Below are 56,980 nucleotides of genomic sequence, written 5' to 3'. Positions count from 1 at the left end.
CCGAAGAGGCTCCTGTCACGATCGTGGAATTCTTCGATCCCGCCTGCGAGGCATGCCGCGCCTTTCATCCAATCGTGAAAGACATCATGGCCGAGCATGGTAACGCCGTCCGTGTCGTAATTCGGTACACTCCGTTTCATGGAGAGGCGTCCGAGGAAGCGATCCGCGTGCTTGAAGCGGCACGCATGCAGGGTGTTTTTGAGCCGGTTCTCGAAGCTGTCTTGCGCGAACAACCCAACTGGGCGTCCCACGGCGCACCAACGCCGGGTCGCCTCCTACAGATTGCCGCGACGGTCGGGCTCGATGCCGAGGCCGCGCGCACACAAATGCTGTCGCCCGGTGTCGTGGCCATCCTGAACCAAGATCGTGCCGACGTTGAAACCGTCGGTATTCGTCAGACGCCAACCTTTTTCGTGAACGGCATTTCGCTTGATCCATTCGGTGAGGCGGAATTGCGACGGTTGGTTGCGGCGCAAGTCGCTGCGGCGCAGAGCTGAATTTGTTGATTGGGAAGTAGACGCATGAAGAAGATCGTATCCACAGGCGCGTTGGCAGTGCTTTTTTCATTCGCGGGCGTTACGACGCCTGCGCTGGCCGATGCAGATGATATCGTCATCGACGGCGCTTGGGCACGGGCGTCCATCGGAATGAACCGCCCCGGTGCCGCCTATATGACGATCCGCAACACCGGTGCAGAGCCGGTGACGCTGACCGGCCTTTCGACCTCACTGGCCATGATGCCAGCCATTCATGAAACGAGAACGAGCGCCGAGGGCGTCAGTAGCATGACACCCACCGACGAGATCACCATAGCACCGGGTGAAAGCATGGCACTGGAACCCGGTGGCCTGCACGCCATGTTACTGCAATTGCAGGAGCCCATGGTCGAAGGGGAGACGCTTCCATTAACTCTGATCTTCGAAGATGGCGGTGAAGCGACGGTCGATGTTTCGATCCTTGGCTTCGCGGCGCGCAGACTGGAAGACTGATGCAGCGAACGCGCGCTTTGGGCTATGGCGCAGTGGCTGCTGCGGCTGTTGGCATGATGCTTCTCGTGGGATGGTGGCAAGTCGACGGCCCCGGCGCACCGGGCCCGATAGAGCAACGCCCCGTGCCATTGACCGAGATGGCTTTCAGCCTAACCGACCACGAAGGCAACGCAGTTGGGCCGGAGGCCCTTCTCGGCAATCCCACCATGGCCTTTTTCGGCTTCACCTATTGCCCAGATGTCTGCCCGACCACGCTTTCCGATATCTCGGGCTGGCTTGACGCGTTGGGCGATGAGGCCGCGTCGCTGAACGTGATCTTCATCACGGTCGACCCCGAGCGGGATACCGTCGCCGCAATGGCGGAGTACGTCAGCTATTTCCACCCGGCAATCCGCGGCTGGACAGGTCCGGAAGAGCAGATCGCACGAGCGGTAGAGGGTTTCCGTGCAGTCTTTGAGAGAGTGCCGACCGATCGCGGAGACTACACGATGGACCATACCACCAGCGTCTTTCTATTCGATGCGGAGGGGCATTTCGTCACGACGATCGACTATCACGAGGCAAGAGACTTTGCGCTGCCGAAGATCCGCCGCGCACTGCAACAAGAAATGGAAGACACGACATGAAGCTGAGAGTTGTAGCGGCTGGCTTGGTAATTACGGTTGCAGTCTCAGGGGGCGGGATACTCGCTACTGGTGCCTTATCAAGGGAACCAGTTCCAACTGGTCTGGACGATGCCTCCCTGTGGCTACCCGAGCCTCCCACGCTGCCTAACACTTTAGGTGGTGGAGCAGTTCGTTTCGCGACGGTGCAATCCGAGAGTGCGCGCGATCAACGCCCCCTGCCCCTTTTGCAGGCCCCAACCATCGACGCGCAGCCGCCAGTAATCCAACCTCCTCTGTCGACTTGGTCCCGTGACATCGCACCCGGCGAAACGCTTGATGTCGTACTGGCCGACTCAGGGATGGCGGCGTCCGACCGGGCATCAGTCGCCTTGGCAATCGGCGCTGAATACGATCTGCGACGGCTTCGGCCCGGCCATTCGCTCACGGTCGTCTCAACCGTGGACGGCGGCCCGCGGACGGTGACCCTGGCCGTTGAGGACGGTGTGAGGATCGAAGCAGTTTTTGGAACTGAGATGATCACGCAAGTCATGGCCCCGGAGACGGAAGTTGTGACGGTAGCCGGTGAAGCGATCATTTCGACCTCAATGTTCGCCGCGCTCGACGAAGCTGGCATTCCCGCCCGTTTTGCAGTTGACCTCGCTCAGATGTTGGGCGGCACCGTGGATTTTCGCCGAGAGATGGCTGGTGGAGAAAGGCTCCGCCTGCTGTGGCGCGAGGCGCGTGTTGGCGAAGATCGGATCGGCCAGCCGGACCTTACCTTCGCTGCGTTGGAAATCGCCGGGAGCCTCTATGAGGTTGTCTGGCCAGATGATGCCAGCGGACAGGCAACAATCTATGTCGATGGCGATGCGCTGCGCGTTTTCGCGCAGCCCGTCGTGGGCGCACGGTTGAGCTCTGTCTTCGGGCGTCGCACGCATCCGGTCTTTGGCAACGTAAGGATGCATACGGGCGTGGACTTTGCCGCGGCGCACGGAACGCCTGTGCAATCGACCGCGCCGGGACGCGTAAGCTTCATCGGATGGCGAAACGGCTATGGCCGTGTGGTCGAGATAGCCCACGGTCCCGACATCATGACTCGCTACGCGCATCTCAGCACTGTGCCTGAAAGCATCGCAGAGGGTCAGCGCGTCGCCGCCGGAGAAATGATTGGGCGCGTCGGAGAGACCGGCACCACCACGGCACCGAACCTTCATTACGAAGTGCTCGTAAACGGCCTTCCAACGGATCCTCTTGTCGACGATCGGCTGGCGGACGCGGCTGACCCCGAAGTGGATAACGCCGAAGCGTTGGCACGCCTCACTGAGGCACGCGCACGTCTGGTAGAGAGCCTTGGGTAGCGAGATTGCCACTCCGGCAACGGAAAGGCTCTGATGCGGTCCGCGAAGGCAGCCACGGTTTATCTTGAATGGACCAATGCATGGCTTCCTGCCGCAAACACACTCTCGGCGGTTAATTCGTCGAAAGCCGTATTGTAGGCACTGAAGTTCACATGTGCCCAAAGGAGCGTCTTGTGGTTCTTAGAACGGTATGCAGTTCGCCCATCATCGGTTATTCGAACGGGCGAGGCCCATCAATTCGTCCTCGGTCGCTCTGACAATGCCCCATGTTGTCTTCTGCCTTGATCTGGCCAACGACGACTCTGGCGTCGAATTGGATCAGGGAGAATTATCTAGTTGGCACAGGCCCGCGTACGCGTTTCGGGCCACAAGTCTGCAGCCAATTGGCTATTTATGGCGTCAGCCACCTGCCTATGACCGCTGGGCAAACGCCGCGAACAGGGCGAGCGTCCGTTCGCTCACATGATGCTCGATGCCTTCCGCGTCGCGCTCTGCCGTCTCGGGATCGAGCCCGAGGCTCAGGAGAAACTGCAATACGATCTCGTGGCGGTGCCTGCATTCCTTGGCTAGTGCCCGGCCTTCCTCGGTCAGGAAGACCGAGCGATATTTGACGCGGGTGATCAGACCGTCCCGGGACAGACGGTCAAGAGTTTTCGCGACTGTCGGCGCGGTCACGCCCATTCGGATGGCGATATCAACCGGCCGAGCCTCACCGTTCGCGTGGATCAGTTCGGCGATTAGTTCGACATAGTCCTCCGCCACTTCACTGCGACGCGCCTCGCGTACGCCGATAAAGGCCTCAGTGCGGGTTTCGACCGCACGCGCCTCGACCTCCGTTGATTCAAGGTTCTCAACATTTGTCATGCGATCATCCTCGCATGATCGGGATTGACTCGTAAAGCCCAAGCGATGATTGTTAGCCGAAGCTAACTTTTTGCGCCGGGACTTTGGCCTGCGTGTCAACTGAAGGGACCGTGTCCATGCCTGCCGATGCCGGAAAGCGAGGGCGCGATGTGTCCGCCAATGTGGAGACATCGCGACCCATAGAGCCACATGCCGTTGAAACGGGTCCCGTTTTGGCGTCGCGACGCGCGCTGTTGGTCGGCGGTCTGGTGGCTGCCAGCGGGGCGGCCGTCGTCGCGAGCCGTGCACAATCACAGGCGACGCAGGACCTGACGGTGGGGCATGACATGTCCGGCGGCGCGGTCGATCCGTATTTGGCCGATGACAGCGGCATGGCGCATGGCAACATGACGATGGTCGGCCGCGTCGACCACTCCCGGAACGGGTTTGACCCGACGGCCATGCTGACCGATTGGGAGACCGGCCAGACCGAAGTCCTGACGGATGGCCGCACATTGCGCACTTTCGAGGTCGACGCCATCGATATGGAAATCGAGGTCGCTCCCGGGGTGTTCTTTCCCGCTTGGACGTTCAACGGCCGCGTCCCAGGCCCCGCGCTGCGCGCAAAGGAGGGCGAACGACTCCGTATAATCTTTCGCAACCTCGGTTCGCACCCGCATTCCATGCACTTCCACGGCATCCATTCGGCGCGGATGGATGGCATTACGGGTGCCGGATTGATCGGACCCGGCGAAGAGTTCGTCTACGAGTTCGATGCCAGACCCTTCGGCTGTCATCTCTATCATTGCCATGCACTGCCGCTGAAACGGCACATGCACAAAGGCATGTACGGCCTCTTCGTCGTCGATCCCGATCCGGCACGCCACCCCGAACACGCGGCTGTTGCAGCCTCGCGCGTTCTCGGCAGCCCGGAAAACGCCGAATGGCAGGAACTGGCAATGGTGATGAACGGATTCGATACCAATTTCGACGGCGAGAACGAGGTCTATGCCGTCAATACGGTCGGCCAAGTTTACATGAACGAGCCGATCCGGATCGACAAGTCGCGCCCGGTGCGTATCTACCTCATGAACGCGACCGAGTTCGATCCGATCAACTCGTTCCACCTGCACGGGAATTTCTTCGACTACTACGACACTGGCACCCAGCTTACGCCAACCCTGCGCACAGTCGATGTGATCATGCAATGTCAGGCGCAGCGCGGCATCCTCGAGTTCAGCTTTGCCGATCACGAAGACGGGCTGTACATGTTCCATGCCCATCAGGCCGAGTTCACCGAACTTGGCTGGATGGCCTTTTTTGACGTCCAGGAATCTGGGGCATGACAGACCAGAGCCAACCCCGCCGCTCGCCGATGACCCGGCTACTTCTGGTTCTCGTGCCGCTGGCCGCCATGCTGGGTGCCTTTGTCTGGATTGCCTCCCTCGATCCGCTGCGCGGCTTCAATAACGGCGCTCCCCCGGTCGAGGCACTAACCGTCGAACGGACGATCCTCGATAGGTCGGGGATATCGCTCAGGGTACGCGCCGGCGGTTCGGAAGCGATGGTAGTCGCGCAGGTCGCAGTGGATGATGCCTACTGGACCTTCACGCAGGAACCGGCGGGGCCGATTGCCCGGGGCGATGCGGTCTGGCTGCGAATTCCCTATCCGTGGGTTCTTGGCGAAGCCCATAATGTCAACCTGCTGTCCAACACGGGCGCGACCTTCGGGCACGAGATCGGGGTCGCAGTTTCGACGCCAAGGGCCGCCTGGGGGCAACTCCGGTTCCAGGCGGTGATCGGGGCGATCGTCGGCCTATTGCCGGTGGCGCTTGGCCTGATGTTCTATCCGGCCATGAAGGGCGTCAGTCGAAGCGGGATGAACTTTCTGCTGGCACTGACGGTCGGGTTGCTGGCCTTCCTGCTGATCGACACCATATCCGAGGCACTGGAGCTATCGACAGAAGCGGCCGCGATATTCCAGGGCTCCGCCATGGTTTGGCTGGCGGCGCTGGCAAGCTTTCTCCTGCTGATGGCGCTCGGGCGCTGGCGCGGCAACCCGGAAGGCATAGCGCTTGCGTTCTACATCGCGCTCGGGATCGGGCTTCACAACTTCGGCGAAGGACTGGCAATCGGCGGTGCATTCGCCGCCGGGTCGGCTGGGCTTGGAACCTTTCTTGTCCTCGGCTTTGCCCTGCACAATGTCACCGAGGGCATCGGCATCGCCGCTCCGATGCTTCGGGCCCGGCCCACTCTCTGGACGTTCGCAGCGCTGATCCTGCTCGCCGGTGGCCCGGCCATCCTTGGAATGTGGGCGGGCAGCCTTGCCTACGCGCCCCAATGGTCGGCATTAGCACTCGCCGTCGGAGCGGGTGCCATTCTGCAAGTCATGGTCGAAGTCACCGCCTATCTTTTACGTCAGAACGCCGACCGGCAGGCCGCGCTGATGTCACCGGCCGTCCTTGGTGGGTTTCTGGGCGGGACCGCCTTCATGTACGCGACGGCGGCACTGATCAAGATCTGAGCCGGTGGTCGGCCTAGTTCTCATGCGGATCCTAGGTGTCTGGTTTGGATGAACGCGAAACAACGCGGTACGCACCAAACTGGCGCATCCATCAGGGATAAATATCAATAGGCGTTCCGTCCTGCACCATGGCATAGATCCGCTCGATCTGCCGGTCTGTGACTGAGGGGCAGCCCGCCGTCCAATCGCGGACATTCATCGGGTCAATTCCGCGACGCGGGCCGCCATGGATGAAGATATCTCCTCCGGGCGAACGGCCATGCGACTCCGCAAACGCAACGTCCGCCTCGTTCGGGTAGGATATCCCGATGGATAGATGAAATTCGCTATTCGGATTGCGGCGGTCGATAATGTACGCCCCCTCGGGCGTTCGGCCATCGCCTTCGAACTGCTTATGACCCACGGGCGCGAAACCAAGCCCGATCGGGAACCTCCGCAGTTCGCCTTCAACGCCATCAAGGATCAGCAGCCGCTCATCTTTATACATTCTCAGCCGCGTAACCTGCGGTCCATTGTAGTCCCGGAACCTGCTGGCGCAGCCGGACAGAAATGCGGTTATCGTACCCAAAAGGAAGATGCGGCGTTTCATGGAGAAAGCTCGATTTTAAAATTATGCCTCGTGACGATAGTTAGCATGCCAAATCTAGTTGATCAAAGGCGAGTTTGATCGCAAAAGAACAAGTTGCGGCAGCCATGTGATTAATTCAGGTCGCCATGCCAGCAAAGCGATCAGTGCGACTTCGATGACCACGAGTGGTCCCGCGCCGCGATAGATATCGGCCAGATTAACGCTTGGTGGCGCCGCCATCTTGGCGAAGAACAGCGCATATCCGAACGGCGGTGTGAGAAATGAGGTCTGAAGCGCCAATGCGATCAGACCAGCCAACCAGACCTGCGAGAAATACTCTGACCCAACATGATCGGAGAAATCCAGCTGTGCGAACAAAGGAAGGAAGATCGGTAGGAACACGAGCAGAATCTCGATCCAGTCGAACACAAACCCCAGCACAAGAATGACGCCCAACAACATGCCAAGGGTCGCCCAACGTCCAAGGTCAAATCCATTGATCCACGCAAGCAGAAGCTGGCCACCTTCCAGCAGGTTGAAGCTGAGTGAAAAAATCGATGCGCCCACGACGATGAAGAACACCATCGCGGTCATGGACGCCGCCTGCACAATCGTCTTGTTCAGACGATTAAACGTCATGCGACCGCGAACCACCATGACCAACAGCGCACCAAAAACCCCAACACCGGCAGCCTCGGACAGGGTCGCAATCCCGCCCATGATACTGAGGGGAATGGCGGCGATCACCGCAATCGCCATGATCGAGGACACCACATCCCGCAGGGTCGGCTTTACGTCGTCCGAAAGTGAGATGTCGATGCGCCCTTTCAGCGTGACGGCAAAATAGACGGAAAAGAAGTAAACCAAGATAAGGACTGGGATGACCAACGCCAAGTACATCAACGAGATGCGAAGCTGAAAGACATTGGCCACGAAGAACAGCAAGACCGCCGGAGGGAAGACGACGCCCAACGCGCCGGACGCCGCCACGGCCGATCCCGCCACTGACGCGGAATACCCTGCACGCAACATGGGGGCGTAGGCCACCAGCGCCACGGTCACGACGGAAGCTCCGATGACACCCGCGGCAGGGGCCAGGATCAAGCCAATCAACAAGGTGGCAATGGCGTAGTGACCGGGGAGCCACCTTAGCGCTTGCCCCAGTGTTCGAAACAGGGTTGATGAAATGCCGCTGGCGTTCAAAACCAGCCCCAGAAAGATCAGGAGCGGCACGGTGGTGAATTGCACCCCTTCGTTCGTCAGGATGCCACGCACACGAAGATAGATCAGACCAAGGTGATTGAAATCGGTGACACCCATCCAGACCGCGCCGACAAAGGCAAGAAACCCGGTCGCCGTCAGAACCAAAGCCACGGGGAAGCCGCTGAACACGCCTAGCGCCAGAATACCCAGCATGACGATGGCCAGGAATTCAGTCTCCATGGGGAAGGTCTTCCTGAGAGAGTGGGGAGGGGTTGTCGCGATTGCCGCGCAGGAACGCGACGTTCCGCGCGCTGACGATTAGCCCGGCCAATCCAAGAACCACCGGGCCGATCACAGCGGCGACGCGCCGTGCCCAAATGTCGGTGTCCGCGAATTGCGTTGTCCGCATCAGCCCATCCCAGCCGTAGTAGGTGAGGATGGCCGCGAGGGGTAAGAGCACGAGGAGGCAGCCACCAAGTTCAATCCAGGCCAGGCGGCGTGGCGGCAAATTCCTTCGAAATACGTCCACGCGCACATGGCCGTCCCGCAGATAGGTGAACCCGAATGTCATGAAGATCAGGATGAATAGAAGGGAGGTCGAAAAATCCGGAAGGTATGACGACACCCCAAGGTGTAGCTTGCGATCAAGCATTTGCAGGCAGGTAAAAAATGCGATGGGGACCACTGTCAGCCAAGCGGTCCCCACACCTATCGAATGGATGATCTTTTCCAGCACGTCGAATATGCGCATTCTGCCCCCACCTTCGCCGCCCTCCCGGGCCACCTTATTGTCCGGGCGCCAAAGCCCCCTTAGCCATCTGCGCGCCGACCCGCTTTCCACCGGCAGGGGGCTGCTTGTGTTCCCCGGCATTCAGAAGCCGCAGGGCATTGGCAACGACGACCAGCGACACACCGACATCCGCTGCGATAGCTCCCCACATGGACGCCATCCCGAAGGCCGTCAGCCCGACAAACAGCGCCTTGGTTGCCAGCGAAATCGCTATGTTCTGGCGGATGATCGACATCGCCCGGCGCGAATGGCCGATAAGCCAAGGCACCTTGCCGATATCGTCGGTCATTAGAGCGATATCCGCCGTCTCGATCGCTGCGTCCGAGCCGACAGCACCCATGGCAATCGCGTAATGCGCCCGCGCCATGGCGGGTGCGTCGTTCACGCCGTCGCCGATCATGGCCACCATGCCGTGGGTTTCGACCAGCTCTTCGATGGCTTTCACTTTGTCTTCGGGCAAAAGCTCGGCACGAACCTCGTCGATGCCCACCTCGGCGGCGACGGCGCGCGCGGTGCGCTCGTTGTCCCCCGTCAGCATGACGATGGTCTTCACGCCCTGCGCGTGAAGCTGCGCCACGATGCCTTTTGCGTCGGGACGGATACGGTCTCGCAGCTCCAAAAGTCCAATCACACCCTTTTCATCACCCACGGCGACAAGCGTGCTTCCGGCGCCTTCAATCCGGTCGCGGATGTCTTTTGGGATAGAACTGCCGAACCCCTTCTCCTCCGCGAAGCGGTCAGAGCCTAGCCAGATCGAACGGCCAGCTGCGCGCCCTTCAAGCCCGCGACCTGGCACCGTGCGGGTATCTTCAGCGGCGGACACCGTGACACCGTCGACCTCGGCCCGCGCCAGAATGGCACGCGCCAATGGGTGCGAGGATCGCGCCTCAAGACCTGCGGCCATCTCGATCAGATCCTTGACGGTCGCGGTGCCCAACGGATGCACGGACGCCACCTCAGGCTCGCCCATGGTGATCGTTCCAGTCTTGTCCATCGCCAGCGCCGTCGTTCGGCCGGGCGCTTCGACATAAGCCCCACCCTTGATGAGCACCCCAGCCCGAGCCGATGCGGCAAGTGCCGCGACAATGGACACAGGCGTCGAGATCACCAACGCGCAGGGGCAGGCAATGACCAGAAGGACAAGCGCGTTGTAGAACCAGTAGTCCCACGCCCCGCCTGCGATGAGCGGCGGCAGAACTGCAATCGCGATCGCCAACACCATCACGATGGGCGTGTAGATGCGTGCGAATTTCGTGGCCCATTGTTCTACCGGCGCGCGGCGCGCATGGGCATCGCCAACCATGCGCGTGATCTTGGCCAGCACCGTGTCAGATGCCAACTTGGTGGCGCGCACCGTCAGTGTGCCTTCACCGTTGATCGTGCCAGCATAGACGTCATCCCCGGTTTCCTTCGGCACCAGCGCGCTTTCACCGGTGATTGGCGCCTGATCGACGGCTCCCATCCCGGATGTGACCTCTCCATCAAGCGGAATACGGTCGCCGCCGCGCACTATGAAGCGGTCGCCCACGACCACTTCTGCGGCAGACATGTCCAATTCGGTGCCGTCATCGCGGATCACCCGCGCGGTTGGCGGCGCGAGATCAAGAAGTGCGGAGACCGCATTCCTTGCTCGTCCGACGCTCCAACTCTCAAGGAAGAGAGATAGCGAGAAGAAGAACGCGACTGTCGCCGCCTCGAAGAACTCACCAAGTCCAATGGCACCTGCAACTGCGACGACCATCAGCAGGTTCATGTCGGGCGAGAACCGCCGCGCCGAGGACCACGCCTTCGGCGCTACGAGCCAGACGCCGCATAGGATCGCGATTGCAAAGAACGCAACCTCGATCAACGGCATCGGCGCTTCGCCATGGCCGGAAAAGAGCCCGACAGCTCCGCCCAAACCGGTTTCAACCACGTGCCAGATAAAGCCTGCGGCCCAGAAGCCTCCGCTGAGGAACGTGAACAGTCTTTGGCGGGCAAGGTGTTCAGCCTGATCGACCGATGCGCTTTCGGCATCCCACGGTTTGGCTGTCATGCCGGTACTTGCGACCAACTCTGCGACATACGAGTCCGATATCGTCTTGGCACTGTCCAAAACGGTCATTCGCCCATTGATGACATCGAAGGCTAGATGCTCGGCCCCGCCCACTTTTGGGCCAACTACCTTGTGGAGGATTGAGACTTCCTCAGCGCAGTCGAGACCAGACACCTGAAAGCTGCGTCCCGACGACGGAGCTGGCGCAAGCGACGTGTTAACGGGCTTGTCACTTCCGCAACAGCTTTCGCCGTGCGTGTGGCCAGTCTGAGAATGATCGTGAGAGTGTGGGTCGGACGGCATCAAAAACCTCGGGAATCGATATGATGCATTTTAGATAGCACCTGCAGCCACTAGAGCTTCAAGTGGCTATTTTTGGTTCAACCCCAGATGTCCCCGAAAGACACTTCCCGCATATCCGGGACACGCAGATGCGGAAAGCCCTCGCCCGGCATGGCGCGCCAAGCAACGGAAATTCAATGTCGGTCTGGAAGGCGTAAGGATCGATATGGTCCATCTGCCAAACGCGACTTCCAACTCTTCTTTTCTAAGCTGGATAAAGACGCGCCGTAGATCCGATTTCAACATTGGGGAAGAGCGCGTTGATATGTGGCATAACCATGCGCACGCATCCGGAACTCGCACGACTTCCGATCGACCAAGGCTGTGGCGTACCGTGGATCCTAAGAAACGTGTCACGCCCGCCCACATAAAGGTACAGCGCTCGGGAGCCGAGTGCGTTGGTCGGACCAGGCTCCTGCCCATTTGCATACTGCGAGTACACCTCCGGCTCCCGCGCGATCATGTTCTGAGTGGGCGTCCAGTGCGGCCATTCGACTTTGCGCCGGATCGAATAGGTCCCCGGTTCGTACAATCCGTCCCGACCGATGGCGACGCCGTATCGCATGGCCGTTCCACCGGCTTCGATGTGGTAAAGGTATCGCGCCGTGGCATCGACGTGAATGTCGCCCGGCGTAACCCGGTCGCTCGCCGCGACCCTCTGGGGCAGCAGACGCGGGTTCAGGCCCCACGGATTGGTCGTCGCTAGGTCAAACCCTGGAGGCGTGACCTGCGCGTCCCACGCCGCCATTTCCGATTCTGTTGGCCAACTACTTGCAAGCGACGGTCCAGACAATGCAGCTGAAAAAAGCGCGGTGGTCGTTTGGATGAAGTGTCGTCTCGTTGGCATCTTGTTCTCCTGAACTAAGTTTAAGTTTCCAATGGTGTCGCAACCGGGACTCCAAAGAGCCCTACGTCTCTAGCAACTGGAGCTTCAAGAGACGGGATGGGAACAGAGTACAGTATTTAAGCACTTAACTAGAAAGTGATCACATTGGCCGCCTATACACTTCACGGTACGACAGACGAGGGCGTATCCGCTTCCGTCTCCGTACCCATATGAGACTTCTTCGTCCGTAGTTTGCGGCCAAATTCAATGCTTGCAGTAGTCCGCCAATACGAAGGGCCCAATGGCGCGCGGAAGGCCATGGTTGGGCATTAAGCATCAGCTTATTCACTGCGGCGTACCTACTTGAACAACGATTGTTGACTAATCACGATCCGAGCGTCTGGCGCTAGCGTACAATTAGAAACCTTCCTAACACACCGAACGGCGTTCTAAAGACGCCCAGCTTGTGCAACTCATTTGACATTCGGACTTGGCCATAGGCACGGAAGTTGGTGGCGGATTTGATCATCACATCCTCGGTCGCTCGGTCCACCCTGCTCGCGAGATTGCGCTGGCGCTTGGTACGCTCAAACACGCCTCAACGCCGCCGTCCTCGACCGGCGATTTCTAGCGATAGCGCGTGTCGCGCGACATGCCCATTACTTGGCAAGCCTTCGGCAGGTTGCGCAGTTTCTACTGCCTGCACACAACCTTAAATAGGCTATCACGACCACAGCAGGGTGATCGCCCCGGATCGTTCCGCAGAAGCAGGCAAAATGTCAGCGCTGTGCCAGAACCATCATGATCGTATCAGCCTGCATCTGGCCATCTGCTCCGCGTTCACCGGGCTGCGTCCATGCAAAATATACGCCAGACGGACCAGAAACCATGCGCGGGAAATTTATGGATCCGGTCGTGCTGTTCAAGTGCACCTGTTGCGTTGCGCCGCACCCTTGACCGCTTTCCGCCAAGCAAACGATGAGCGCCTCGCCGTCGCCCGTCCACTCAACCCAAGACACCAGTGCCGCGCCGTCATCCAGCATCAACACGTCAACCCGACCAGCGACATCCTCTCCGCCAATAGAAAAGGCGTCTCCAAAGCTGACACCTGTATCTTCAGAGAAAGAAACGTAGACGGCGGGACTGTCATCGGGCGCTGTGAACCAGGCCACGACTACAAGCTCACCCTCGGCATCAATGGCCGGCCCGTTTACCGGGCAACCAGAGATTTGCCAGCCATCTTCATGGACATTCATGGGGGCTGACCATTCACCTTCGTCATACCGTACGATAGAGATATCGCGAATTTCCTCTGCGGTTCGATCACGATAAACTAGCAAAATCGAACCATCACCGGCTACCGCAGCAGAGGTTTGACAGCAAGTGCAAGCGCGGGGGTCGATCAGCATTTCCTCGCCAATGACTCCGTCTGATCCAATCATCGCCGCGCGCAGCTGCATCTCATCGGGATTTCCGCCGCTCTCGTCGTCGAAATCAGCCAATCCGTACTGTCGTCCGTCCAACCAGATGGCCATCAGTTGATCTGCGGCGACAGGCAACAACGTCGCAAAGCCGTGTTGCACGGAACGCCCGTCGCGATGTGGAGTTTGCGCGTCGCCCCACGTCTCACCACCATCGTCCGAGAGCGCCACGGTGAAGTCGTAAGCATACGCCGTGCGCCCGTTGTCTTGCAGCCAGTGCACGGCCAAGGTGCTGTCGGAGAACGCTGCGACCGATGGGATATCGGCCCAGTTAACGAAAAGCTGGTCCGATGCCGTCACCGTCATTGGCGCGGTCCATCGCTCGTCAATCCAGCCCGCTATGCGGACGGCATGACCATCCTCTGAAGGCTCCGTCCAGCTCATCAAGATTTTGCCAGACTCAGTTGCAAAAAGCGATGGATCTTGTGCTCCGGAGCCAACGGGAACGGGAACCTCGACGATGTTTGAAAATACCGCTCCGCCATGACCCGATGCCAAGGCAAGATCAGCCCCAGAGAGGGCAATCAAAGCGATAGCGGAAAGAAGGCGCTTCCGCTGGGTGAACCGAGGCATTCTAACTATAGCTCGCAAAGACGCTGCGTTCACCAATCGCTGAGAACAAAATGACGTCAAAGGGGTCGACGCGTCCGTCCATATCCATCCCCGCCGATCCGGATGGCATACCCGGCACAGCAAGGCCAATCGCGTCAGGCCGGTCAGACAGAAGGCGAGCGATGTCTTCCATCGGCACATGGCCTTCTATGGTGTAACCGTCCACCTCAACCGTATGGCACCCGGCAAGGGCATCATCGACACCGCGCTCACTTTTTTGGCGCATAAGTTCTTCCTGATCAGATTCGATTACTGTTAGATCGTAGCCGGCAGTCCGAGCATGTTCCACCCAAGCACTGCAGCACCCACATGTGGGTGAGAGATACACGGTCATTCTGGTGGGAGTAGCCAATGCTACGCGCGACATAAGCGGTAGTGCGATGGCTGAAAGAAGAAGTGTGCGTCGGTTCATGTTTGGTAGTCCTTTGAATGTCGAAATCGTTTGAGCTTCATGAATTTGGTTTGTTATTCAAACCATAGGATGGAAGCAGGGAGACAACGAAGGTTGCGCATTGATCGGCAAATCACGAATGCGTGTCATGGGGCGCGTCCGAGATGAATTTCAGGTCGACACCACGCGCATCGCGCTCGTCGAGGCAGGTCGTCTCAATCTGAAGCGTTGCGAAGAAGAAACCGAACTGGGATTTGAGGCGCGCGTGCGCTGTTTCCAGGATCTTCGTGGCGTCCGACCCGTCTTCAATTCGCATGTGTGCCGAAACGACATTGCGACCACTGGTCAGGGCCCAAGCATGTAAATGATGGACGTTTTGGACCCCCGGGATCAGCTCCAACGCTTTGTCGACGTCGGGCAAGTATATCCCGTCAGGCGTGCCCTCCATCAACAATCGCATCGCATCACGCAGGATACCCCAGCTGGCCCAAACGAGGACAACCCCGAATGCCATACCAAGGATCGGGTCGATCAATAGAAACCCGGTGATTTTTATCACAAGCGCGGTCACGATGATCAACAAGCTGCCCACAAAAGTCTGAATGATGTGCCATAGCGCCCCCCTTGTGTTCAGGTCGTCTTTGCTCTGCTTCCATAAAAGGGCCAAGGATATGAACTCCGTGAATAGTCCACCGGCCGCCGCTATCAACAAAGGCGTCGTGGGCAAATCAATTGGATCTGATAGTCGCATGGCGGCCATGGCGATGACGACAACGGCCATGGCGAGGAGAAAGCCGCCGTTCACCAGTGCCCCGATGACCTCGGCGCGGTACCATCCAAAGCTCATTGAGTCATCCGCAGGCCGTTCGGCGAAACGGCGGGCCACGATGGCAACAAACACACCGCCAACTGCGGAAAACGTGTGGAATGCATCCGACATGACAGCGACGGATCCGGTCCAAAGGCCGATCCCAAGCTCCACGAAGAAGTATATGCCGGTCAACCAAGCTGAGATCGCAAGACCCCAACCGCCGGTGGGCAGATGGCCTGAATGTCCGGTTGCCATTGTGTGTGCCTTTCGCATTCAGAGGTCCACGCGCCGGAGGCGCAAGGCATTTGTGATAACAGAAACGGAAGAAAGGCTCATCGCGGCCGCCGCTATCATCGGCGACAGCAGCAACCCAAATACAGGATAGAGCACCCCTGCGGCCACGGGCACGCCGAGCGCGTTGTACGCAAATGCGAAGAACAGATTCTGCTTGATGTTCCTAAGCGTGGCGCGTGCCAGCTTCCGCGCACGCACAATGCCCGTAAGATCGCCACCCAACAGCGTGATGCCGGCGCTTTCTACGGCGACATCAGCGCCCGTCCCCATTGCGATCCCCACGTCGGCGGCAGCCAAGGCAGGCGCGTCATTCACGCCATCACCGGCCATAGCAGAGCTTTTGCCGGCACGACGGAGCTCTTCTACGAGGTCTTTTTTATCCTCTGGAAGAACGCCCGCGCGCACTTCATCGATCCCAAGCATGCGTGCAACGGCGTCTGCGGTGCGCTGATTGTCGCCCGTGGCCATGATGACGGTCAGACCAAGCTTGTGCAGATCATCGATGGCTTGCGCGGCTGCACCCTTGATCGGATCAGCGACGGCCAACAAACCTGCCAGCGTGCCGTCCAGCGCGACATACATCGCGGTCTTGCCCGCATTACGCAGCTCATCAGCTGCGGCGTCTATTTCAGAAGTGTCAATATCCAGTGCTTGCATCATCGCCGGGTTGCCAAGGGCGATCATCCGACCATTGATGCGGCCTTGCACACCTTTGCCCGTGACAGCCTCAAAATCCTCTACGTCTGCGCGCGTCGCACCACGCGCTTCCGCACCCTCGACGATGGCCTCGGCGAGCGGGTGCTCAGATCCACGTTCCAGCGCGGATGCAAGGGTTAGGAATTCTGCATCATCCACGCCTTCGACGGTGACAACGTCCGTCAACGTCGGCTTGCCAAGCGTCAATGTGCCGGTCTTGTCGACAATCACCACATCGATGCGGGCCATACGTTCTAGCGCCTCTGCATCCTTGATCAGAACGCCAGCCTGCGCCCCGCGTCCTGCTGCTGTAGTGATCGAGATCGGTGTCGCAAGTCCAAGCGCACAGGGGCATGCGATGATCAGCACCGACACAGCCGACGCGACGGCGAAGACAAGCGGCGGTGTCGGGCCGAAGGTGAGCCAAGCAAAGAAGGCGACCACAGCGATCAGCACCACCGTCGGCACAAAGATCGACGACACGCGGTCAGCCAGTCCCTGGATCGGCGCGCGGGATCGACGTGCTCCCGCCACCATATCCACAATCTGCGCCAGAACCGTGTCGCTTCCCACCTGGGTTGCGCGAATAGCCAAAGTGCCGTTCTTGTTCAGCGTGCCGCCAGTCACACGGTCGCCTGTGGTCTTTTCGATCGGCACAGGTTCCCCTGTTAGCATGCTTTCGTCGATGGAAGAACGACCCTCCACCACCTCTCCATCAACCGGAATACTGTCGCCGGGACGGATCCGGAGAAGATCTCCTTCCATGACGTTTTCAAGCGGCACATCGTTTTCCTGCCCGTCCGGAAGGATCCGACGGGCGGTCTTGGGGGCCAGATCAAGAAGGGCGCGGATGGCGTCGCCCGTGCGCTCGCGGGCACGCAATTCCAGGACCTGTCCCAGAAAAACCAATGCGACGATGACCACCGCAGCCTCGAAGTAGGTGCCGACCCCGTCGCCCATTCGGTATTCGGCGGGAAAGATGCCAGGCGTGAATGTAGCAGCGAGAGAATAGAGATAGGCCGCGCCCACGCCGAGTGAAATCAGCGTCCACATGTTCGGCGAGCGTGTCTTGATCGAGTCCCAACCACGGTTGTAGAACGGGGCGGCGGCCCAAAGGATGATCGGCGTGGCAAGAACGAATTCGATGTAGACAGACAGTTGGTGGCCAAGCATTTCGCGCAGCGGCAATCCCACCAACTCACCCATCGTAAGCACTACCAACGGCACTGCAGCCGCGACGCTGATCCACATCCGGCGGGTGAAATCAACGAGTTCTTCGCTTGGCTCGTCGCTCGGCATGATTGGCTCCAACGCCATACCGCAGACCGGGCAAGCACCCGGCTCATTGCGCACGATTTCAGGGTGCATCGGACAGGTGTATTGTGTGTCCTTCGGGGCGGCGGTTTTGTGACCAGCCCCCCGACCCGAAGCGTAAAACCATGGATCCGTTCCAAACGTCTTGTGGCAATTATCAGAGCAGAAATGATAGGTCGTCCCGTCAAATTTCGCCGACGGAGTGGCGTCATTCACCGTGACGTGCATGCCGCACACCGGGTCGGTCTCGGTGGCATCGTCTGCACTTTGATGAGAATGTCCATTGTGATGTGTCGCGTCGGTTTTCATTTCGTCTTCCTTCCAGAAACTACAGGTGCCGCGTCTGAAGTTGATGTTATTCGGTTCCGCCAAATGGCGACCGTCAAAAGACCCGACGCGCCAAGCGCCAGTGAGATCCAGAAGCCCGCATTGCCTTGTCCCTCAAACGCACTGGCACCCAGATGAGCCAGTACGAAGCTTGCGGGCACGATGCCTGCGAGTGTCGCCAGTCCGAAGCGCCAGAACTTGATATGACTCAACCCAGCGGCATAGCTTATTGCGTCAAATGAGATGAAAGGCAGAAGGCGGCTCAAGAACACCGTCGCCATCAATGCATTTTGAGAGCCAAAGAACCGATTCTTCATGCTATCGCCAAGCCAGCGTTGCACCGTATCTCGGCCAAGATAGCGCGCGATCACGAAGGCAACAATCGCTCCCAACTCCGCGCCGATCACAACCAGAACCGTGCCCCACAAGTGACCATAGACCAACCCTGCGGCCATTGCGATAGGTGCGCTAGGGACTGGACTTGCCACGATGGCAAGTGTCATCAGCCCGATGATCACCAGCGGTCCTAGCGATCCGGCGAACGCAACGATTGCCCGCACACGTTCGGGATCAATCCCGTTGAGGAATGAATTCATCTGATCCCAGAACACCACCAACGTCGCGATAACTCCCAGTGCCAGAATGACGGAGAACAATCGCTTGATTTGAACCGTTTGGATCATGCCCCAAACAACTCTGCGCCGTAGAGCAGCAGCAAAAATTGTACTGTCAAACCATTAAATACCGTTCGCATCGGTAAGAACCAATTTGGAACCGCAGCACCGAACTCACGATTGTGGTGCAAAAGGTCCCACACCGCATGAAATGCCAAACCGGCGGGAAGGAATGCCCAGTGCACGGTGATGCCAAGAACCGCCGTCAGGCCAAAAAGCATCGCCACAGCCAATTCCATCCAGAAGACATTCGCAGAGTCCGCCCGCGCGGCAAATCCGATGTATGCGCCGCCTATTAATGCAAGCGTAACGCCCGCCAATATGATTGATTGATCCACCGGCAGGACGATATGGAAGGGAATAAACAGCGCAAAGAGGACTGCTGCCAACCCCATAGGATGCCGCCTCAAAAAGTCGCTCTGACGGGATAAAGTTGAGGTCATGCTGATCCATCCTTTTTCGTCTCAGCGCTACGCTTAACCCCTCCAGCCACTGGAAGGTCAACTGTCTGATTGAAACAAACGCGCAATGTTCTCCAGACGAGACGGCTGCATTCTTGGGATGCAGCCGTCGCGCCTTCCGGCACCAACCGCTTCATTCTTCGCGGATGTAATCGGCGGCCCGAACCGGTAGACACCGGGTGGTCGATAACTGCCTAGTTGTCACTGGTCATACTCGATCCGCCCATACCGGGCATCTCACCTGACGCCGGCATGCCACCCATCATACCCATAGAGGGACGGTTCCTCATACGGGCTGGCGCGGTCATTTCGTCGGTCGTGATTGCCCCGTCGCCATCTGCGTCGAGGTGCTGGAACCGATCAACCATCCGTTCACGAACCATCGCCAAAAACAGCGCTTCAAACTCGGACAGAACGAGCGTGCCATCACCGTTCTCGTCATAGTCCGCCAATTGGGACAGCAAACCCTCCTGCAATTCTTCCGGCGTCACCGTACCGTCGCCATCCGCATCATGCATTTGCATCATGGGGCCCATTGAGCCGCCCGTCATACCCATGTCCGGGCCTGCGCCACCCGACATCATACCGCCATGCATCTGCATCATCATCTCCATCATTTGAGCCATCATGGGGTGCTGTGCTGTCCCCCCTGCCCCGGATTGTCCCATTTCCGTGAAATCAGAACCACCGTGACCGTGGTTGCTATCGGCGAGGATTGCCGTGGGTGCGGCGGCCACTAGCGTGGCAAGCAAAAGCGTTTTCATGAGGAACCTCCAATGTTCAGTTACCTCAACTACGTGATGCGGGCGGATCATAGATGCTAGAGACCTCTCAGAGCGGGTGTGTATCGGTTCGTCACACGTCCGCCGACTGTTACAATCCGTGACAATTACGATGCGGAATTGCCGCGAACGGTGGCGTAGGGAAGATCCAATGAAAACCGAAAGCCCACACATCTTGGTCGTAGATGACCACCGTGACATCCGTGATGCAGTCACGCGGTTTCTGGAGAAGAACGGACTGCGCGCAACATCTGCCGCAGATGCCGTCGAGATGGATCAGAAGCTAAGCCTCGGCAGCTTCGATCTCATCGTGCTGGATGTGATGATGCCCGGCGAAGACGGGTTATCGGTTTGTCGCAGGCTTGCAGCGCCCGGATCTTGTCCAATAATAATGTTGACGGCTTTGGGAGATGACACCGATCGCATCATCGGCCTAGAGGTCGGCGCAGACGATTACCTACCAAAGCCATTCAATCCTCGGGAACTCCTGGCGCGCATAAAGGCGGTTCTAAGACGCACCGAGCGGCCAGAAACATTAGCCGGAGCATTGGCAGGGAAAACCGTTCGGTTTGCGCATTGGAGCCTTGATGTTGATCGGCGTTCGCTCGTGTCCGAAACAGGGGTTCAAGATACCCTTTCGAATTCTGAGTTTCGGCTGCTTGTCACGCTCCTTGAAAGACCGCGCCTCGTTCTGAACCGAGACCAACTGTTGGATCTTACGGCAGGCAGGGCCGCCGGTCCCCTTGATCGCACGATAGACAACCAAGTCAGCCGCTTACGGCGCAAAATTGAGGTTGATCCGATGCGGCCCAAGATCATCACAACGGTCCGCAATGGTGGCTACAGTCTCGCATGTGACGTGGAGATTACGTCATGATTGGGCGCGTTCTTTTTAGCCTTCGGGGACAGCTCATCCTACTCCTTTTGGGTGTTTTGCTGGCAGCCCAGATCGTCAGCCTGTTCTTCTTTGTCGACGAACGCAGTTTGGCAGTCCGAGCGGCACTTGGCTTTGAGGCCGCAGGCCGCGCCGCGAGTGTCGCGCGCTTGTTGGAGGAGGCACCCGCAGATTTGCATGACGCCATTCTTCGCGCCGCAAACTCACCGCTCGTTCGGTTTGAGATGACCGAAGAGCCACAAGTTGCGCGGCACAGCCACCCGGATGGCGGTCCGGTCGAGAGCAGGATCCGTATTTTACTTGGTGACCAATTCACACGTGAAATCCGCGTGGATGTCCACGCCGTCGAAGGCAACATCCTCCCACTGCCACACCTATCTCCCGAGATGGCGGAAATGCATGTGGCGATGATGCGTGGCGATCTCTCTGCGATCGAGATGAGTGTATCAATTTCGCTAGCGGGTGGCGAATGGCTGAACGTTGAGACGCGGTTCGAGCGCCCACCGTTGCAATGGGCATGGGGATCGACGCTTACCTTCGTCGTAACGGCGTCAGTACTTCTAGCCGCGGGGTTTTGGTTCCTTATGGCGCGCATCACGGGCCCGCTCCGGCGCTTGGCCGTGGCCAGCGAGCGACTTGGTCGGGGAGAAGATATGGCCCCTGTCAACCCTACAGGACCGACAGAAGTGCGGGAACTGACGGCGGCGTTTGGGATCATGCAACAACGCCTCAAGAGGTTCGTGGAAGATCGAACACGCATGCTCGCCGCGATTGGTCATGATCTGCGCTCCCCTTTGACCGCGCTAAGGGTCCGAACGGAAATGGTGGAAGATGAAGAGACGCGTGAACGGCTGACAGCTAGCATCGAAGAGATGCAGGGAATGCTGGATGCGACGCTGTCCTACGCACGCGGTGTCAGCGCATCTGAGCCATCAGAACGCATGGAAGTTGGACGCGTCCTGTCGGACATCAATCAGTCGATGCCATCTCAATTCCTAATCCTTCCAAGGCATGAGGAATTTGTGTCTGTTCGTCCATTCGCATTCAGGCGCGCGCTTCGAAACCTCATCGAGAACGCACAACGATACGGCGGCAACGCGCGCGTTAGTTTTGGCGCAAGCGACGGGGTCGTCTCAATCAAAATTGACGATGATGGCGAGGGTATTCCAGAAGAATTCCTAGAAGACGTCTTCGCTCCGTTTCAGCGGCTGGAGCATTCGCGTTCGCTCGACACAGGGGGCCATGGTTTGGGCCTCTCGATTGCGCGCAGCATTCTTCGCGCCCATGGCGGTGATGTCGTGCTGTCCAACGCGCCCCAAGGCGGGCTGACAGCCACCATTACACTGCCGACCGACGATACCCGCGAAGACGAGACAAATGTGTCCCGCGACGGCAAGGATCAGTTGGGCAGCGATCAGATCACAAGAAACACCAATCCATGAGGCCGACATGATCCCAGAAATCGGACAATTCGCCCTGACGCTGGCTTTAGGCTTTGCGTTGGTTCAAAGCATTTTGCCGATACTTGGGTCCGCTCGTGGCAACAGTCTCTGGATGCGGTCGGCTTATGCCACGTCACTGGCGCAGGTTGTCTTCACGATGATCGCATTTGCAGCACTCATGCGGTCATTTGTGGTCAGCGACTTCACGGTTCTGAACGTTGTCGAGAACTCCCATTCTCTCAAACCGCTTCTGTTCAAGATCGCGGGAACCTGGGGCAGCCATGAAGGCTCGCTGTTGCTTTGGGTCCTTATCCTCACGGTTTTCGGGGCTGGTGTCTCGGTCTTCGGCACGAACATTTCCGCTGGCCTCCGGGCGCGGACCTTGTCTGTTCAAGCTTGGATCAGTGTCGGCTTCTTCAGCTTCATGCTGTTCACCTCAAACCCCTTTGAGCGCGTGTTTCCTCCACCCACAGACGGGCAGGATCTGAACCCGCTGCTGCAAGACGTCGGGCTCGCAATCCATCCACCGCTTCTCTACATCGGCTATGTCGGCTTCTCGATTGTGTTTTCTTTCGCGGTTGCTGCGTTGATCGAAGGGCGAGTGGATGCTGCATGGGCGCGGTGGGTCCGCCCCTGGACGCTTGCAGCTTGGATGAGCCTAACGGCCGGGATCGCGCTTGGGTCGTGGTGGGCTTACTACGAGCTTGGCTGGGGCGGCTGGTGGTTCTGGGACCCTGTCGAAAACGTCAGCTTCATGCCTTGGCTTCTAGGCACGGCGCTTTTGCATTCAGCCATCGTGACCGAAAAACGCGGAGCGTTCAAAAGCTGGACGATCCTTCTGGCGATCCTGACCTTTTCGCTATCGCTTCTGGGCACCTTCATCGTGCGCTCAGGCTTACTGACGTCGGTTCATGCGTTCGCCGTAGACCCCGAGCGCGGCGTCTACATTCTTTGGCTATTGGGGATCAGCATTGGCGGATCACTCACACTTTATGCATGGCGCGCTCCCGCCTTGGACGCCGGAGGGCTTTTCCGCCCGGTGAGCCGAGAGGCCGGATTGCTTCTGAACAATCTGCTGCTGGCAACAGCAACAGGGACGGTGCTGTTTGGCACGCTCTATCCGCTATTCGTCGAGGCGATCTCAGGTGAGAGGCTTTCAGTCGGGCCGCCCTTCTTCAATGCGGCCTTCATCCCCATGATGTTGCCTTTGGTCTTCGCTATGGCACTCGGGCCATTCTTGTCATGGAAACGCGCCGATCTGGCCGGAGTTCTGCAACGACTAAAGTTCGTCGCGATCCTGTCGGGTCTTGCCACGCTGACGATATGGTATTTGACCGAAGGCGGACCGGCTCTCGCCTATCTTAGCATCGCGATTGCGATCTGGATGTTGCTGGCCACTTTGCAGGAATGGGCTGGTCGCATCCGGCTTGGTGACGTCACTTTCCGGGAGTCGTTTCGTCGAGCCAGAAATCTACCGCGCGCCTCACATGGCATGACGTTGGCCCATGCAGGCCTTGCCATTGCGATTCTCGGATTTGTCGGCTCCAGCGCATGGAAATCGGAGCAGATCGTGTTCGTGACACCCGGCACCGAGGTGGCAATCGCCGGATTCGACGTGCGTTTCGAGGGCGTTGAGCGTGTCGTGGGGCCAAACTATGTGGCAAACCGCGGCACCTTGACTGTCGAGCTGGACGGTGAGTACGTCACCACCCTCAATCCAGAACGGCGCAGTTACCCGGTCTCACAATACAGCACGACAGAGTCCGCTATCCGGTCAAACATGGCGGGCGATCTTTATGCGTCGCTGGCCGAGGCCGCAAATGCGCAGGCCGAGGCCCGAGGCGCTTGGACGCTGCGCATTCTCTACGAGCCATTGGTGAATTTCATCTGGATCGGCTCCGCGATGCTCGTGTTGGGCGGTGGGCTGTCGCTATCGGATCGGCGCTTGCGTGTCGGGGCACCCAAACGGGCATCCCGCTCCATTCCTGCAGCAACTCCGGCGGAGTGAGCCCATGAAACGCATGCTCTACGCCAGTCCAGTTCTGATCGCCATGATCTTTGGCGGATTTTTCCTCTGGGGACTTAACCCGGAACGGGACCCCAACGCCATTCCCTCGGTCCTAATCTCAAGCCCCGCGCCCGAGGTTACATTGCCTGAGGTGGCGGGAACGGGCGTGCCCGGTTTTTCCCACGCTGATCTTGTAGGCGACGGGGGACCTGTCGTGGTCAACATCTTCGCCTCTTGGTGTGTGCCATGCCGCGCTGAACATGCGGTGCTGACACGAATGGTGAACCAAGATGGCGTGCGCCTGTTCGGCATCAATTATCAGGATCAGCCCGAAGATGCGCTGCGCTGGCTGAATGAGCTTGGCAATCCGTACGAGCGGATCGGATCCGACCTGAACGGACGTGCCGCAATCGATTGGGGCCTGACCGGTGTGCCGGAAACCTTCATCGTCGGCGCGGACGGAACCGTTCTCTACAAGCATGTCGGGCCGATACTTGGCAATGACGCCATCAGCGCGTTTACCACGGCGCTGGAGCAAGCCCGGCAAGAGGGATCATCATGATCGCACGCCTACTTCTTATCATCACGCTGACCTTGGTGCCTGTGACCACTGCGCTGGCCGTTGAGCCCGATGAAATCCTGTCGGACCCGGTGCTTGAGGAACGCGCGCGCGAAGTATCGCGGGAGTTGCGCTGCGTTGTCTGTCAGAACCAGGACATCGACAGTTCAAATGCCGGCATCGCGCGGGAAATGCGGATACTTGTCCGCGAACGTTTGATGGCAGGCGACACCAACGCGGACATTCTGGAATTCATGGTCGCGCGTTACGGCAATTATGTGCTGTTACGCCCGCCATTCAACGCGCAAACCTATGCGCTGTGGTTTGCGCCTTTGGTGCTTGCGCTGTTCGCGGGTGGCATTGGTTACACCGTGATGCGTCAAGCACGCCACAAAACGATCCGGCCCGCCGATCTGACCACTGATGAGGAAGCCGCGCTTCAAGCGGTTCTCGAAACATCTTCAGACATCGAGAAAAACAAATGATCCTGCCCTTAATTTTCGGAGCTATGGCGCTCCTTGGAGCCTCATTCCTGCTTCTGCCACTCTTGCGGCAAGATGCCCAAAACGACGTCCGCGATTCAGGTGCCATCGCAATCTTGCGGGATCAATTGTCAGAGATCGAGCGCGATCAGGCGCGCGGTCTCATCAGCGAGGTCGAGGCAAAGGATGCCGGGATCGAGGTTAAACGGCGGCTTCTTGCCCTTTCGAAAACGCACGAGGCGCCGAACGTATCAAGAGGGCGCGGCAGTTGGGCCATGTACAGCGCGGTTGTCGTCGTCAGCGTAAGCGGCATCGGTCTTTACGGGACGTTGGGAAGCCCCGGCACGCAAAGCGTTCCCTTTGCCGCGCGCAGTGAAGAACGGGCTGCTGCCAGCGAAATCGCAGGTCTGGCCGCCGAGTTGCGCTCGCGTCTGGAAGCCGACGAAAATGGCGGGCCATATGAGGGCTGGATGTTACTGGGCCAGACCTACATGCGCATGAACGACTACGCCGGTGCCGTGGATGCCTTTGCGATCGGCGTGGAGCGTCCGGAGGCCAGCTCGGCCACCTATTCTCAACTGGCCGAGGCCATGCTTGCTGTCGAAAGTGGCATAGTCACACCGCCGATAGAGGCCGCAATCGAGCAGGCCGTCGCTCTGGCCCCCCGCAATCCCGCAGCCGTCTTCTATCAGGCTTTGGCGCTTGACCAGACGGGTCGCAGCGCATCTGCCTATGATGTCCTGGCTCAACGAATTGCGATGGAGTCCGAGATTGCACCATGGATGGAGGCGTTGATCGGGCAGATGAACAGGATCGGTGAACGTCTGGGCCGCCAACCTGTTGGACCAATGATGCTTTTGTCGCAAGACGGCGTTCCTGGACCAAATGCGGACGATGTCGAGGCCGCAGCGGAGATGAGCGCAGAAGACCGGGCAGAAATGATACAATCTATGGTTGCGCGCCTCGCCACGCGTTTGGAAGACGAGCCGGATGATCTTGAGGGATGGCTGCGTTTGACCAATGCGTACAACGTTCTGGGCGACCTCGATGCAGCGCGCACCGCATTGTCACGAGCTGAACCCCTTGTTCCAGAGACCGGCCCGCAACGTCAGGCTTATCAGGATCTTTCGGAAGCGCTGAACCAGTAGGCGCGCGGTGCTAGCGCTCAGTTGCCGGTCGCCACGTCGCGCGAGGCAGCGTCGCTCAACGCCTGAAAGACGGCCTCGGCGCTCAGCAGCTCTGACAGGACGATGCCGTCCGGTGCGCCCGGACCGTAAACCGCGTTGAATGGAATGCCGTAACGGCCAAACGACGCCAGATAGCGCGAAATGTCATCGCTCGGACGGGTCCAATCGGCGCGCATGGTCATCACACTGTCAGCGGCCAACTCGCTGGCCACAGGGTCACGGTCCAGCACAAGAAGTTTGTTAGCCTGACATGTCAGGCACCAATCGGCCGTGACGTCGACAAAGACCACATCGCCTTGGGAGACGTGGCGCGCGATCGCCGCGCGGTCAAAGACCGCCCACTCAGTTTCAATAGCAGCGAGGTCTGCCGGGTTACGATCCGCAAACTGGCTCGCCGCCACGATGGGCGCGATGGCCAGGACCAAGATTGCGGCCCACTTGGGCAAATCCGGGATCCGCTTCACGGTGATCGTTGCGATCAAGGCAAGTGTCAGACCCACGGTCACAAGGGTCGCGGTGGACCCAGCCACACCGGACAAGACCCAAATCAGCCATGCCGCCGTCACCAGTAAGAGCGCACCCAAAACTACCTTCACAAGAACCATCCAGCGCCCGGGCTTCGGCATCATCTGCGCAAGGCGCGGATAGGCGGCAACAATGAAATAGGGCAGCGCGAGACCCAAGCCCAAGCCGGTGAAAACCACGGCGATATCAATCGCCCGCCCGGTCAGCGCAAATGCAATGGCGGTCCCAAGAAAGGGTGCGGAACATGGCGTGGCCAATACGGCGGCAAAGGCGCCGGTAGCGAAATCGCCCGCGTAATCGCCACGCGAACCACGAGCCGCCATTCGCGTTTGAAGGCGTGACGGAAACGATATCTCAAACAGACCCAACATGTTGGCGGCAAAAACAGCGAGGATTACGACCATCAAGGCCAAGAAACCCGGGTTCTGGAACTGAAGCCCCCAACCCACGGTGAAGCCGATCTGTTGCAGCCCGAAAGTCACGGCCGCCAAGAACCACATGAACGCCATGACACCGACGGCCGAGGCCACAAAGCTCGCGCGAATTTCGCCGATTGTTTTGCTCTTTCCAGCTACGACAGATGCCAGTTTGATCGAGAGTACGGGCAAGACGCATGGCATCACATTCAGGATCAGACCGCCAAGAATTGCGAACAATCCAATCCATGCCAGCGCTGCATAGGATGTCTGCTCGACCCGTAGGTCGAACGGTGCCGGGATCGGCGCGTCTAGTAGCGTTGCGGCCAGCGTGGCGGCCCTATCACCGTCCGTTAGCGTGATCGTTACATCACGCGCCTCCGGGTCCAGCGTCAAGATCGGGAACTGTGCCCAGATTAAGCTTCCGCCGTCACCAAGGCGGATATCGGGGACACCAAACGCCGTGTAGCCGGCCATTTCAGGGAACAGATCTGGGTCCTCGAATACATCGGCGCCTTGAACCGTGACTGTCAGCGTTTCTCCTGAACCGTCGACAAAGGCGTCGATTTCTGACACAAACTGGGACGGTCCCTCGATTGGCACCTGCGCGACAAACCGCGCGATCTGGTCTGCCGAGGCGAGGTCGATGGCGTCCGCACCTCCGACATCATTGGCCGGCAAGTCGATGTTGAGATCAAAATCAAGCGGTACACATACATCGGAGCAGACCAGAAGGCTCACATTCGCCACAAGGGTCGTGGCTTCGCCGGGGGTCTCCAACCGGATACGGAGTGGCAGAACGACATCACCGGAGTAGCCGAAATTCTGAATCCCGAACGCCGTGAACCGATCGGGTGCGGGCCAGAGCATCTCCACGTCAGCGACGTTGTCGGAGCCTGCAAAGTCCACTTCGGGCGGTAGCCCTACCTCGCCTGGACTGCGCCAATAGGTCTTCCAGCCTTCCGCCAAGGACAAGTCCAGTCCGCCAGAAATTGAAGACGCGCCCGGGGCAATCCAGTTTTCCGCAGTAATAAGCGTGACATCTACCGCCGGATTGGTTTCGACGCCAGACGTCGCCGACAGTGCTCCAAAAGACGACCCGAAGATCACCATTGTGGAGAGGCCGAGTGTCGTGAGAAAGGCGCGTGCGGTCACGATCATAGGCTTTCACGATAGATCTTCGGCAATGTCACTGAAACACAAACCCTTCGCGACCGTCTTCACACTCGATACGGGTCACACCGCCACCAAGGTCTTGTACAGTTACGCATTGCTCCATAGCGCTTTCTGGCTGCAGTAAACGTGATGTGCTTTGCGTGACATCGAGAAAGTCGCACTGTTGCAACGCGGCACCGCAACCGCCCACGAAGAACAGTAGCATGGGTGTACAGAAACGAGCGATCCGCTGACGGGCCAACTTTAGGGGTCGACGCGGACCGGGAGCGGATCTGCTTCATAATATTCAGGCTCCCGCGTTGATGCGGGATCCTTCGCCTTGTCGCCATGACACGAGCGCCCCATCAAACGGTGCACTACGAAGTGCATTCCCAAACAGAGCACTAGAGGCAGTATCAAACCGACGTTGGAAAAAATCGCTCCGATGCCAGCACCATTCACAAGAACAAGTGCTATTGGAACCATCATGACGATGCAGCACGCTGCCATACCAAGCTTGGCGAACCGGTTTCTGGACTTTCGCCCTTGAGATGCGTCACTCAATTCTGAACCCTCGTTTGACTAACCTATAGCGTCCACGAAACAGCTTCCTGCACTAGAAGGTCAACGTTACATATGGATACAAAAAGCACGCATACGTAACCTGCCGACGGATTGACGTTCCACAGTGGGAAATTGCACACCTGATAGTGTTTCTCCGTCGCGCATTGGATGCCAGTATGAACAGTACCAATCACCCAACTTTAATGCTGCGCCGCCGAATACTGACGGTCCACACGGGGATGGAGCCTCCATTGGTTTCGGGCGCATCGTGGCGGAACTTCCCGAAGGCTTCGCCCAGACGCGAAAGTGACCCTTGCGTCATTTTACTCTCCTCCTCTTCTCCTGTTTCTGAAGGTCAGCAATGTCAAAAGTAGGTCTAGGAATTGCAACTTTCGTCATCATTGGAGTAGGACTGGCGCTCGCAAATCTTTGGAAAAACAACGATGTTACGGCTGCAGCTGGCCATTCAATGGAGCCTCCGGATTTATCCGATGTTGCCGACAACGGACCTATCGTTGAGGTCGCGTTGCCAGCAGAGCTGACGTCTGAAGCGCGATTGGGACGGGTCGCTTTTGAGGCTGTGTGCGCAGACTGCCACGGTATCAATGCAGCCGGGCAGAATGGCGTTGCTCCACCTTTGGTCCACATAACCTATGAACCAAACCATCACGGTGACGGTTCATTTCTCTCAGCTGTTCGTAATGGCGTGCAATCACATCACTGGAGCTTTGGAAATATGCCTGTGATTGATGGCCTGACCAATGCAGATGTCCGGGCGATCACGCAGTACATCCGCGAACTGCAGCGCGAGAACGGAATTTTCTGATGCGCCCGCGCGATATAACAAGTTGGGGTCTAGCACTCCTGCAAAAATCCATCTTGCTACTTGCGCTGCTGATCAGTGTCGGGGGAGCGCTTCTTGGTAGCGAGGCCGCTGCGCATACGCCTGAAGAATTGACATCGGCCTCCTTGGTCGCTGCCTCACAGCAGTCTGAGCAAATTCAGAAAGAATCCAGCGCTCATGCAGACCAAGAGCATATTGCGGTGGGAGGTCATTGCCATCCCGGCCTGGAGTGCTCGTTAATCGCCGTTATGGCTGAACACCAGCACACCGATCGCCATCGTCCCATTACGAGATCGCCTGCGATCCGGATGACAACTCGATATCCCTCCACGTCGCCTTGCCACGACCCTCCACCACCTCGACTGTTCGCTTTGACCTAACTCATTTCACTCAAAGCTAAGGACAGACCCAATGAAAAAGATACTGATCTCCGCAACCGTAATTAGTGTGGTGGCCGTAGCCGTCGCGACGGCTCATACAGGCGCCACCGGCGTCGTACGTGAACGGATGGACGGCATGATGGCGATGCGGGATGCCGTGCGTGCTCTGACCCCGATGATGCAAGGTCAAGCCGAATACGATAGCCAAGCCGTTGTCGCCGCAGCAGCCATTATTGAAAGTCATGCTGGAGAGACAATGACAACGCTGTTTGAGGAGGGGACCGGTGGACCTCCGTCAGCGGCAACGCCCGCCGTCTGGGAAGATTGGGAGGCCTTCGCGGCCATCGCCATGCGCCTTGAAACAGTTGCTGAAGCACTCGGTCAGGCGGCGGTGAACGCTCCAGGATCCGCAATGCCGGAAGGCAGCATGCAAGCAGATGCCGGTGCCATGATGGGTGGTGCAAGTTCCATGATGGGCGACAGTGTGGAACCGGACGCTGAAATGATGGCGCAGATGCCCGTCGACCGCGTTTTTGCCTTAGCAGCACAGACTTGTTCGTCTTGTCATACATCCTATCGCGTCGAGCAGGAGGATTGACCCGTGCGGGTTTGGATGCTCGGAAGCGTATTGGCTTTAGCCGTCGCTGGGACTGCGGGAGCAGTGTTCCTGTGGCCTGTTGGCGTCGCACCAGAGCCAATTGAGCTTTCAGGCGATGCGGGACGCGGAGCCTATTTGGCGCGCGCAAGTGGTTGCATCGCCTGTCACACAAACTTTGAAAGAGGAGGCGCGCCCCTTGCCGGGGGCGTCGAGTTGGCGACGCCGTTTGGAACCTTTTATTCCCCGAACCTGACCACTGATCCCGAGAATGGCATAGGACGGTGGAGCATCGAAGACTTCGCGATGGCCGTGCGCCAAGGTGTAAGCCCGGAAGGAGAACCCTACTATCCGAGCTTCACTTACCCGTTTTATGGTGATTTCTCGGACCAAGATATCGCGGACCTTTGGGCTGCATTTCAAACCGTGCCACCGGTGGCGGAAGTACCGCCAGATCACGAGGTCGGCTTCCCCTTTAACATGCGGTGGGGCCTGAAACTGTGGCGGGCCGCGTTCCTGAGAGATCCCGAAACAGAATCGGTTGAGGGGCGCGATGACGTCTGGAACCGGGGGCGCGAGTTGGCTCGTGGTGCGGCCCATTGCGGCGCATGCCACACAGGCCGCAACATTGCGGGCGCACGTCTCGAGACGGCCTTCTATGCCGGCAATGATGATCTGCCCGGCGGTGACCACGCGCCATCTATTCAGATTGAACATCTGGTTGAACAGGGATGGACGGTCGACTCGATCGTTTATGCGCTCGAGACGGGGATCACGCCCTCGGGCGACGTGTTCGGCGGCGGAATGGGGGAGGTAGTCCAGTATGGCACCAGCTTCCTGACGCCAGAGGACCGATTGGCCATCGCGACATATATAATGGATCCGGGTGACGACCTGCCTGATCCTGAATGAATAACAGTACCCGGGCGGACCGGTCTGCCCGGGTCACCTGCATGTCAAAGGACACGAACGATCATGCAAGACAGACGAAAATTCATGGCGACATCCGCCGCTGCGATCGGCCTGTTCGGCGCTGGCTTACCACGCGCCGCGCGCGCGAACATACCTTTTGAGAGCTTGGAGGCGATGCCCGCCTCGGTTCAACTTGCACCCGACGGGTATCCGCTGACGGATATCTGGGGGTATGGCGGCACTGCACCCGGCCCTGTTCTGCGCTTGGCCCAAGGGGCGCGGCTTCAACGTCAGTTTGTGAACAGCCTTCCGCAAGCCAGTGCAGTGCATTGGCACGGCATCCGCATAGATAACGCCATGGACGGCGTGCCGGGCTTAACGCAGGACGTTGTCATGCCCGGGGATAGCTTTGACTACGACTTTGAAGTGCCGGATGCCGGGACCTATTGGTATCATTCTCACAATCAATCCACCGAGCAGGTTGCGCGCGGCCTGCATGGTGCTTTGATCGTGGACGAGCCTGACGCGATCGATGTGGATCGCGACGAGGTCATGGTACTGGATGATTGGCTGATTGACCCCGAAACCGCCCAGATTTTCCCGGAGTTCGAAAATTCTCATGAACGCAGCCATGGCGGCCGAAATGGAAACCTGACCACCACGAACGGCACCTATGATCGCATGATGACAGTGCAACGCCATGAGCGGCTTCGTCTGCGGTTGATTAATGCTGCCAACGCAAGGATATTTGGTCTCGGGCTAGAAGGATTTGAAGGTTGGATCGTCGCATTGGACGGAATGCCACTGCCAACGCCTGAGCCCTTCACGAACACCCTCGTGCTTGGCCCTGGTCAACGTGCGGACCTTTTCGTGGACGTCGTGGCCGAAGACGGAACCTCAGCGTATCTGGTTCGCGCCGAGGACGGGCGCGGCACACCGCAAGTCACATTTCAGGTGCGCGGGCAGGCAAGCCTTGCCCGTCGACCGGCACCTCAGGCGCTGCCTCCGAACCCCGGTCACATGATTGAACTATCCGGCGACGTCGCTCGCGTAGCGCTTGAAATGTCGGGCGGCGCGATGGGTGGTATGCGGCAAGCCACCTACAATGGTGAAATAATGAGTTTCCGCGAACTAGCCCGTGCCAATCAATTCTGGGCCTTTAATGGAACCGTCGGGATGACTGAGGAGCCCTTGGCCGCATTTGATCGCGGGCAAACAGTGCGTCTTGGCATTTCGAATGACACCTCGTTTCCCCACGCAATGCACCTGCACGGGATGCATTTTCGCGAAGTTTTGGCAGATGAAACACTCGGTCCGATGCGCGATACACTCTTGGTTGGCAGCGACCAGCAGCGAGAGATCGCCTTCGTGGCGAACAACCCAGGCGATTGGTTGTTCCACTGCCATATGCTGTCCCATGCTGCATCGGGAATGATGACTTGGGTGCGGGTCGCATGAAGCTAATAGCCCCTGCCTTTGTACTCACAGCGCTCGCCGCAGTATCACTCGGTATGTGGTCCGCGACAGCGCAAAGCGACGTAGAACCCATCCCAGTGATGCCGGAAACCGTCGACATTGTGCAAGGCGCGGTCTTGTATGCGGAGAATTGCGCCGCCTGCCATGGGGCCAATCTTGAAGGGCAGCCCGATTGGCAAGTTCCGGGTGATGACGGCGTCCTACCCGCGCCGCCGCACGACGCCACTGGCCATACTTGGCATCATACAGATGCGCTATTGTTTAACTATACAGCCTTAGGCGGTCGCGAAATGATGGCACGCCTTGGGGTCGAGTTTAACAGCGGCATGCCCGGGATGGCTGACACGTTATCCGAACAAGAAATCTGGGATATTCTCGCTTTCATCCAATCGACGTGGCCCGAGCGCCAGCGAGTGGGGCAAGCCGAGCGAACACAAGCGGAACTTTCCGCACAGGGAGAGAATTAGATGCGAAATATTGGGACAATTCTTTTCGCCGCAATGCTGGCGGTTTTGCCTCTAGCAGCATCGGCGCAGGACACAGTAACCGAGGACCGAGTACGTGAACTGGTGCGCGAAACTCTCTTGGAGAACCCTGATATCCTTATCGAGGTCTTTGCGATCCTCGATCAGAGGGCCGCAGAGGCCGAAACGGCCTCGCGCGCCGACGTTATCGCACAACAGCGGCTCTTGCTGGAACAGGATCCAAACGCGCCGGTTCTGGCCAACCCAGACGGTGACGTCACAATTGTTGAATTCTTCGATTACAACTGCCCATACTGCCGCCGTGTGAAGCCTGCTGTTGAGGCCCTGATTGAAGCAGACCCCGGTGTCCGGTTCGTCTATCGGGAATGGCCCATTCTTGGGGAAGGGTCCGTTTTTGCAGCCCGCGCAGCGCTCGCGTCGCGCGAACAGGATCTTTATGAAGATTTCCACTGGGCATTGATGGGCATGGATGGTCGTGCCGAAGAGCGATCAGTCTTGATGATCGCCCGAGAGGTCGGCCTCGACATCGAGCAATTGCAGATCGATATGGAAGCTCTCGAGGTCGATGAGCATATCGAGACGTCCATGAGGCTTGCTGAGCTTCTGGGTGTCACTGGTACGCCAGCTTTCATCATCGGCGACAACCTCGTTCCGGGCGCCGTCGAACAGTCTTTGCTTCAAGACTACGTTGATGAAGTGCGAGCCGTAGCCGCCGAATAATGTGGGTTCTAGCAACAGCTTAATTCTGAATGCCGAATTCACGAAGGCGTGAATAGACTGGTCTCTGAATTTTTTTGATCGTTGCCTATACGGAAGACTATCTAAAGGAGTAATACCGATGCTGCCCGAAGTAAGCCGCAGAAAGTTTTCATTCGGCGTGGGTGCGGTGGGAATACTTGGAGCCTCTTCGGTTTCGGCACATCCATTTACGTTGCCTGAGCACTTCTTGCCGCAATTGGTGAACACCAGACAGCGCGACTGGCTGCCTGGTGACGTGCACGTCGTACCCGACGAATTTCATCTTTATTTCATGTTAGAGAATGGTCGAGCCATTCGTTACGGTGTGGGTGTGGGGCGCACAGGTCTCTATGAGTCCGGCGTTTTCACCGTTGCGCGAAAAGCGGAGTGGCCTTGGTGGCGCCCGACAAATGCAATGATCCGACGCAATCCAGAACAATATGCGAGGTTTGCCGATGGCATGCCAGGCGGACCCAACAATCCCCTCGGTGCGAGAGCGTTGTATCTTTATGACGATGATGGCCACGACACGTATTTGCGTATCCATGGGACCAATGCACCACGCACAATCGGTTCTGCGGTATCAAATGGCTGTGCCCGCCTCACTAACGAACACGTAACTGATTTGTATCCACGCGTCGACGTTGGCGCGCGGGTCTACCTCTATCCGAAAGTGACTACCGCCTAGAGTTGCCCTAGCAGGCTTTGCGCTTGGCTGCCGGTGTCACCTTCTAAGTAACTGCGGAGTCGTAGCCGGCACCTTTAATCACGGACTGAAGTTGCGAGCCATCCAGGCTACTTTCAATTTCGATAGCTCGCTTGGGCATATCGAAGTTAAGCGTCGCGGCCGGATCAGCGCCCCTTACGGCGGTTTCGATTGCTGACTTGCAGTGGCCACAGCTCATCTCTGGTACGTTGAAACGCATGTCTATTCCTTAACTCGCCAGGTTCTTCAAGAAACCATGTGCAAGGTTGCCCCGCTGGAAGGTCAATCCCTCAATTAAATTGTATCCACCCTTGACCTTCCAGTTACTGGAAGCCCTATATGTCCAACTGAACAATATTCAGGAGAGCTGCAATGCTGCCGACATCGACGTCCAAATCAATAAGTATTGACGGCATGAGCTGCGCCTCTTGCGTCGGCCGCGTTGATCGCGCGTTGACTGCAATTGAGGGCGTCAGCGACGTGAAAGTGAACCTCGCCACCGAAAGCGCCAACTTGGTCGCTGAAGGCGCCCAAGGCTTGAAGCAAGCAGCGGCCACTTTGGATAATCTGGGCTATCCAGCGCGAACTGCGCGCGTCACGCTGAACATTGCAAGCATGACCTGCGCGTCGTGTGTCGGTCGCGTGGACAAGGCGCTTGCGAAGGTGCCCGGTGTCTTGGACGTCTCGGTCAATTTGGCGACTGAAACGGCAGTGATCACCTTTCTGGAGGGCGTTATCGCGCCAAACGACCTTGCGGCTGCATCGACAGACGCGGGGTACCCAGCGAGCGTGATAGAGGCGGACGCTCCTGTAGATAGGTCTGCTGAGAAGGAACAGGAAGCGCAGCTTGCCTTGCGCCGAACGCTGTTTGCAGCTGCTCTGTCGCTGCCTGTCTTCGTCCTCGAGATGGGAACCCACGTCATACCGGGCGCCCACGCGTTCATTGGGGCAACCATCGGCCACCAGACAAGTTGGCTGATCCAGTTCGTACTAACGACAATTGTGCTGATTGGGCCCGGTCGAGGCTTCTATCTCAAAGGGTTTCCGGCACTGCTGAAGGGTGCCCCGGATATGAATTCCTTGGTAGCGGTCGGAACATCCGCCGCCTACAGCTATTCCCTTGTGGCGATCTTCGCGCCATCGCTTCTGCCCGATGTTGCGCGCGCCGTTTACTTTGAAGCCGCCGCCGTCATCGTGACATTGATCCTGCTTGGTCGGTTCCTTGAAGCACGGGCAAAGGGGCGAACAGGGGCCGCCATCCAAAAGCTGCTTGGTCTGCAAGTCAGAACAGCCCGTGTGCTGCGCGACGGTGAACCAGTTGATGTGGCACTAGAGGATATCGTGGAAGCCGACGTGTTGATTGTCCGTCCGGGCGAGCGGATTGCCGTTGATGGAGAGATCGTCGAGGGCAGCAGCCACGTGGATGAAAGCATGATCACCGGTGAGCCCATTCCAGCGGGCAAGACCGTTGGCGATGCGGTGACTGGTGGCACGGTCAACGGCGCAGGCAGCTTCCGCTTTCGCGCAACCCGGGTGGGTGCCGATACGACACTGTCGCAGATCATCCGCATGGTGCAGGACGCCCAAGGCGCGAAACTTCCGATCCAGGCTTTGGTGGACCGCGTGACCATGTGGTTCGTGCCTGCCGTGATGGCGTTCGCTGCCTTAACCGTCGCTGTCTGGCTGGTCGTAGGTCCCGATCCGGCAATCACCTTTGCGTTGGTGGCCGGTGTGTCGGTCCTGATCATCGCGTGCCCCTGCGCGATGGGACTGGCGACGCCGACTTCGATCATGGTCGGCACAGGACGTGCGGCCGAGATGGGCGTTCTGTTCCGCAAGGGTGATGCCTTGCAGCATTTGGTCGGCGTGAGCGTCGTGGCCCTCGACAAGACCGGGACGATCACAGCGGGCCGCCCGGAATTGACCGAGTTGATGCTTGCCGACGGGTTCACGCGCGCGGATCTTCTTTCGCTTGTCGCGGCGGTTGAGGAACAATCCGAGCATCCGATCGCGGAAGCGATTGTTCGCATGGCCCGTCAAGAAAACGTCGCCCGTGCGGACGTTACCAGCTTTGAAGCGATCCCCGGTTACGGGGTGCGTGCCCGTGTGGCCGGGCATGACGTACTAGTCGGGGCCGATCGCTTGCTGGACCGTGAGGATATCCAATTGGGCGGCCTGAAAGAAGCCGAAACCGAGCTCGCAACCAAAGGCCGAACGGCCCTTTTTGCCGCCATCGATGGGCGGGTTGCAGCTGTCATCGCCGTCTCCGACCCGGTCAAACCTGCCAGTGCAGCCGCTATTCGGGCGTTACACAATCTCGGCCTACGGGTTGCCATGATCACCGGCGACAAACGCGAAACCGCTGAAGCCATCGCGGCTGAAATCGGCATTGATGAGATCGTGGCCGGGGTCCTTCCCGATGGCAAAGTCCGCGCGTTGGATGAATTACGGGGAGACGGGCGCAAGGTCGCGTTTGTTGGTGATGGCATCAACGATGCCCCTGCCCTTGCGCACGCCGATGTTGGTATCGCCATTGGCACCGGCACCGACGTGGCGATTGAGTCCGCTGATGTCGTTCTGATGTCTGGCGACTTGGCGGGCGTCGTAAACGCCTTCGAAGTATCACGGCGAACCATGCGAAATATCCGGCAGAACCTGATCTGGGCCTTTGCTTACAACACCGCCCTAATCCCCGTTGCAGCTGGCGTCCTGTTCCCGATTTTTGGCGTGCTCTTGTCGCCGGTCTTTGCCGCTGGCGCGATGGCCCTGTCGTCGGTCTCGGTTTTGGCCAATGCGCTTCGTTTGCGACGCATCCAACTCGCGATGAGCGAAGGCGGCAATGGGCCGAAAGCCACGCCTGCCCCCAACCTACAACCCGTGGCAGCAGAATGATCCCCGCCGCAAACGCACAGGAGAGACAGTCATGAACATCGGTGATGTATCCAAGATGGCAGGCGTACCTGCAAAGACTATCCGCTACTACGAGGATATCGGGCTGATAAAGCCGTCTCGCAGTAGAAACGGCTACCGATCGTTCCAGAAAACGGACGCCCACAAACTTGCGTTTTTAGGCCGCGCGCGGGCGCTTGGATTTTCCATCGCGGATTGCCGCAACTTGTTGCAGCTTTATGAAGATGACAGCCGGAACAGTGCTGAGGTGAAGAAAATTGCACAAGAACACATGAGAGAGATCGAGCAAAAGATCCGCGATCTAGACGACATGCGCGGAACCTTGGCATCCCTGATCGCGGCGTGTGCAGGCGACCATAGGCCAGATTGTCCAATCTTGTCTTCGCTCGGCGACGCAGGTAACATATGAACCCTTAACGAGAAGTCTGTGTGCGAGATGTTGCAGGAGCACAGCCAACATGAGTGGCGTAAGAGCGGCGACAACGCGGAGCTGGTTGTTTCAGACACACAATCTAGCACGTACGAAGTTACGCGCCTCAACCCAATGTTAAAATCGAGTCATCAGACAGTTCCAACTTGGGTATATGAAGGTTCTCAGGCGCCGGTCCCCTGCGAATACGGCCGGACGTATCATAGTGGGACCCATGACACGGGCAGTACCACCCACCAAAATCGCCAGCTCCGTCACCAATCGGAACACATCCAAGATGAGTGCAGACGCCGATCATAACTAGAAACTCTGGCCGGTCTGCTACTGCTCGGTTTGCATCAATGGCGACACTTGCATCTGAAACATTTAGGTTGCGCGCTATGGTGTCAGGCAGGGCACTGACGTCCTCTGCTTGGGCTTCGGCAATCTCGCTCTCAGTCCGAAAGCGGATGAAAACCGGCTTTCCTCGCCATTCGACCGTCAACTGGCTTCCGACGGTGAGACCGGAGATGTCCACTTGAATACTGGAAAGAGCGATCACATCTGCACTCGGGTTCATCGAGTCGATCAGCGGCCACCCTGCCGCACCTGTCGCAACAGCGCCGACGGCCCCTGTCGAATAAAAAAGGAAATCTCGTCGAGGTGCTGTGTGCAAAGTTGTTGACATGGATCAACCATGCCCCCTTCCTGCGCTGGAACCTCAAGGGCCTTCCCACAAGAAAATAGACCGCGATATCGGCCCTGTCGTACCCCCAAGCCAAGATTACCCGAGATGCTGGAACCCTCCCACGCTGGAATGTCGTTTCTCAATTATTGAACTAATCTTGGAGGATCGAATGTCAGTTTTGAATACGACCAACCAAACCGGCCATAATTCGCGAAACACCTCTGCAAGTAACCAAGACCATGGATCATACGGTCGATTTTTTGCGATGGTCGGCACAGCAACAGCCATCATGTTCGGCCTGATGTAACTCAACACCTACGCACTTGATCACGTGTTCTTTAGCGAGACGCGGTTCTACATGACGTTAGTCATGGGGGCTGTGATGGCCACCGTGATGCTACTGTTCATGCTGGGAATGTACCGTAACAAAACGGCGAACTCGGCGATATTCATCGGCTCGATCATCGTGTTTGCGGGGGCGCTTTGGCTAGTTCGAAGCCAGTCAACGGTGGAAGACGTCAGCTGGATGCGTGCCATGATTCCGCACCACTCCATCGCGATCCTGACGAGTGAGCGAGCTACCTTCTCGGATCCTCGCGTGCAGTCGCTTGCGAACGATATCATTGAGGCGCAGCGTCTTGAAATCGACGAAATGCGCGCTCTGATCACTGACTTGCAGGGCGGGCCGGCTGCAACATCCGAGCTTGACGGGCAGTAATTGGTTTGTGCGAAAAACATGGTGAGGGCTCAACCACGGGCCTTTGCCGATCAAGGTATTTGTAGGGCAGCGATCAAGCTGGCCAACGCCGTCAATAGCAGCGTAAAGAGCCCAAAATAGACAAACGCGCTCAGCGCACTCAATGTTGCTATACAGCCCTTTCCCAGCCAAGTTAGCTTGCACTGGATTCTTTGGCTCACTTGTCCTTCCCCCGCAAGAAGCACTGAGATCACGTTTAGATACAGCGGTACCGCGCTGATCATTGTTGCGTAGAGGTAAACTCCTGAAATGTTCTCGAACATCGCTGATCGTGCGAGGGTCGGGCCGACCACGCGCAACGCTTGCCATCGATTACCACCAAATGAACCGAACCAATCGGCAGACACAAAATAGATGAAAGCATGCAACGCGACAAAAACAAAGATCCTGGCTGGCAGGTCTACTATGAGGATGAGAATGGATGACGAGTGAGTTCCCTGTCTCTTGGCCGAGACAGCATAAAGGAAGAGGCTCAAGTAGTTGACCGCGAACACCACGGGGATGCCATTTGTAAGAACTTGTCTTAAGAAGCGCCGCAATGCTGGACCATTTTCCAGAAGCATGGAGCCAAAACCCGGTGTGAGCGCAACATAGAACAGCAATAGTGGAACTAGACTGACACAGCTCAGGATCAGCGTATTCGCTGCAAACCGTGAGAACGGTAAGTCGAGTGAGAAAAAGCGATCCATGGTGATGCAGTGTCGCCGTTTAGGGACCTCAAGGCGAGTGGAACAAAGCGCCCTTGACGACCGAAGATCAATCCACTGGTTGGCCATTAAATATTTTGGCGTTGCTGGATGCCGCGCTTTGAGTTTTGGATATCCGCCAGCACCCTGAAGGCTACGTCAAGAACCGCCCGAAGCGAGTTGTGGAACCTCCTCGCTACTGTATTCGGCAGTTCCAGAGGCTTAACCGTGGTGCGAATGACATGATGCCGCGAGCCGCAGGTCTCTGCATAGCCAGACATCTGACCAATACTCATGCTGATATTACATTTGGTTACACATCTGATTTTGTCATCTGGGATCCGGTTGCCTACGTAAGTCGAAGTATCACGGCAAACGTTGCGGAGTTGTTCGCATTGCCACGACAAAGGACAAAACACGGTGACATTCGATGACAGGAAAACGGGGGTTGCCGCCGCCGCCGGGTCAGGCCTTCTGCTAGCAACTGCTTGGACCTTTCAGGCCTTTGGCTATGCCCCATGTTCAATGTGCATACTGCAAAGATATCCGCATGTCGCGGCAGTCTCGGTAGGCATATTGGTCCTTATGGGCCTGCGCCATCCGATCATTTATCTGCTCGGTGCCGCCGCCGCCGCCACGACTGGAACGATAGCAATTTACCACACGGGAGTTGAGCGAGATTGGTGGGAAGGCCCTACAAGTTGCACTGGCTCTGGGCAAAGTTTGTCGAGCATGGACGTCGTAGATCTTCTTTCGACAGATGCGGGGCCGACGTTGGTCATGTGCAACCAGGTCGCTTGGGAGTTTCTGTCCATATCGATGGCAAGTTGGAATGCCATCGGCAGCTTTGGACTAATGCTGCTCTGGATCATTGCTATAAGTATGAGGATCGAAAAGCAACGTATTGCGAGTCATGCCAACTGACAGTGGTGTCAGACAATTTTGCAATGCGATAGGGTCGCATCACGGCATCCGGATTCTTTTTCATTGTCGCCTTAACGTCGGTTTCTGTCAGCACTCGAAAGCCGTTGTCCGCAAGCGCGGCGCGGGTACGCGTGTCGATCTCGTCGAATGAGGCGTCGATGAAATGGCGATTGATAGTATATTTCACTGAAATGCGTTCCTCGACTTTGCGCCCTGAGACGCTGACTAAGCGACACCGCGCGACGACTGCTCGTTCGCGACTATTTTGTGCGCCTCGTGGCTAGGTCCCCGATTTGGTATCTCGCGTGCAGGTTATCGTAACTAGGCCTTGTCGTATTGACCCACATCAGCGACTTCGCGCCGTTTTCTCACTAGGGGACAAGTGGCGCGACTAGATGCTATGCAAATGGAGATATGGAATGGACCTAAGGAAAACTGCAATTGTCTCTGGCATTGTGATCGTAGGCGGCTTTGTCGCGGTGTCGGCGACGTCTGCGATTGCGCAGGTTGGGGAAATCCCGGATCGCTACGGCTCCTACGCGCATGGGCACGATGTGGGGTGTCGGTATGGTCCTTGGCCCGATATTCATGATCCTGATCTTGGTCGCGAACGTGGCAGGGATTATTTATCTCTTGCGTTTTTTCGGCGTGGCTGGACCTAGCAGCAATGGTCATGTCGCGCACGACCGAGCCTTGGCGTTTCTCAAGGAACGATACGCCAAGGGCGAGATCGATTCCGAGGAATTTGTCGAACGTAAGAAATTGCTTGCCGAGTAAGGCGCGCCTCGCTCGGCGTCCGTGACCTCGTAATGGCCCCAGACTTGAGGCCGTTGCGGCAATCCTAATACGTGGACTCAGGCCGACCAATCGGCCCGCACTAATTCCACAAGCGAAGGACGCTTCGGGATCTCCAATTGCAAAAAACACTATCCGGGCACTGAAGGGACGAAGTAAGTTCCTGACTTCGACCTCCGCAGCACTTGCGATCGCGGGCGCCCTGTCCCAATCGTTTGCCCGGCTGGCGTCAGCTCAAGGCCAGACACCAGTGACGCGCCTAGAAATGACCTCGCGATTGATTTGACCACGAGCTTGCGCTTCCATCCTTTGGAAATTCTGCTGTCGATGGGGATCAAACTCGCGGTCGCATTGGCTTTGGGCCCTCCCGCCGTTGCCGCGTTGATTTTCGAGGTTCTGTTGAATGCGACGGCGATGTTCAATCACTCCAACATTCGGCTACCGAGGTTTGTGGACCGCTTCTTCCGCTTGATCGTGGTCACGCCAGACATTTACCGCGTCCATCACTCGATCCGACCGGAGGAGACGAATAGCAACTTCGGCTTCAACCTTCCTGGTGGGACAGTTGGTTCGGCACCCACAAGGCGCAGCCGGCAGCGGGGCACGAAGGATGACAATCTGGATCGAGCAGCTCCGGACAAGACGGGACCTCTGACTCGACCGGATGCTCGTTCAGCCGGTCATAGGCCGGCAGGCGGCTATCCAATCAATCGAAAGACAACGAAAAAGCGTTGAGTGCTCGGCATCGCCCAACTTGAATATATGTTCTCAGTCTCTAATGACGCATTTTTTGCCACCGTGAACATTAAAAAATTGGCTAAAATATACAATCGCCTTACCAGACCTCAAAACTCCTTTTCGGCCTTGTCCTTTCCGGCGCATACTTCGGCCCCATAACGCTCACTATGAGACATTACATTCGCATCCAGGGCATGTCAGGTTGAGGCTAGGCTCTCGTTTTGAACTGCTCAGCTTTTCTGTGTAGGAATTCAAAGGGTCTCAGACCTCCATTCGAAAATCCGAATCGCAAATATTTACATTTGTAGCTGTTGCATTATTAGGGCGATGGCTTTCGGGTAGTTGGGCGACAGCTCGAACAACCATGGGAGCAGTAAAGCAAGGTTGTGCAACGCTCAGAGAATGTGGAAATACCGCACAGAGAAATCCTTCTTTCCCAAGCGTTTTGTTAGGCCAGTTGACCGTATGTCTTCGTAACAAAGTGTCTTGCGCAGCATAGACGCGCGACCAAGAGTCAGAGGCCGAACTGGATTGCACCGCTCGACCTCCAAAAAAATCAACTCGGACTTACCGCCAGCTTGGCGGATCCCACACACTCCGTCCGGTATGATGAACGTCTCCAGCCGTTCATGCTTCCCATTAGGAAACGTGTGCTCAATCGTACAGGACATCTTGAGCGGATTAGGCACGGTCACATTGGCCAAGATGGTTTCCGCAGGGATGAACTCATTGCCGGCTGCCGTCACCTCAAGTTCTATCTCAGCCAAGGCATCACAAATCCCCACGCTGTGCGCGAAATGCTTGGGTGGCCCCTCAGAGTGGGTACGGCTTAAGGTCGTCACTTCTGGCACATCCTCAGCTAACCATCGTCTGCCCCGCGCATTGATTTCATAAATGTCTGGCGCGTTGAGGTGGTTAAATCCCTCTACCTGACGATGGGGTTTGTCGATGAGACGGCGGTCGAACAGTTTCCTCAGCGAGTAATTCACAGTCGCTATTGGACGTCCTGTCAATTTTTGAAGCGTAACACTCTTAAGATATCGATACTGAGTCAGTCGGGTCAGGACAGCCTCGTCGGTCGCCGTAAAGCGCCAGGGAGCATGTTTGAGGCCCTTCTCTGGAGTGAGGCGGTGGCGACGCGGCATAGGTCAATTCTAGCGGTGTGAGCCCATCCTGAGAAGGACGGTCAGGATGAGTAGGGCTGACCTACCATGTATCTTCGAACGGCTCCTCAGCCGATTTGTCGGGACCCGAATCGCTCATCGTGAACCCTTCGCCGTCCACATAAGGAGCCACCGCGTATTTCTCTCGCTGATAGGCTTTCAACTCGTCCATATCGTTCCGTTTCGGCAACGCCTCCATCGTGCCCACCGGGAACGTCACTGGGATGGCACGGGAGACAAAGCCCTTCACATAAGTGGCGAACGTCAGCTTCGGTAACTCTTTAATTGCATCAACTGTCACATTCATTTCTGAAGCCATGGCTCGGGCATCTGTTGCCGAAGTTCCACCCGCCATCCGGACAGACGTATTGGCTTGGATCGAGCTCAGCACAGACCGGGGAATTTTCTCGAGATCTTGCGTGGCCATGAACAGGCCGATGTTTTGCTTGCGTGCTTGAGACAGGATCACGCTCACATTCGCATCAAGGTATTCTTGCGCCTCATCCAGATACACGATGCAGGGAACACGCTCGTCTTTGGGTATTAGGGCGCGTTCTGCTGCCGCTTGGGCAATCATAGCAATGAAGAACCGCCCAAAGGCTTTGGTGCCGGTTTCCTTCAACGTGGCCTTTGACGTGTTGATAAGGATGAGTTTGCCCGTGTTCATCTCAGCAAACAGGTCAAACTTGCTTTCCGGGTTGGAAAACATCCGATCAAATATTCGATTTTCCAGGATGAGGTAGAGGCGTCGTATGACCGCTTCGCGCATGCGTTTGAAGCCAGGGTCCTTGAACTGGTTGTCGAAGAAGGACCGAGACACGCCCTCCAATTTCTCGATGTATTGGCGGTAGTCGCCGCCCTCCAGGATATCAAGGAAGGTGTGCAGGGTCGCGCCTGGGATTTCCAACATGAGTCGCGTCACATAACGAAAGATAACGGATTGCTGTCCAGTCAGGCTGGTATCCATAATGGAAGCCAGCACAAACTCGTAGAGCTCCACGATAGAGTTACGCAACTGCTCGCGCTCGAGCGTCGAATAACCCACCAGTCGGTCTCCTCCGGCCGAAAAGAGATTGATGGCCACTGGGAATTCGATGTCTTCCGGGTCGATAAGGACAATTTGCTCTTTCGGGATATTCAGCCGTAAGATGTTATCGATAAGCTCCCGCTGGCTATCAATCACAATCACCGATTTCTGACCCAAACCGGCTAAGTCATGGGCAATGTGATGTTGGATGGTTTGGGTCTTACCGTGGCCAGTGCCCGCCACCATGAATGTGTGCTCGTACCTAAGTGGCTCTGGCACACCAAACGGCACCTTCAATTTAAAGAGCCGCTCCAACGCCGTGTTTTGGAGGTAGGCATGAACCACATCCGGTTTAGTGTATTCGACTGGGTAGACACAGCGAGCCCGGTTGAAATTGAGGTCCAGCGTGCCGCGCAATCCGGCGAACAGATTGTAGTCATTCTCGCGGTAGAAGGGGACAATCGCCTCGGTCACCGCTTCAGGGATATCTCGCAGGCAGAAGGCAACGTCAGCCGTGACATCGCCCTCAATTTCCGGAACCTGCCCCGCTACTGCATCGATCGCGTCCAAAACCATGTCGACGGCCAACCGCACCTTGCGACTGTCTGATTTGTTCTGAGCAATCTTAGCCAAGCTATCGCGGTACCGTGCGCCCTCAATCGAATTACACACCGCAGGCGGCTCCGGCACATCGGGGGTCAGAAGTTCTGACGCCAAGAGCGAATGGGCAATCGGCGCACATTGTACCCGTATCGCTTCTGAATACCGCGCTAAAGCACGGTCCAACTCATGACCTACTGAAACAGACTTGGATTGGCGCAAAACGTCCTCGTAAAGCGAGAGCGTCATCTCCCGGCTTTCTTTCTCACGGCGCGCCGGGTGATGGAACCACGCATAGCCCAAGAGCCCTGCCCCGCCTATTAGCAGAACGTAAGGTGTGAGATAGAGCGCCAACGTAAAAGTCACCGCCAACAAGCCGCAGATAATTACCAGCCCGACGATGCCTTCAATGTCAGATTTCAACGGTCTTGCTCGTCGCCGCCGAGCTGCCTTCTTCGAGATGAACCTTCAACAGCTTGAGCTTATCAACCACCGCTTCTTCGAAGTTTTTTGCATCGACATTGTTCTCAGCCATGAACTCGTATGACCCGTTCAATAAGTTTCGTACGTAGAGATAGTAGATGCGTTCATCGCGGTCTGCGCGGGCGTTGTACGGGACACATTCCAGCAGGACGTATCCACCATATTTCTCGCGTTCGATAAGCGCGCGTTCCTCTTCTGAGAAAGTAACAGAAACTATTACCACCGGATGTGCTGTCTTTCGAAGTATCCCTTTGGTTACCTCGGAATGAGTGAAGTTCACACGCATCACACTCTCCTACTTCCATAAAAGTAGTAATGCGGAAGTCGAGCACTGAGTCAAATACTACTAACATCAATCTTTAGCACCAGGGCACGGAGCTGACCTTTGCTGGCTCCGCAGACCCAATCATCTACTGAAAAGGAGATGAGTCACGAGAAAACAACTACCGGGCAGGAGAAGGTAGGTCACGCTTTGAGGTACTATGAGGACACTTTTCGAACGCTCTAAACTTAGTTGCGGTAACTAACTCGGTCGTTCACTGGGAAACAGGTTTGTACGTCCCTCGATCGCTCTCAACCAGACCGGCTTTCTTAAGAGCCGCGAGAGCGTTTGCTACCGACTGTTGGGTCCGCTTGTCGCTCGCATTCATCGCTTCCATAATGGCAGTTCGAGCGATACCGGTAGGAGAAGCAGCTATCAACGCGCGCACAGCCTCGCGAATCCCTGTCTTACGCGTTGCCCGCGTCTCTGAGCCCGGCGCGAGTAATCGGTACCCGAAACCGAGCTGATTTAGCTCGGTCACCGCGGCCTCGGCCCGCGCCAATGCATCTGTCTTGGCCTTCTGCAGCAGGACTTGCTTGCGCTTTTCAAGCGCAGCCAGTTCTTCAAATACGGACATAATTATCTTCCAGTTAACCGTCGACGTGCACCATGACGCAAACACGTCCCCCTTGGGCACAAAGGCGGTATACCATCGCCAGCAGCAGATGGTAGCAGAAGACCGAAGTAAATGGGGGAAGGCACCACCCCTCCCCCGGCTCCGTCAAGAGCGCGCATTCAAGTGCGAGGTTATCCAGACCTCGATTTCCTCGTCTGACCAAAACACTCGGAAACCAATTTTGACCCGTTGAGGGAACCGCTTGGCGTTCTCCATGCGGTCGATATGAGCAAAGCTAAATCCGACTTTTTCGCGCACCTGCTTCTTGGTAAGAAGTTTCATCACTACACTCCGTATTGGGAGCATCGCGATGCCCGTGAGAATAATCCCAGGGATCGTCACTCTAGAGCGGTACTAGAATTTTGCGAAGTGTTTTTTGTACAATCGGTACGCTCCGAACGCCGCTAGCACCAGCCCAAGCAAAAACATACCAGGTGGCGCAACCCCTCCGGCGTTGACCAATGCAGCTGCCATCACAATCAATCCTACCACCAACCATCCCATATCACTATTCCTTCCCCAGAAAATTATCCTATCAGTACCAATATGGTAGTATCGCGCGCATCGTTTGGGCAAGAACATTATTAGCTAGGTATCTTTAACGGCTATGAGATGCAGAAGCATCCTTCGGGAATAATTTACGCGAAAGGCAGCTTACTAGTCGCGAACGCGCCCCACTTTTCCATAAGCTCGACGCGGCGGCCGAAGAGATCTGAGCGAGCATAGGCCTGCTCGGTCTCATTGCCGGTGGAATGAGACAGCGCCGCTTCAGCAACTTTGTCGCTGACGTCCGTGCACTCACTACACCAATCGCGAAAGGTTGAACGAAAGCCGTGTGGGGTGAAGTCGTCACGTTGCATCCGCTTCAAAAGCGCGAGGAATGCATTCTCGGACTGGGGCTTGCCGCCTTCGGCGCCCTGTTGTGAAAAGTATGGAAAGACTAACTCAGATTCTATCCCCCTCACACGCTCCAGAACAGCGCGAGCGGCGGCCGACAATGGAATACGGTGTTCAACCTCTCGTTTCATCCGCTCCGCGGGTATCTTCCAATCCTCAGATGTGAGCTCCCTCCAGCATGCGAAACGGCACTCCTTCGAACGGGTAGCGGTCAATATCAAGAACTCTAAAGCCCGTGCAGACATGCTATCTCGAGTGTGCAACTCAAGCATGAAATCAGGCAGCTTCTGCCACGGCAATGCCAACCTGTGTGAGACCAGGCGTTTAACTTTGGGCAGAGCTTTCTTCACGCCGTTTACAGGGTTTTCGGAATGGTAGTGTCCAGCACCCTTAGCCCAGTCAAATACCAGCGCGATACGTTGTTTAAGACGGCGCGCGGTGTCAGGTGTCGTTGTCCAAACCGGAGCTAAGATGGCCATTACATCCGCAGTTTCAACGCTATCAATCGGTCGGTCGCCAATGATGGGGAAAACATGATTTTCCATTGAGTTCAGCCAAAGTTGCCCATGCTTGCCGCTACGCCACGTTGGAATGAGACTCTTGTGAACTCTCAGCGTCGCTTCTTTGAAGGTAAGGCTTTCTTGTTTTCGCACCGTATCGGGATTGCCGCCACTACGCGCAATCTTGCGCAGATTTTGAGCCTCTTGCCTCGCCTCAGCGAGTGAGACCAATGCAGCCGAGCCAAGCCCAAGGTCTCGCCGCCTACCATGCACAACAGTTCGCAGCACCCAAGATTTCGCACCAGTCGGTCCGATTAATAGATACAGACCGTTACCATCGCCATACCGTCCCGGCAGTTGAAGACTGGCAACTTTTCGGACAGTAAGTGAAGGCATCTGTCAATCTGCTCCCTCATTGCCAAACGCAGTTTACTCCCACATTTGCTCCCACACAAGAACTGAGATTTCATAACGTTCCCTGAACGGGTATGAGTAGCGTTGTAGAAATTTTTATTTTAGAAACAGTATAATGAGAGAGGCTATGATTTTGCTTGAGAAGTTAGAGTGATAGCCCTACGGGCTGCCACTTCTCCCAACCCTCTGTATTCGCGCCGCAATTACCGGCTAACCCGCTAGTGTCGGTGGCTAACTCGCGATCTATACGGATCCGATCCTAGGGTCCGAATGACTGGCTCTTTCTGAGAACCTTCACGGCTTTCACCACCGCGGCAATTCCGCGCTCAACCGAACGCAGCGCACGTACAGACGTGCGCGATGCGAAGCGAACGGTCGCAACCATTCACCTTTGCAAATATTCATAGATCTCAGCTACTCAGCCGACGTTTTCACACGCCAGCCAGCCTTAACGGACGGCCTGCCCGTCGCTGTCGAAGACGTGCCGGTCGGTCTCGGAAAAGGCCAGACCAACCCGGTCTCCCGGCTTGCAGGGCGCCGCGCCGTTGACGCGCATGGTGATCTGCCCGGCCTCGTTGCATGACAAGATCACATAGGTATCCGCGCCGAGGTATTCGAGGATGTCGACCGTCCCGTCCACGTTGCCCGCGCCGGGCTCGGTCAGGGTGATATGTTCGGGACGAATGCCCAGTGAAACGCCGCCGGGCGGCGTCTCGCCCCCTGTCACGGCACCAATGGGCATCACGTTCATCCGAGGCGAGCCGATGAACTGCGCCACGAAGAGGTTGGCAGGCCGCTCGTAAAGCTCACGCGGGGTGCCGACCTGAGCGATCTTGCCGAATTCCAGGACCACGATCCGGTCCGCCAGGGTCATCGCCTCGATCTGGTCGTGAGTCACGTAGATCATCGTGGATTTCAGGGTCTGGTGCAGCTTGGCGATCTCGTAGCGCATCTCCACCCGCAAGGCCGCGTCGAGATTCGAGAGCGGCTCGTCGAAGAGGAAGGCGGTGGGATCACGCACGATGGAGCGACCAATGGCCACCCGCTGCCGTTGCCCGCCGGAAAGATCCTTGGGGCGACGGTCGAGGTAGCTGTCGAGCTTCAGGACCTCGGCGGCCTCGTTCACCTTCGCCTCGATCTCGGCCTTCGGGAGGCCCGCCGATTTCAGCGGGAAGCCAACGTTGTCGCGCACCGACATATGTGGGTAGAGCGCGTAGCTCTGGAACACCATCGCCAGCCCGCGCTTGTTCGGCGGCTCGGAGGTGGCGTCACGGTCGCCGATCAGGATCTGCCCGCGCGAGGTTTCTTCCAGACCGGCGATCATCCGCAGGAGGGTGGACTTGCCGCAGCCGGAAGGCCCGACGAAGATCACGAACTCGCCCTCGGCAATCTCGAGGTCGACACCCTTGATGACCTGCGCGGTGCCGAACCATTTCTCCACTGATTTCAACGTAATGGATGACATCAGGCCGCTCCTCTCTGACGTTCCGAGGGGCGTCCGGCCCACCCCAACCACACGGCGGCCGTCCAGGTGAAACTGCCGCCGCCTGCCGGCGTGCCCTCGTTGGGATCATAGTATTCCGCAAAGCCGTTGAGCTCCATCAGGCGGGCCGTGTCCTGCCGGATGCGGGCCGCCATCTCGATCTGTCCCTGCTCTTCCATGCCGGAACCCACGAGGTAATTCATGATCGGCCAAACCGGCCCGCGCCAATAGCGCAAGGGCTCGAAACCTTCGGCCTCGGGATCAAAGCTGGCGATGGCGTATTCAGCGGCATCGAGCATGCGCTTGGTGGCCGGCACCGCGCGCGGATCGTTGATGCCGGCGTACCAACATAGCGCGGAGGCATTGGAGCGCACGTTGTTGAACATACCGGTGAGCGCGTCACGGCTGTCGTAGGCGCCGAGTTCGGGATTCCAGAGGGTCTCGGCGCCGATCTCGAGCGTCGTGATCCACTCCGAGATCTCCGAGACATCCTCGCCGAACCGACGCCCCATCGCCAGAAGGTCCCGCTGCGCACGCAGGAGGGTGAACGTCATTGTCGGGTCGGCCACGCGGAACGGATTGATCTCGCGCAGCTTTTCGTGATCCCACCCGACCGAGACGCCGATCTGCACCAGCTTCAGGTAACGGTCGTAGTCGAACTTCGTGGGGCGCATTGCCGGATCGACGTGGGAGGTGTCACGGCGGGTGTATTCGCCCACGTCACTGGCGTCGATCGCCATCATCGCAACGTCCCAGTCCGGTGCATTGTCCCGACCAGCTTCCCAAGGGTGGGTGATGCAGACCGCGCCCTTATCGAGCCGCCATTCCATGAACCACGCGTGCCATTTCTTCAGCTTGCTCCACAGCGCGCGGGCGCGGGGTTCTCCGCTCGGGTCAAGGTCCAGCATCTTGGCCATGAAGCTCGCGGCAACGGGGGGCTGCGAAATTCCTGACGACGGGATCGGCCCCCGCCCCTGCCACACATCTGGCCCGGGAAAATAACCGGCGTCCGGGCGGTGGAACAGGATGTGCGGCACCATGCCGTCCTCCCACTGGCCGGACATCAGCGTTTCCATCTCGGTCCACGCGCGGTCGGGATCGAAGGTGGCAAAGCCCCAGGCGGCGAAGGCGCTGTCCCAGTTCCATTGATAGGGGTAGAGACCATGGGTCGGCAGCGTATAGCCGCCCATGTCGTTCAGCCGCAGGATCGCGCGTGCCTGTTCATCCAGTTCCATAGTCATCCCTTCACTGACCCCGCGGTCAGTCCTTTTGTCATGAACCGCTCCAACCCAAGGAACAGGGCCATGATCGGCACCGTGGCAACGACCGACCCGGCCATCAGGTGTTGGCGCGGAATTTCTGATGAGTTGAGCGAGGCGATCCCCCGCGTCAGGGTGAACCGCGAGGGGTCATCCAGCAGCATGAAGGCGAGCAGGAACTCGTTCCATGCGATCATGAAAATGTAGAGCGACACCGATGCCAGCGCCGGCAGCGACAGCGGCAGGGTGATCTTCCAGATCACCGCAAGCCGCGACAGCCCGTCCATCAGACCCGCCTCCTCGATCTCGGCGGGCAGGCCCCGGAAGTAGCCCTGCAACATGTAGAGCGCCACGGGGATCGTCGTGACCGGGTAGATCATCACGATACCCCAGAGGGAATTCCGCAACCCCGTCATCGAGAAGCCGATGTAGATCGGAAGCGCCAGAACGATCATCGGCACCATGTAGATCAGCAGGATCGACCGCGAAAAGGCGGCCCGCCCCCGGAACCGCAAGCGCGCGACCGCGTAGGCACCGGGAATGGCGAAGGCGAGGGTGATGAACACCGTCAGAACCGAGATGGTGAAGGAGTTGAACAGGTAGGTGCCGAAGTTGAACTGGGTAAACAGCTCGTCATAGGAACGAAACAGCGCCCATCCCTGCGAGAGATCGATGGAGAAATCGAGCGGGTTCTGCATCAACTCGGCCTGATTTTTCAGGCTGGTCATCACCATGACGTAGAAGGGGATGAGGACGATGGCGGTGAAGAAGATGTAGCCGAAACCGGTCAGAAAGCGGATCACGGCGCCTTCGAATTCGTGCCGTGTCAGCCCGCCCGTGGGCAGATCGTTCAAGATGAGGACGCTGGACCAGACGAAGGACAGCGCAAGAAGAATTGCCGCGACGCTGGCGGAGAAGGCAGAGGCCTCGACACCTACCAAAAGCGGCCCGAGCCCGAGCAGACAGGCCGCAGCGATTGCGACGGCCACCAACACGGCGCCAATACGACCGCCGAGGTCGCGACCCAGAATGACCCCGGCGCTGCCGCCCCAGATAAGCGACAGGAGGATATGGGGACGGAACGGGTCTCCGGTGGCAAAGCTCATCACGATGGCGATGGTGGTCGAAAGGACGACCATCCAGAGCGCACCGAGAATCGCGCTCGTCACGGCGTTGTGGCGCAGCATCTTCATAGCCCTTCCTCCTGGCTGATGTACTTGAGGAACAGGATCGAGAAGAGCAGCAGGCAACAGAAGATCACGACCGCCACGGCGGCCCCTGCCCCGATGTTGGAAATCGCAAAGGCCTGCTCGTAGACGTTCACCGTCAGTGTCCGGGTGCCGGCGTTACCGCCGGTCAGCAGGAAGATGTCGTCGAACTTGTTGAACGTCCAGATGAAGCGCAGCAGGAACAACACGCTGAGGATGCCCAGAAGTTGCGGCACCGAGAGGTACCAGAATTGCTGGAACGGCGAGGCGCCATCCATGTCGGCGGCCTCGTACATGTCGGAATCGATGCTCTGCATCCGCGCGAGAATGAAAAGGAACGACAGCGGGAAATAGCGCCAGACCTCGAAAATCGTCACCATGATCAGCGCAAGCGGACGCTCGCCGAAGAAATTGATCGACTGGTCGGTAATGCCCATCTGGATCAACAGCGCATTGGCCGAGCCCGAGAACGGATCGAAAAGGATAAGCCAGGCGAAGGCCACGGCGATGACGGGGGCGACGTAGGGAAAGAGGTAGAGCCCACGCAGGATACCCTGCCCCTTGAAGGATTTGTTCAGAAGCAGCGCCGCGAACAGTCCCACGAGAAGCGCTCCGACAGTGCCGAAAACGGTGTAGAAAAGCGTCACCCAGAGCACTTCGAAAAACTCCTCGCCAGAAAAGATGCGAGTGAAGTTCTCGAAGGTGAACGTCGCGTCGGTCAACACGCTCGAGGCGCTTCCGGTGGTCTCGACCGGGCTGTCTTGCGGCCGCAGGTCATTGTCCAGATAGGCCTGCTCGATGGTGACGGGGATCAGGAGCGTGTCACGAAAGCCCGCCTCCCACTCGCCGAAGGTGCAGCTCAGTGCGCGGCCATCGAGGGCGCAACGGGGATCAAGCTCCTGCACCGCAAGCCCCTCGGGGATCGTGTCGGTGAGCGACACGCCGGAAATAGGTCGATCCTGACTGGAGTTGCGCAGCCGATAACGAATATTGGCCGCGTCCCCGACGGCCTCGGTATCACCGCGGATATCCTCACGGGCGATGACTTCAGGTGCGCGCAGATCGCTGAGGCCGACAGGTTTGACGGAAATCCAGAAGATCGCGAGGAGCGGCAGGATCACGACAAGCGCGACCGCGGTGATCGTGGGCAGCAAGAGTTGCCACGCCAGGCGCGCCTCGCGCCGGGCGAGCGGTCCGGTTCCGGTGGGGGGGGAAGCCTGCGCCATGGAGAGCGATCCAACAGGTTGAAAAACGGGGAAAATACGTGCGGAGGGTCGGGGCGCCCCAAGGGGCACCCCGTTTGGTCTTCGCTTACTGAACCGACGCGATTGCTTCGTTCAGGGCGGCCACGGTCTCGGCCGCGTCGCGCTCACCGTCGAGGTATTCGCGCACGAGGCGGTTGATCACCTGGCTGTTGATGATCGCAGAGGCCGCGGAAAGCTGGCCCTCGGCCACGCCCCACCGTTGCGCGACGTCCAGCCCCCCCACGATCTCGTCAATCATCGACGCCTCGTAGAGATCGCCAAGGGGCGCGCGGCGGTCGATGCCCACGTCAAGGGTGGCCCAGAGGTCGACATACTCGGTCGGGTTCTCGGCCGTGCCACGACGCACGGGGAATTTGCCCTCAGGCGCGATGGCGAGCGTGGCGCCGTAGCCCTCACCCATGGAGTATTCGACAAACTCCATCGCCGCATCGGTCGCCGCGTCGGCCGTGATGCCAAAGTAGCGAACGTCACCCCAGGCCGCGCCGTCAGGATTGGAGGGACCCGAGAAGTTGGTCACGATGCCGGTGGCCGCCGCCAGATCGCGGGTGGTCGGATCGTCGTTGATGGTGGGCGGGGCGCTGTCACGCAGGCCGGCAAGCTCATCAAGGATGAAAGGCGACCAGATGATCATCGCGGCGTTGCCCGAGAAATAAAGCGTGCGCGACTGGTCCCAGTAGAGATCGCCGGGAGGCGAGGCCTCCGCGATGGCACGGTAGAATTCCAACACCTCGATGGTTGCAGCTTCATCAAGCGGCTGCACGCCATCGGGACCGACAGGTGAGACGCCGTTGGCCAGGAACACATGCTCCAGCACCTGGCTCATGAAGTTCTCGTCCACCTTGGTGGCGGCAACAAAGCCGTACATCTCGGGCGGATTGTGCAGGGCTTCGACGGCGGCCAGCACGTTGGCATAGGAGGTCGGCGGCTCCAGCCCGTTCTCCTCGAACAGGTCCGCACGGTAGACGAGCATCTGCGTCCAGCCATCGACCGGGACCGAGGCGTAGCCGCCGTCCACCGCTGCCATTTCCAGAGCGCCAGACGCAAAGGTATCCTCGCCGAGTGCTTCAATCACGTCGGTCGCGGCATCGGTGTCGAGAATGCCGGCTTCGGTCCATGGGGCCGCGTATTGCAGCGTGTGATAGATCACGTCCGGCAAATCGCCAGCCGCGAAAGCTGCGGTAGCCCGTGTGCCAAGATCACTCTCGGTGACCGGAATGACTTCGACGCTGTGGCCGGTTGCCGCCTCGAAATCCGCAGCCATGGCTTCCTGACGCGCAAGGCGTTCGGGCTGCTCTTCCGTCGTCCAGAAGCGCAGTTCCTCGGCCTGAACCGCGCTCGCGCCCAGGGCGAGCGCCATTGCGGCGCCGGCCTTCAGTGTAGTTCTTAATGACAGTTTCATCATCTTCCTCCCTTTTAGAATTTCTTTGATAGGTGGTCTCATCTTTCCGCCCGTGGCCCGGTGGAGCCGCGATCCAGAAAGGTTGCCAGTTCCGTCTGGCGCAGGGCCGACGGGTCTTCTCCGCGCATACGTCGGATCAGCAAAGCGGCGAGCTTTTGCCCCGCCGCCCCGTTGTCGACGGCAAAAGTCGTCAACGGCGGTTCTGCGTGGGCACCCTCCTGAATGCCGTCATAGCCGATGATCGACAGATCATGGCCAACCCGCAGCCCGCGCTTCTCGGCCGCGCGGTAAGCACCCAAAGCGGCTTGGTCGACGGCGCAGACGATCGCGGTCGGCGGCGCGTCCAGATCGAGAAGCACTGCAGCAGAGGCTTCGCCCTCGCGCAGGGTGACCGCATCGGCGCCGATCAAATCGGGCGCTTCGGGCAAGCCCACGTCGCTGAGGCCCTTCCGAAAACCCTCGAGCCGCAACCGCGCATAATTATAGATCGCTCCGCCGCCGACAAAGCCGATCCGCCGGTGCCCGAGCGCCGCGAGATGAGCCACCGCTTGTGCCATCGCGTCCTCGCCCCGGATATCGAACCAGCAACTCGCCGGCGAGTTATCCTGCCGGCCGTAGAGCACGAAAGGCACGCCTTCCTGCGCCAGAAACGCCGCGCGAGGGTCCTTGACCATGGCGCGCGGCAGGATGAAGCCATCGGCCTTCCCGTCGCGCAGAAGCGCTTTGAAGCTTTCGATGACGTCTCGGTCGGTATCGGCCGAAGCGACGGTAAGCGTGTAGCCCTCGACGCTGGCGGCGACAGAGACCCCGGCGAGGAATTCGGCCAGAAACGGGCGATGGGCGTCGTGATCGGAAAGTTGGAGCACCAGCCCCAGGGAACGCGTGCGACCCGTCTTGACGGCCTGCGCATAACTCAGCGGCTGATAATTCATTTCGGCTGCGATCCGCTTTACCCGCAGACGCGTTGTCTCGGAGATGTCGGGATAACCGTTGAGCGCCCGCGACACGGTGGACTTCGTCAAGCCAAGCGCGTCAGCCACGTCCCGAATTGTCACGCGACGCGTGTCGGACCTCTCTGGAATAGTCGTAGCATCCAAGTTCAAAGTCGCCTCCCGAGCACCAAGCTGAGTACCGAAACCGGT

General features: G+C 58.0%; 55 protein-coding genes and 2 pseudogenes (1 of these 57 only partly in view). 25 read left to right on the top strand and 32 right to left on the bottom strand.

Annotation, left to right across the window (positions count from 1 at the left end; all coding sequences use genetic code 11):
- From KYE46_RS07320 to KYE46_RS07305, 4 genes and pseudogenes are all read left to right on the top strand, one after another.
- Positions 1-497: the 3' portion of a DsbA family protein gene (locus KYE46_RS07320; protein WP_219004560.1), read on the top strand. Its footprint begins 163 nt before the window's first position; 497 of the gene's 660 nt are visible here — the last part of the coding sequence; its start codon lies off the left edge, out of view; its stop codon occupies positions 495-497.
- 24 nt (positions 498-521) lie between these two features.
- Positions 522-989, top strand: a complete 468-nt coding sequence (locus KYE46_RS07315) for a copper chaperone PCu(A)C (RefSeq protein WP_219004558.1) — start codon at positions 522-524, stop codon at positions 987-989.
- Positions 989-1,615: an SCO family protein gene (locus tag KYE46_RS07310; RefSeq protein ID WP_219004556.1), complete on the top strand. Its 627-nt coding sequence runs from the start codon at positions 989-991 to the stop codon at positions 1,613-1,615. The genes KYE46_RS07315 and KYE46_RS07310 overlap by 1 nt, the downstream gene beginning before the upstream one ends.
- Positions 1,612-2,986: pseudogene (locus KYE46_RS07305) on the top strand (peptidoglycan DD-metalloendopeptidase family protein). Before KYE46_RS07310 ends, KYE46_RS07305 begins: the two are co-directional and overlap by 4 nt.
- 377 nt (positions 2,987-3,363) lie before the next feature.
- Here the strand turns inward: KYE46_RS07305 and mntR are convergent.
- Positions 3,364-3,816, bottom strand: coding sequence for a manganese-binding transcriptional regulator MntR (gene mntR / locus KYE46_RS07300; RefSeq protein WP_219004550.1), 453 nt, complete (start codon positions 3,814-3,816; stop codon positions 3,364-3,366).
- Positions 3,817-3,932: 116 nt separating this feature from the next.
- Here mntR and KYE46_RS07295 point away from each other — a divergent pair, with 116 nt between their 5' ends.
- Positions 3,933-5,141, top strand: a complete 1,209-nt coding sequence (locus tag KYE46_RS07295) for a multicopper oxidase domain-containing protein (RefSeq protein WP_247716948.1) — start codon at positions 3,933-3,935, stop codon at positions 5,139-5,141.
- On the top strand, positions 5,138-6,319 hold the full coding sequence (locus tag KYE46_RS07290; protein WP_219004547.1) for a ZIP family metal transporter: 1,182 nt from the start codon (positions 5,138-5,140) through the stop codon (positions 6,317-6,319). Before KYE46_RS07295 ends, KYE46_RS07290 begins: the two co-directional genes overlap by 4 nt.
- A 91-nt stretch (positions 6,320-6,410) precedes the next feature.
- On the opposite strand, the gene KYE46_RS07285 is transcribed toward KYE46_RS07290, so the two are convergent.
- From KYE46_RS07285 to KYE46_RS07230, 13 genes and pseudogenes are all read right to left on the bottom strand, one after another.
- Complete coding sequence (locus tag KYE46_RS07285) at positions 6,411-6,908, bottom strand: L,D-transpeptidase family protein (RefSeq protein ID WP_219004544.1); 498 nt, start codon at positions 6,906-6,908, stop codon at positions 6,411-6,413.
- Between the two features lie 54 nt (positions 6,909-6,962).
- Positions 6,963-8,330 carry a TRAP transporter large permease gene (locus KYE46_RS07280; RefSeq protein ID WP_219004542.1) on the bottom strand — a complete coding sequence of 456 codons (1,368 nt, stop codon included), beginning with the start codon at positions 8,328-8,330 and terminating at the stop codon, positions 6,963-6,965.
- Complete coding sequence (locus tag KYE46_RS07275; protein ID WP_219004540.1) at positions 8,320-8,841, bottom strand: TRAP transporter small permease subunit; 522 nt, start codon at positions 8,839-8,841, stop codon at positions 8,320-8,322. The genes KYE46_RS07280 and KYE46_RS07275 overlap by 11 nt, the downstream gene beginning before the upstream one ends.
- Positions 8,842-8,875: 34 nt before the next feature.
- Positions 8,876-11,218: a heavy metal translocating P-type ATPase gene (locus KYE46_RS07270; protein ID WP_219005053.1), complete on the bottom strand. Its 2,343-nt coding sequence runs from the start codon at positions 11,216-11,218 to the stop codon at positions 8,876-8,878.
- Positions 11,219-11,462: 244 nt separating this feature from the next.
- Complete coding sequence (locus KYE46_RS07265) at positions 11,463-12,104, bottom strand: L,D-transpeptidase (RefSeq protein WP_219004538.1); 642 nt, start codon at positions 12,102-12,104, stop codon at positions 11,463-11,465.
- A 412-nt stretch (positions 12,105-12,516) separates the two neighbouring features.
- A pseudogene (locus tag KYE46_RS17585) lies at positions 12,517-12,776 on the bottom strand (helix-turn-helix domain-containing protein); the annotation flags it as partial.
- A gap of 86 nt (positions 12,777-12,862) precedes the next feature.
- Positions 12,863-14,137, bottom strand: coding sequence for a sialidase family protein (locus KYE46_RS07260; protein ID WP_219004537.1), 1,275 nt, complete (start codon positions 14,135-14,137; stop codon positions 12,863-12,865).
- Position 14,138: 1 nt separating this feature from the next.
- Entirely contained in the window at positions 14,139-14,510 is a 372-nt protein-coding gene (locus tag KYE46_RS07255; protein WP_247716947.1) for a DUF411 domain-containing protein, read from the bottom strand.
- Positions 14,511-14,700: 190 nt separating this feature from the next.
- Complete coding sequence (locus KYE46_RS07250) at positions 14,701-15,633, bottom strand: cation diffusion facilitator family transporter (protein ID WP_219004533.1); 933 nt, start codon at positions 15,631-15,633, stop codon at positions 14,701-14,703.
- An 18-nt stretch (positions 15,634-15,651) separates the two neighbouring features.
- On the bottom strand, positions 15,652-17,991 hold the full coding sequence (locus KYE46_RS07245; protein WP_219004531.1) for a heavy metal translocating P-type ATPase: 2,340 nt from the start codon (positions 17,989-17,991) through the stop codon (positions 15,652-15,654).
- Entirely contained in the window at positions 17,988-18,692 is a 705-nt protein-coding gene (locus tag KYE46_RS07240; RefSeq protein WP_247716946.1) for a TVP38/TMEM64 family protein, read from the bottom strand. The genes KYE46_RS07245 and KYE46_RS07240 overlap by 4 nt, the downstream gene beginning before the upstream one ends.
- Complete coding sequence (locus KYE46_RS07235) at positions 18,689-19,126, bottom strand: DUF6010 family protein (RefSeq protein ID WP_219004528.1); 438 nt, start codon at positions 19,124-19,126, stop codon at positions 18,689-18,691. The genes KYE46_RS07240 and KYE46_RS07235 overlap by 4 nt, the downstream gene beginning before the upstream one ends.
- Positions 19,127-19,338: 212 nt before the next feature.
- Complete coding sequence (locus KYE46_RS07230; protein ID WP_247716945.1) at positions 19,339-19,908, bottom strand: EF-hand domain-containing protein; 570 nt, start codon at positions 19,906-19,908, stop codon at positions 19,339-19,341.
- A gap of 169 nt (positions 19,909-20,077) precedes the next feature.
- Here KYE46_RS07230 and KYE46_RS07225 point away from each other — a divergent pair, with 169 nt between their 5' ends.
- Genes KYE46_RS07225 through ccmI form a run of 6 tightly spaced genes read left to right on the top strand, consistent with a single transcriptional unit; the run spans position 20,078 to position 26,460 of the window.
- Complete coding sequence (locus KYE46_RS07225; RefSeq protein ID WP_219004525.1) at positions 20,078-20,803, top strand: response regulator; 726 nt, start codon at positions 20,078-20,080, stop codon at positions 20,801-20,803.
- Positions 20,800-22,263: an ATP-binding protein gene (locus KYE46_RS07220; RefSeq protein WP_219004522.1), complete on the top strand. Its 1,464-nt coding sequence runs from the start codon at positions 20,800-20,802 to the stop codon at positions 22,261-22,263. Before KYE46_RS07225 ends, KYE46_RS07220 begins: the two co-directional genes overlap by 4 nt.
- A gap of 7 nt (positions 22,264-22,270) precedes the next feature.
- A complete protein-coding gene (locus tag KYE46_RS07215; protein WP_219004519.1) occupies positions 22,271-24,271 on the top strand; it encodes a heme lyase CcmF/NrfE family subunit in 2,001 nt (666 codons plus the stop codon).
- A gap of 4 nt (positions 24,272-24,275) precedes the next feature.
- Entirely contained in the window at positions 24,276-24,833 is a 558-nt protein-coding gene (locus tag KYE46_RS07210; protein WP_219004516.1) for a DsbE family thiol:disulfide interchange protein, read from the top strand.
- On the top strand, positions 24,830-25,315 hold the full coding sequence (locus KYE46_RS07205; RefSeq protein WP_219004513.1) for a cytochrome c-type biogenesis protein: 486 nt from the start codon (positions 24,830-24,832) through the stop codon (positions 25,313-25,315). The genes KYE46_RS07210 and KYE46_RS07205 overlap by 4 nt, the downstream gene beginning before the upstream one ends.
- A complete protein-coding gene (ccmI, locus tag KYE46_RS07200) occupies positions 25,312-26,460 on the top strand; it encodes a c-type cytochrome biogenesis protein CcmI (RefSeq protein WP_219004510.1) in 1,149 nt (382 codons plus the stop codon). Before KYE46_RS07205 ends, ccmI begins: the two co-directional genes overlap by 4 nt.
- A gap of 17 nt (positions 26,461-26,477) precedes the next feature.
- Here the strand turns inward: ccmI and KYE46_RS07195 are convergent, their stop codons facing one another.
- Positions 26,478-28,601 (bottom strand): protein-disulfide reductase DsbD family protein, encoded by a 2,124-nt coding sequence (locus KYE46_RS07195; RefSeq protein ID WP_219004507.1) that lies wholly within the window; start codon positions 28,599-28,601, stop codon positions 26,478-26,480.
- Positions 28,602-28,629: 28 nt separating this feature from the next.
- Complete coding sequence (locus KYE46_RS07190; protein ID WP_219004504.1) at positions 28,630-28,821, bottom strand: hypothetical protein; 192 nt, start codon at positions 28,819-28,821, stop codon at positions 28,630-28,632.
- 699 nt (positions 28,822-29,520) lie between these two features.
- Between KYE46_RS07190 and KYE46_RS07185 the strand changes: the two genes are divergently transcribed.
- The 7 genes from KYE46_RS07185 to KYE46_RS07155 all read left to right on the top strand — a co-directional run bounded on the left by KYE46_RS07185 (position 29,521) and on the right by KYE46_RS07155 (position 35,277).
- Positions 29,521-29,985, top strand: a complete 465-nt coding sequence (locus KYE46_RS07185; RefSeq protein WP_219004502.1) for a c-type cytochrome — start codon at positions 29,521-29,523, stop codon at positions 29,983-29,985.
- A 429-nt stretch (positions 29,986-30,414) separates the two neighbouring features.
- Entirely contained in the window at positions 30,415-30,981 is a 567-nt protein-coding gene (locus tag KYE46_RS07180) for a c-type cytochrome (protein WP_219004500.1), read from the top strand.
- Positions 30,982-31,194: 213 nt separating this feature from the next.
- A complete protein-coding gene (locus KYE46_RS07175; protein ID WP_428845082.1) occupies positions 31,195-31,890 on the top strand; it encodes a c-type cytochrome in 696 nt (231 codons plus the stop codon).
- Positions 31,891-31,953: 63 nt separating this feature from the next.
- Positions 31,954-33,348 (top strand): multicopper oxidase family protein, encoded by a 1,395-nt coding sequence (locus tag KYE46_RS07170; protein WP_219004497.1) that lies wholly within the window; start codon positions 31,954-31,956, stop codon positions 33,346-33,348.
- Positions 33,349-33,446: 98 nt separating this feature from the next.
- The gene (locus KYE46_RS07165; RefSeq protein ID WP_247716944.1) at positions 33,447-33,833 is read left to right on the top strand and encodes a c-type cytochrome; all 387 of its coding nucleotides are present in this window, start codon (positions 33,447-33,449) and stop codon (positions 33,831-33,833) included.
- Entirely contained in the window at positions 33,834-34,571 is a 738-nt protein-coding gene (locus tag KYE46_RS07160) for a DsbA family protein (protein ID WP_247716943.1), read from the top strand.
- Positions 34,572-34,689: 118 nt separating this feature from the next.
- The gene (locus KYE46_RS07155) at positions 34,690-35,277 is read left to right on the top strand and encodes a L,D-transpeptidase (protein ID WP_219004494.1); all 588 of its coding nucleotides are present in this window, start codon (positions 34,690-34,692) and stop codon (positions 35,275-35,277) included.
- Between the two features lie 43 nt (positions 35,278-35,320).
- On the opposite strand, the gene KYE46_RS07150 is transcribed toward KYE46_RS07155, so the two are convergent.
- Positions 35,321-35,515, bottom strand: a complete 195-nt coding sequence (locus KYE46_RS07150; protein ID WP_219004492.1) for a heavy-metal-associated domain-containing protein — start codon at positions 35,513-35,515, stop codon at positions 35,321-35,323.
- 152 nt (positions 35,516-35,667) lie between these two features.
- On the opposite strand from KYE46_RS07150, the gene KYE46_RS07145 reads away from it, so the two are divergent.
- Entirely contained in the window at positions 35,668-38,187 is a 2,520-nt protein-coding gene (locus KYE46_RS07145; RefSeq protein WP_219004490.1) for a heavy metal translocating P-type ATPase, read from the top strand.
- Positions 38,188-38,218: 31 nt separating this feature from the next.
- Positions 38,219-38,614, top strand: coding sequence for a Cu(I)-responsive transcriptional regulator (cueR, locus tag KYE46_RS07140; protein ID WP_219004488.1), 396 nt, complete (start codon positions 38,219-38,221; stop codon positions 38,612-38,614).
- A gap of 127 nt (positions 38,615-38,741) precedes the next feature.
- Here the strand turns inward: cueR and petA are convergent, their stop codons facing one another.
- On the bottom strand, positions 38,742-39,302 hold the full coding sequence (petA, locus tag KYE46_RS07135) for a ubiquinol-cytochrome c reductase iron-sulfur subunit (RefSeq protein WP_219004486.1): 561 nt from the start codon (positions 39,300-39,302) through the stop codon (positions 38,742-38,744).
- A 382-nt stretch (positions 39,303-39,684) separates the two neighbouring features.
- Here petA and KYE46_RS07130 point away from each other — a divergent pair, with 382 nt between their 5' ends.
- Entirely contained in the window at positions 39,685-40,020 is a 336-nt protein-coding gene (locus KYE46_RS07130; RefSeq protein ID WP_247716942.1) for a DUF305 domain-containing protein, read from the top strand.
- Positions 40,021-40,070: 50 nt separating this feature from the next.
- On the opposite strand, the gene KYE46_RS07125 is transcribed toward KYE46_RS07130, so the two are convergent.
- Complete coding sequence (locus tag KYE46_RS07125; protein ID WP_219004485.1) at positions 40,071-40,748, bottom strand: hypothetical protein; 678 nt, start codon at positions 40,746-40,748, stop codon at positions 40,071-40,073.
- Positions 40,749-41,165: 417 nt separating this feature from the next.
- On the opposite strand from KYE46_RS07125, the gene KYE46_RS07120 reads away from it, so the two are divergent.
- A complete protein-coding gene (locus KYE46_RS07120) occupies positions 41,166-41,669 on the top strand; it encodes a disulfide bond formation protein B (RefSeq protein WP_219004483.1) in 504 nt (167 codons plus the stop codon).
- On the opposite strand, the gene KYE46_RS17620 is transcribed toward KYE46_RS07120, so the two are convergent.
- The gene (locus KYE46_RS17620) at positions 41,620-41,856 is read right to left on the bottom strand and encodes a DUF302 domain-containing protein (protein ID WP_487249770.1); all 237 of its coding nucleotides are present in this window, start codon (positions 41,854-41,856) and stop codon (positions 41,620-41,622) included. The two genes, KYE46_RS07120 and KYE46_RS17620, sit on opposite strands and share 50 nt — an antisense overlap.
- 401 nt (positions 41,857-42,257) lie before the next feature.
- Here KYE46_RS17620 and KYE46_RS07115 point away from each other — a divergent pair, with 401 nt between their 5' ends.
- Both KYE46_RS07115 and KYE46_RS07110 read left to right on the top strand, forming a co-directional pair.
- Positions 42,258-42,446 (top strand): SHOCT domain-containing protein, encoded by a 189-nt coding sequence (locus KYE46_RS07115; protein WP_219004481.1) that lies wholly within the window; start codon positions 42,258-42,260, stop codon positions 42,444-42,446.
- Between the two features lie 300 nt (positions 42,447-42,746).
- Complete coding sequence (locus KYE46_RS07110) at positions 42,747-43,199, top strand: sterol desaturase family protein (protein ID WP_247716941.1); 453 nt, start codon at positions 42,747-42,749, stop codon at positions 43,197-43,199.
- A gap of 398 nt (positions 43,200-43,597) precedes the next feature.
- Here the strand turns inward: KYE46_RS07110 and KYE46_RS07105 are convergent, their stop codons facing one another.
- The 12 genes from KYE46_RS07105 to KYE46_RS07050 form a co-directional block, all read right to left on the bottom strand.
- Positions 43,598-44,347, bottom strand: coding sequence for a replication-relaxation family protein (locus KYE46_RS07105; protein WP_219004479.1), 750 nt, complete (start codon positions 44,345-44,347; stop codon positions 43,598-43,600).
- A gap of 61 nt (positions 44,348-44,408) precedes the next feature.
- Complete coding sequence (locus KYE46_RS07100; RefSeq protein ID WP_219004477.1) at positions 44,409-46,415, bottom strand: type IV secretory system conjugative DNA transfer family protein; 2,007 nt, start codon at positions 46,413-46,415, stop codon at positions 44,409-44,411.
- Positions 46,405-46,761 carry a hypothetical protein gene (locus KYE46_RS07095; protein ID WP_219004475.1) on the bottom strand — a complete coding sequence of 119 codons (357 nt, stop codon included), beginning with the start codon at positions 46,759-46,761 and terminating at the stop codon, positions 46,405-46,407. Before KYE46_RS07095 ends, KYE46_RS07100 begins: the two co-directional genes overlap by 11 nt.
- A gap of 250 nt (positions 46,762-47,011) precedes the next feature.
- Positions 47,012-47,374, bottom strand: a complete 363-nt coding sequence (locus KYE46_RS07090; protein ID WP_219004473.1) for a hypothetical protein — start codon at positions 47,372-47,374, stop codon at positions 47,012-47,014.
- A 144-nt stretch (positions 47,375-47,518) separates the two neighbouring features.
- On the bottom strand, positions 47,519-47,695 hold the full coding sequence (locus KYE46_RS07085) for a helix-turn-helix transcriptional regulator (RefSeq protein WP_219004471.1): 177 nt from the start codon (positions 47,693-47,695) through the stop codon (positions 47,519-47,521).
- Between the two features lie 356 nt (positions 47,696-48,051).
- Positions 48,052-49,206 (bottom strand): tyrosine-type recombinase/integrase, encoded by a 1,155-nt coding sequence (locus tag KYE46_RS07080; RefSeq protein ID WP_219004469.1) that lies wholly within the window; start codon positions 49,204-49,206, stop codon positions 48,052-48,054.
- 466 nt (positions 49,207-49,672) lie between these two features.
- Positions 49,673-50,689 carry an ABC transporter ATP-binding protein gene (locus tag KYE46_RS07075; RefSeq protein WP_219004467.1) on the bottom strand — a complete coding sequence of 339 codons (1,017 nt, stop codon included), beginning with the start codon at positions 50,687-50,689 and terminating at the stop codon, positions 49,673-49,675.
- Positions 50,689-51,948, bottom strand: coding sequence for an MGH1-like glycoside hydrolase domain-containing protein (locus tag KYE46_RS07070; RefSeq protein ID WP_219004465.1), 1,260 nt, complete (start codon positions 51,946-51,948; stop codon positions 50,689-50,691). Before KYE46_RS07070 ends, KYE46_RS07075 begins: the two co-directional genes overlap by 1 nt.
- A complete protein-coding gene (locus tag KYE46_RS07065) occupies positions 51,945-53,159 on the bottom strand; it encodes a carbohydrate ABC transporter permease (protein WP_219004463.1) in 1,215 nt (404 codons plus the stop codon). The genes KYE46_RS07070 and KYE46_RS07065 overlap by 4 nt, the downstream gene beginning before the upstream one ends.
- Positions 53,156-54,400 carry a carbohydrate ABC transporter permease gene (locus KYE46_RS07060; protein WP_219004462.1) on the bottom strand — a complete coding sequence of 415 codons (1,245 nt, stop codon included), beginning with the start codon at positions 54,398-54,400 and terminating at the stop codon, positions 53,156-53,158. The genes KYE46_RS07065 and KYE46_RS07060 overlap by 4 nt, the downstream gene beginning before the upstream one ends.
- An 85-nt stretch (positions 54,401-54,485) precedes the next feature.
- Entirely contained in the window at positions 54,486-55,796 is a 1,311-nt protein-coding gene (locus KYE46_RS07055) for an ABC transporter substrate-binding protein (protein ID WP_428845081.1), read from the bottom strand.
- 80 nt (positions 55,797-55,876) lie between these two features.
- On the bottom strand, positions 55,877-56,893 hold the full coding sequence (locus tag KYE46_RS07050) for a LacI family DNA-binding transcriptional regulator (protein ID WP_247716939.1): 1,017 nt from the start codon (positions 56,891-56,893) through the stop codon (positions 55,877-55,879).
- Positions 56,894-56,980 lie beyond the last annotated feature (87 nt).

The sequence above is a fragment of the Gymnodinialimonas ceratoperidinii genome (assembly GCF_019297855.1).
GTDB lineage: Bacteria > Pseudomonadota > Alphaproteobacteria > Rhodobacterales > Rhodobacteraceae > Gymnodinialimonas > Gymnodinialimonas ceratoperidinii.
Note: the sequence above shows the minus strand (reverse complement) of the source record. Positions and strands in the feature narration are given on the sequence as shown.

Excerpts from the sequence above, each read along its gene's own strand:
- KYE46_RS07315 (WP_219004558.1), top strand. The coding sequence starts at position 522 with ATGAAGAAGATCGTATCCACAGGCGCGTTGGCAGTGCTTTTTTCATTC.
- KYE46_RS07310 (WP_219004556.1), top strand. The coding sequence starts at position 989 with ATGCAGCGAACGCGCGCTTTGGGCTATGGCGCAGTGGCTGCTGCGGCT.
- mntR (WP_219004550.1), bottom strand. The coding sequence starts at position 3,816 with ATGACAAATGTTGAGAACCTTGAATCAACGGAGGTCGAGGCGCGTGCG.
- KYE46_RS07295 (WP_247716948.1), top strand. The coding sequence starts at position 3,933 with ATGCCTGCCGATGCCGGAAAGCGAGGGCGCGATGTGTCCGCCAATGTG.
- KYE46_RS07290 (WP_219004547.1), top strand. The coding sequence starts at position 5,138 with ATGACAGACCAGAGCCAACCCCGCCGCTCGCCGATGACCCGGCTACTT.
- KYE46_RS07285 (WP_219004544.1), bottom strand. The coding sequence starts at position 6,908 with ATGAAACGCCGCATCTTCCTTTTGGGTACGATAACCGCATTTCTGTCC.
- KYE46_RS07280 (WP_219004542.1), bottom strand. The coding sequence starts at position 8,330 with ATGGAGACTGAATTCCTGGCCATCGTCATGCTGGGTATTCTGGCGCTA.
- KYE46_RS07275 (WP_219004540.1), bottom strand. The coding sequence starts at position 8,841 with ATGCGCATATTCGACGTGCTGGAAAAGATCATCCATTCGATAGGTGTG.
- KYE46_RS07270 (WP_219005053.1), bottom strand. The coding sequence starts at position 11,218 with ATGCCGTCCGACCCACACTCTCACGATCATTCTCAGACTGGCCACACG.
- KYE46_RS07265 (WP_219004538.1), bottom strand. The coding sequence starts at position 12,104 with ATGCCAACGAGACGACACTTCATCCAAACGACCACCGCGCTTTTTTCA.
- KYE46_RS07260 (WP_219004537.1), bottom strand. The coding sequence starts at position 14,137 with ATGCCTCGGTTCACCCAGCGGAAGCGCCTTCTTTCCGCTATCGCTTTG.
- KYE46_RS07255 (WP_247716947.1), bottom strand. The coding sequence starts at position 14,510 with ATGACCGTGTATCTCTCACCCACATGTGGGTGCTGCAGTGCTTGGGTG.
- KYE46_RS07250 (WP_219004533.1), bottom strand. The coding sequence starts at position 15,633 with ATGGCAACCGGACATTCAGGCCATCTGCCCACCGGCGGTTGGGGTCTT.
- KYE46_RS07245 (WP_219004531.1), bottom strand. The coding sequence starts at position 17,991 with ATGAAAACCGACGCGACACATCACAATGGACATTCTCATCAAAGTGCA.
- KYE46_RS07240 (WP_247716946.1), bottom strand. The coding sequence starts at position 18,692 with ATGATCCAAACGGTTCAAATCAAGCGATTGTTCTCCGTCATTCTGGCA.
- KYE46_RS07235 (WP_219004528.1), bottom strand. The coding sequence starts at position 19,126 with ATGACCTCAACTTTATCCCGTCAGAGCGACTTTTTGAGGCGGCATCCT.
- KYE46_RS07230 (WP_247716945.1), bottom strand. The coding sequence starts at position 19,908 with ATGAAAACGCTTTTGCTTGCCACGCTAGTGGCCGCCGCACCCACGGCA.
- KYE46_RS07225 (WP_219004525.1), top strand. The coding sequence starts at position 20,078 with ATGAAAACCGAAAGCCCACACATCTTGGTCGTAGATGACCACCGTGAC.
- KYE46_RS07220 (WP_219004522.1), top strand. The coding sequence starts at position 20,800 with ATGATTGGGCGCGTTCTTTTTAGCCTTCGGGGACAGCTCATCCTACTC.
- KYE46_RS07215 (WP_219004519.1), top strand. The coding sequence starts at position 22,271 with ATGATCCCAGAAATCGGACAATTCGCCCTGACGCTGGCTTTAGGCTTT.
- KYE46_RS07210 (WP_219004516.1), top strand. The coding sequence starts at position 24,276 with ATGAAACGCATGCTCTACGCCAGTCCAGTTCTGATCGCCATGATCTTT.
- KYE46_RS07205 (WP_219004513.1), top strand. The coding sequence starts at position 24,830 with ATGATCGCACGCCTACTTCTTATCATCACGCTGACCTTGGTGCCTGTG.
- ccmI (WP_219004510.1), top strand. The coding sequence starts at position 25,312 with ATGATCCTGCCCTTAATTTTCGGAGCTATGGCGCTCCTTGGAGCCTCA.
- KYE46_RS07195 (WP_219004507.1), bottom strand. The coding sequence starts at position 28,601 with ATGATCGTGACCGCACGCGCCTTTCTCACGACACTCGGCCTCTCCACA.
- KYE46_RS07190 (WP_219004504.1), bottom strand. The coding sequence starts at position 28,821 with ATGCTACTGTTCTTCGTGGGCGGTTGCGGTGCCGCGTTGCAACAGTGC.
- KYE46_RS07185 (WP_219004502.1), top strand. The coding sequence starts at position 29,521 with ATGTCAAAAGTAGGTCTAGGAATTGCAACTTTCGTCATCATTGGAGTA.
- KYE46_RS07180 (WP_219004500.1), top strand. The coding sequence starts at position 30,415 with ATGAAAAAGATACTGATCTCCGCAACCGTAATTAGTGTGGTGGCCGTA.
- KYE46_RS07170 (WP_219004497.1), top strand. The coding sequence starts at position 31,954 with ATGCAAGACAGACGAAAATTCATGGCGACATCCGCCGCTGCGATCGGC.
- KYE46_RS07165 (WP_247716944.1), top strand. The coding sequence starts at position 33,447 with ATGCCGGAAACCGTCGACATTGTGCAAGGCGCGGTCTTGTATGCGGAG.
- KYE46_RS07160 (WP_247716943.1), top strand. The coding sequence starts at position 33,834 with ATGCGAAATATTGGGACAATTCTTTTCGCCGCAATGCTGGCGGTTTTG.
- KYE46_RS07155 (WP_219004494.1), top strand. The coding sequence starts at position 34,690 with ATGCTGCCCGAAGTAAGCCGCAGAAAGTTTTCATTCGGCGTGGGTGCG.
- KYE46_RS07150 (WP_219004492.1), bottom strand. The coding sequence starts at position 35,515 with ATGCGTTTCAACGTACCAGAGATGAGCTGTGGCCACTGCAAGTCAGCA.
- KYE46_RS07145 (WP_219004490.1), top strand. The coding sequence starts at position 35,668 with ATGCTGCCGACATCGACGTCCAAATCAATAAGTATTGACGGCATGAGC.
- cueR (WP_219004488.1), top strand. The coding sequence starts at position 38,219 with ATGAACATCGGTGATGTATCCAAGATGGCAGGCGTACCTGCAAAGACT.
- petA (WP_219004486.1), bottom strand. The coding sequence starts at position 39,302 with ATGTCAACAACTTTGCACACAGCACCTCGACGAGATTTCCTTTTTTAT.
- KYE46_RS07130 (WP_247716942.1), top strand. The coding sequence starts at position 39,685 with ATGGCCACCGTGATGCTACTGTTCATGCTGGGAATGTACCGTAACAAA.
- KYE46_RS07125 (WP_219004485.1), bottom strand. The coding sequence starts at position 40,748 with ATGGATCGCTTTTTCTCACTCGACTTACCGTTCTCACGGTTTGCAGCG.
- KYE46_RS07115 (WP_219004481.1), top strand. The coding sequence starts at position 42,258 with ATGATCCTGATCTTGGTCGCGAACGTGGCAGGGATTATTTATCTCTTG.
- KYE46_RS07105 (WP_219004479.1), bottom strand. The coding sequence starts at position 44,347 with ATGCCGCGTCGCCACCGCCTCACTCCAGAGAAGGGCCTCAAACATGCT.
- KYE46_RS07095 (WP_219004475.1), bottom strand. The coding sequence starts at position 46,761 with ATGCGTGTGAACTTCACTCATTCCGAGGTAACCAAAGGGATACTTCGA.
- KYE46_RS07090 (WP_219004473.1), bottom strand. The coding sequence starts at position 47,374 with ATGTCCGTATTTGAAGAACTGGCTGCGCTTGAAAAGCGCAAGCAAGTC.
- KYE46_RS07085 (WP_219004471.1), bottom strand. The coding sequence starts at position 47,695 with ATGAAACTTCTTACCAAGAAGCAGGTGCGCGAAAAAGTCGGATTTAGC.
- KYE46_RS07080 (WP_219004469.1), bottom strand. The coding sequence starts at position 49,206 with ATGCCTTCACTTACTGTCCGAAAAGTTGCCAGTCTTCAACTGCCGGGA.
- KYE46_RS07075 (WP_219004467.1), bottom strand. The coding sequence starts at position 50,689 with ATGTCATCCATTACGTTGAAATCAGTGGAGAAATGGTTCGGCACCGCG.
- KYE46_RS07070 (WP_219004465.1), bottom strand. The coding sequence starts at position 51,948 with ATGACTATGGAACTGGATGAACAGGCACGCGCGATCCTGCGGCTGAAC.
- KYE46_RS07065 (WP_219004463.1), bottom strand. The coding sequence starts at position 53,159 with ATGAAGATGCTGCGCCACAACGCCGTGACGAGCGCGATTCTCGGTGCG.
- KYE46_RS07060 (WP_219004462.1), bottom strand. The coding sequence starts at position 54,400 with ATGGCGCAGGCTTCCCCCCCCACCGGAACCGGACCGCTCGCCCGGCGC.
- KYE46_RS07055 (WP_428845081.1), bottom strand. The coding sequence starts at position 55,796 with ATGGCGCTCGCCCTGGGCGCGAGCGCGGTTCAGGCCGAGGAACTGCGC.